We start from the raw sequence: 57,671 nt of genomic DNA, 5'->3' as shown, positions 1-57,671 counted from the left end.
ATCCTGGGCAAGACACCATTAGAAGTGGCTAAAGCTGAGGTCGTGTCTGAATGTCAGACCTGACCCCAGCTGTGACCCCGGCTGTGTAAGCTTGAAACTCATCAATGAACATGATCAGGATGACAACCGTAGCACGCATGGCGCAAGGTGACAGGGCAGGGAAGTTGCAAGCTTGTCATCATGAAAACCGCCTGTCTACCCATCCTTGCCCTGTCGTTGTGCTGCAGCCCCGCCAACGCCGGCCCTGCCGAACACGAGGAATTCGACGCCACGCTGCATGCGCCATTTCATGCTGGTCCGCTGGCTGCACGCACGTTCACGCTGACGTTCGCGTATCCCGGCCTGGCGCAGCCGGCCGATGTCCACTGGCGCGTCGACCTGCGCGCACCGGGCGGGCGCACCGTTTTGCAGTGGCGCGGCCAGGTGACGATGACCGGTGACGAGATCACGGTGACAGTGCCCTGGTCGGGGCGCCTGGGCAAGCAGCCGGCGCCGGACGGCATCTATCGCGTGCGCCTGCACGCGCTGGTACAACGCGCGGAACAGGATGCGATCGATCAGGAATGGGAAATCGCAGTCGGCACACCGCGCGCACTGGCCACGCCCGCCTTTGCACCGCTGCCCGGCGCCTTCATGCCGGGGGCAGTGCAGGCCCCCGGCGCGCTGCCTTATACCGTCTGGCTGGGCAACCTGCACAGCCAGACCAACCACAGCGACGGCGGCGCCGATGTCGCCAGCTGCCGGAGCGCCCAGCGGCCGCAGTCGGCGCCGTATGGGCCGGCTGCTGCCTTTGCCTATGCCCGTGACCGTGGCCTGGACATCCTCGTCGCCTCGGAACACAACCACATGTTCGACGGCTCGTCAGGCAGCGCACCCGATGCCGACCCGGCTGCCGCCCGTGCCCTGTACCGCGCGGGCCTGGCCGCCGCCAGCATGTTCTCGGCGCAGCATCCGGGCTTCCTGGCGCTGTACGGTCTCGAGTGGGGCGTCATCGAGAAGGGCGGCCATATCAATATCTTCAACAGTGACGAGTTGCTGGGCTGGGAAACGAACGCCAATGGGGCGCCATTCGCCGACACGATCACGCCGCGCAGCGATTACGCGGCGCTGTACACGCTGATGCGCCAGCGCGGCTGGGTGGGCCAGTTCAACCATCCGGCGCCAGCGGGCCAGTTCCAGGTGGGCGGCGTGCCGCTCGCCTACACCGAGGATGGCGGCGCCGCGATGGTGCTGTGCGAAGTGATGAACACCAACGCGTTTTCGAACAACGTGACCGAGACCGAAACCCGCCGCAGCAATTTCGAAGGGGCCTGCAACCGCTTGCTCGAAGCCGGCTACCGGCTGGCCTTCAGCACCAACCAGGACAACCACTGCGCCAACTGGGGCGCGTCGTATGGCAACCGCACCGGGGTGCTGCTGCCAACGGGCGTCGCGCTGAACCGCGCCAGTCTGGTCGACGCGTTCAGGGCGCGCCGCGTGTTCGCGACGATGGACAAGGCGTCCCAGCTGGTGTTGACGGCCAACGGCCACGTGATGGGCGCGCAGTTCACCAACCGCGGGCCACTCACCTTGATCGCGAATTTCGCCAGCGCCGCTGGCCGGCAGGTAGCGGCGCTGGCGATCATGGAGGGCGTCCCGGGTCGCAACGGCGAGGTCACGCGCCTGTCGCAGCAGGCCGAGACCACGTTTACGCCGGCCCCGGGAGCGCACTTCTATTATGCGAAGGTCACGCAGGACGACGGCAATGTGCTGTGGTCCGCGCCGGTGTGGATCATGCAGGCAGCGTTGGCGTATTGACAGTGTATCGGCATGGCCTGGCAGCGCTTTCGCCGGGCTGACGCCCATGCTATTCTGCTCCCGCCTTCAGCCCGGCCGGGCTGTCATTTTCCGCGAGAGACCATGAACAAAAGCACCCTGCTGCGCGCCACCACCGCAGCCTTCCTGGGCGCGTGGAGCGCTTACGCGTTCGCGCTCGATCCCCTCAGCTACGCCAAATACGACCAGGTCAAGACCACGGCCCTGCATCTGGACCTGAAGGCCGACTTCGCGAAGAAAAGCCTGGGCGGCTACGCCGAGCTGACGCTGAACTGGATCGACAAGAAAGCGACCACGCTCGACCTGGACACGCGCGAGCTGACGATCTCGAAGATCGAAGCGCAGGACGCGAAGGGCGCCTGGCGCAAGGCCGACTACACGCTCGGCAAGTTCGATGAAGAGAAGGGCCAGCCCCTGCAGATCAAGCTGCCGGCGCGGCAGACGAAAGTGCGTATCCATTACCGCACCGCGCCGACGGCCACCGCACTGCAATGGCTGCAGCCGGTGCAGACGATGTCGGGCAAGTACCCGTTCATGTTCAGCCAGTCGCAGGCGATCAATGCCCGCTCGTGGGTGCCGATCCAGGACACGCCGGCCGTGCGCTTTACCTACACCGCGCGCATCGAGGCGCCGGAAGGCCTGCGCGTGGTGATGAGCGCCGATAACGACATGAAGGCAACCGGCAAGGGCGGCTGGAAATTCACGATGCCGCAGCCGATTCCGTCGTACCTGCTGGCGATCGGCATCGGCGAGCTCGAAGCGCGCACGCTGGGCGGCCGCACCGGCGTGTACGCCGAGCCGCAACGCATCAAGGCGGCCGAGTACGAGCTGGCCGACACCGAGAAGATGGTCGCCGCGGCCGAGAAGCTGTACGGCCCGTATCGCTGGGGGCGTTACGACATGCTGGTGCTGCCGCCATCGTTCCCGATCGGCGGCATGGAAAATCCGCGCCTGACCTTTTTGACCCCGACCATGATCGCGGGCGACCGCAGCCTGGTCGACCTGGTGGCGCACGAACTGGCGCACAGCTGGTCGGGCAACCTGGTGACCAACGCAACCTGGAAGCACTGGTGGCTCAACGAAGGTTTCACCACCTACGTCACCACCCGCATTCTGGAAGAAATCTACGGCAAGGAAGTCGCGCTGATGAACCTGCAGCTCGAGCAGGAAGAAGCGCTCGAAATGCTCAAGGAGCTGCCGCCAGCGAAGCAGGCACTGGTCTCGCGCCAGGCTGACACCAATGCCGCCGACTACCCGGACACCTCGCTGGCCTACCCGAAAGGCGCCTGGTTCCTGCACACGCTCGAGCAGCGCGCGGGCCGCGCCGCGTTCGATCAATTCCTGCGCGGCTGGTTCGACCAGCATGCGTTCCAGAGCGTGACCAACGAGCAGTTCATCGCCTACCTGCGCGCGCAGCTGCTGGCGAAGAACCCCAAGATCATGAGCGACGCGGAGCTCGACGAATGGATCCACGGCCCGGGCATCCCGGCCAGCGGACAGCGCGCCGTGTCGCAGCGCCTGGCCAAACTGAATGCCGCAATCGACGGCTGGACGAAAGGCGCGGTATCGACCGCGCAGTTGAACGCCAAAAACTGGAACGCCGTCGAGTGGATGAAGTTCCTGAACGATATCGACAAGAAGGCCGACGCCGCCAAACTGGCAGAACTCGACCGCGCCTATGGCCTGGCCAAGTCGACCAACAACGAAGTGGCGTTTCGCTTTTACCGCGCGGCGGTGCACGCCGGCTACCGTGACGTGCGCCCGGACATGGAAGCCTTCCTGATGAGCGTGGGCCGCCAGAAGTTCGTGGTGCCGCTGTACGCCGCACTGCGCGAAAAAGCCGAGGACCGCGCCTGGGCGGAAGGCGTCTACAAGAAGGCGCGCGAGCGTTATCACCCCGAGACGCAATCGAGCGTCGACAAAGCGATGGGCAAGCCATGATGACGCGCTCTTCCAGCGGACTGTTGAAACACATCGCCGGCGCGGTGCTGATTGCGTTCTGCGGCGCCGGCCTGGCCGGCGCGCAAACAGTGGCAGCGCCAACCACCACGGCGGCAGTCCCCGTCTACAACCTGGACGCCGACGTGCAGCGCGTCCTGAAAACCTTCGACGTGCCAGGCATCGCCATCGCCGTGGTCAAGGACGGCAAGGTCGTCGTCACGCAGGGCTTCGGCGTGCGCAAGCTGGGCGACCCGACACCGGTCGACGGCAAGACGCTGTTCGAGATCGCGTCGAACTCCAAGGCTTTCACTGCCGCCGGCCTGGCGATGCTGGTCGACCAGGGCAAGTTGAACTGGGACGACCCGGTCATCAAGCACCTGCCCGACTTTCGCATGTACGACAGCTACGTGACGGCCGAGATGACGGTGCGCGACCTGCTCACGCACCGCAGCGGCCTGGGTCTGGGCGCCGGTGACCTGATGTGGTGGCCAACCACCACCTTCACCAGCGACGAAATCATCCACAACCTTCGCTACATCAAGCCGGCAACGAGCTTTCGCAACAGCTACGCCTACGACAACTTGCTCTACATCGTGGCCGGCAAGATCATCGCGCAAAAGTCCGGCAAGGACTGGGGCACGACGATGCGCGAATGGATCCTCGATCCGGTCGGCATGACCGCCACCACCACCAGCCTGGCCGCGCACACGGCCGGCATGAACGTGTCGGCGCCGCACAGCAAGATCAATGGCAAGGCGGCGGTCGTCAAGCCGATGCCGGTGGCGAACGCCGTCGGCGCGGTGGGCATCAACACCAATGCCGAAGACATCGCGCGCTGGATGAATGTGCTGCTCGAGAACGGCCGCCTGCCGGCGGGAGCGGGCGGCAAGGAAGCACGCCTGTGGTCCGACAAGCAGGCCCGCGAGATGTGGACGGCGCAAACGCCGATGACGGTCAGCCAGCCCAAGCCGTCGCTGGCGGCGACCAGGCCCAACTTCATGGCCTATGGCCTGGGCTTCCAGCTGCGCGACTACCAGGGCAAGCTGGTGGCGATGCACGGCGGCGCGCTGCAGGGCTTTTATTCGCGCGTGCTGCTGGTGCCGGAAGCGAAGCTGGGGATTGCGATCTTCACCAACGCCGAAAGCGGCCCATCGCTCAATGCGCTGCAATATCGCCTGCTCGACGGCTACCTGGGCGTCGCGCCGACCGACTGGATCGGCCGCATCGCCGACATCGCGAACGAGACCAGCGCCAAGGAAGCGGCCCGCGTAAAAGGTGAAAGCACGGGCCGTGCGAAAGCGTCGAAGCCGTCGCTGGCGCTGGCCGGCTACGAAGGCGAGTACGAAGACGCCTGGTACGGCAAGGCGACGATCAAACGCGCCGGCAGCAAGCTGGTGATGTCGTTCGCGCGCACGCCGGATCTGACGGGTGAAATGGAACACTTCCAGCACGACACCTTCATCGTGCGCTGGAAGGAGCGCAACTTCAACGCGGATGCGTATGCGACGTTCTCGCTGGAGCCGGATGGTTCGATCGAGCGCCTGCGCATGAAGCCCGTATCGACCGAGACGGACTTCAGCTACGACTTCCAGGACCTGCTCTTCACGCCCGTGAAGAAGGCGAAGTAAACGAATGACGCCCGCATGCAGGTGCGGGCGTCGTCGTGGTGGCGGCAGTGCGGGTTACCGCTTCTGCCACACCTTCATCATGTCGTCCGAGCCCTGCGAGCGCACCCCGTTGTCCGACAGGATTTCCTCGGTCGCATCCAGCGTCGCCTGGCGCGGCAGGATCATCGTCTCGCCATAGCGCTGATCGAACTTCAGCACCACCTGCTCGTCCTTCAGGTCGCGCAGCAGCGCCACCAGATGCGCCAGGCTGCGTACCGGCTTGCCATTGACCGATTCCACGACCGATCCGAAGCGGTTGCTGTAGCCGCTCACCAGCTTGTGCGGGAAGAACGGCGCGCTGATCACGACCAGTTCTTCGCGCTCGGGTGTCGGTGAATCGCCGCGTTGCGTCACAAGAGGACTGGCGTTGAACGCATACGCATTCATCCCCGGCGCGCTGCCGCTGACAAAGGCCATGAATTCGCTGGTGGCGCGCGAGAACGCCACCGGGCCATAGATGAAGTACGACGGATAGCCGCCATCCAGGTCCGGTATCAGGAGCGGGCGCGCGCCGGTGGCCGGCACCTCGACCTTCATTGGCTTGCCGCCGCGGATGATCGACATCGGCACCTTGCCGTTCTTCGCCACCTGCTGGATGCGGTACTGGAAGCGCACGCGCAGGCTCGAGCCCAGCTTGACCATCGCCTGGTTGTCGATCGCATGCTCGCCGATGTGGGTGATCACGTCCCACTCCTTCAGCGGCCAGGCGGCGTCGGTACGGTACGGCCGGTGCACCACCGCGCCTTCGACCGACTTGTCGAGCTTGAGGTACTGGCGCAGCGCCGGGCTTTCCAGCGTCTGCACGCTGTCATGCAGCAGCGGCTTGCCGTCGTAGACCCCGTCGGCCACGTCTCGCAGGAACAGTTCGATTTCTTCGTTCGGGATCACGTAGCCGATGCTCTGCGCATTGGTCACGTTGGCGAATGCCAGGCCGATCATGCGCTCGCCGGCGATCACCGGCCCGCCGCTGTTGCCCGGGTTGATCGGTGCGTCGATCTGGATGCGCAGGCCCGAGCTGAAGGCGCCGTAGTTGACGAATTCCACGCGCGAGATGATGCCGGTGGTGGTCGACAGCGAATTGCCGCCTACCGGGTAGCCGTAGGCGAACACCTGCTGGCGCACGTCCGGCAGCACGGCGGCGCGTGGCACCGGCGGGCGCTTGTCGAAGAAGCTGGGATCATCGAGCTCCAGCACCGCCAGATCGAGCCCGCGTGCCAGCGCGATGACCTTCGCCGACACCTTTTCGCCCGACTGGCTGGCCTGCACCTCGACCTGGCTGGCGTAACCCACCACGTGGGCGTTGGTCAGGATGCGCTTGCCCTCGATGATGACGCCGGAGCCTGTAATGGCCGCTGGTGCCGACTTGGTCCAGGGCTTGTACGGGTCGGGCCGGCGCACGGTGGCAAAAATCTTGACGACCGAGTTTTCGACGGCAGGCAGGGCGGGGGCGGGCGTGGTGGTGCGCGATGCGGCTGGTACGGCGGGGGTGGGAACCGCGGTGGCAGCGGCCGGCTGGGCCTCGGGCGGCGTGGTTTCCTGGGCATGGAGCGCGCCGGAGATGGCCAGCGCGAGAACGGCGAATCGCAAAGTCTTCATGGTTTCCTTCGGTTGCGCGGGAGGGCTATCAACCGAAAGAATATACACGTGCGCCGCAAAAGAAAATACGGGGAAGACCCTCGGCCTTCCCACGTCATGCAGGTTGCTTACTTCTTGACGAACTTGAGCGTCATGCGATCGCTCTCGCCGATCGCCATGTACTTTTCGCGGTCCTTGTCCTTGTTGGCCAGCACCGGCGGCAGCGTCCACACGCCTTTTTCATGATCCGCCTTGTCCTTCGGATTGGCGTTCACTTCGGATTTGGCGGCCAGCTTGAAGCCGGCCAGGTCGGCCATGCGGATCACATATGCTTCGTGCATGTAGCCGCTCGATGCCTTCGCATCCTGCGTCATCTTGACCGGCAGGCGATGTTCGACCACGCCCAGCACGCCATTCGGCTTGAGGACCTTGTGGACTTCTTTCAGCGTGGTGACCACGGCTTCGTCGCCCGCGCCCAGCCAGTTGTGCAGGTTACGGAAGGTGACGACCATGTCGGCGCTGTTCGGCGCACCCAGCTCGAAGCGGGTCGGCGGTTCGAACACCACCGGCATCACCTTGTCGTAGACCTTGGCGTCGGCAGCGAGCTTGTCGCGATAGGCCTTGCCGCCGCGGGATTCCGGCGAACCGCCAGCGCCAATCAGCTTGCCGTTCTCGCGCAGGTAGGGCGCCAGGATCTCGGTGTACCAGCCGCCGCCCGGCGAGAGTTCGATGACCGTCATGGTCGGCTTGATGCCGAAGAAGGTCAGGGTTTCGTAAGGGTGGCGGAACGCATCGCGGGCCTTGTTGGCGGCGGCGCGGTGCTCGCCGGCGATGGCGGATTTCAGGGCGTCGTCCGCGTGCGCGGCGCCGGCGATGCCGGTTGCCAGCATTGCGGCCAGGATCAGTCGTTTCATCGTGCGAGGTCTCCATGATGGTTGACGACGGGCGGTGCGCCGTCGTCGCTGCGCTGATGATCCCGGAGGCACGGCGCACAGTCAAGCATTCGTCACATATGCATGTGTGGCGGGCGTTGGCGCCCGTATTGACGGGATGCAGGGAGAAAAGAAGCTGCGCAAGGTACGTACAAATTTGTGCATTGTGGTGGCACAACATTTGCCTATTCAAAGTCTTAAGTTGCTGCTAAGGTTGCGCGGTTTGTCACGTTTTCATCTGTCATAAAACCAAAGCATAAGAGCTGTAATTACAAGAGCGGCCCGAGCTGTTCGCGGAACCGCTGCCCGGACGAAGGTTATTCAGGAGATCTCATGGAACGCCGTACCTTTCTTAATCTCAGCAGCGGGGCAGCCGCCTCGATGCTGCTGCCTTTCGGACGCGCCATCGCTGCCGAAGAGCTCACCAGCAGCATGCCAGTGGCCGCCAAGAAGGCGCTGGCCGATGTCGCGCTCAACGCCGCCACCAAGGCCGGCGCCAGCTACGCCGACGTGCGCATCGGTCGCTACCTCAACCAGTTCATCACCACGCGCGAGCTGAACGTCGAAAACGTGGCCAACACCGAGTCGGCCGGCGTGGGGGTGCGCGTGATCGTGAATGGCGCCTACGGCTTTGCCGCGACGTCCGACATGTCGACCGATGGCATCGCGAATGCGGCGCGCCAGGCCGTGGCAATCGCCAAGGCAAACGCCAAGCTGCAGACCGAACCGGTGCGCCTCGCACCAGTCAAGGGCGTGGGCGACGTGTCATGGAGCACCCCGATCAAGAAAGACTGGCGCACCGTGCCGATCGCCGAGAAGACCGACATGCTGATCGCCGCGAACAAGGCCGGCATGGAAGGCGGCGCGAACTTCATGCAGTCGATGCTGTTCCAGGTGAACCAGCAAAAGTATTTTGCCTCGACCGACGGCTCGTACATCGACCAGGACGTGCATCGCCTGTGGGCGCCGTTCTCGGCCACCGCCGTCGACAAGGCCAGCGGCAAGTTCCGCTCGCGCGCCGGCCTCAGCTCCCCGGTGGGCAAGGGGTACGAGTACTTCGACGCGCGGCCCGAGCACAAGATCAAGGCCGCCGGCGGCATCGCCACGCTGTACACCGAATCGTATGACATTATCGAAGACGCCCGCGCCGCCGGCCGCGACGCCAAGCGCAAGCTGACCGCCAAGTCGGTCCAGCCGGGCAAGTACGACCTGATGCTGGCGCCCGAACACCTGTGGCTGACCATCCACGAGAACGTCGGCCACCCGACGGAGCTCGATCGCGTGCTGGGCTTCGAAGCCAACTACGCCGGCACCAGCTTTGCCACGCTCGAGAAGCTGCAATCGAAGACCTTCAAGTATGGCTCGCCGATCGTCAACATCTTCGCCGACAAGACCACGCCAGGCTCGCTGGGCGCCATCGGCTTCGACGACGAGGGCGTGAAATCCAAGCGCTGGGACATCATCAAGGACGGCATCCTGGTCAACTTCCAGGCCACGCGCGACCAGGCCCACATCATCGGCGAAAAAGAATCGCATGGCTGCTCGTATGCGGACGGCTGGAACACGGTCCAGTTCCAGCGCATGCCGAACGTCTCGCTCGCACCGGGCAAGACCAAGCTCACGCCCGACGAAATGGTCAAGGGCATCAAGAAGGGCATCTACATCGTCGGCGACGGCTCGTTCTCGATCGACCAGCAGCGCTACAACTCGCAGTTTGGCGGCCAGCTGTTCTACGAAATCAAGGACGGCAAGATCGGCCAGATGCTGGAAGACGTGGCGTACCAGTCGAACACGCAGGAATTCTGGGGCGCCTGCAGCGCCATCTGCGATGAACGCGACTGGCGCATGGGCGGTTCGTTCTTCGACGGCAAAGGACAGCCGCCGCAGATCAGCATCGTCTCGCATGGTTCGTCGACCACGCGCTTTAACGGCATCAATGTGATCAACACCGCTCGCAAGATCGGCTAAGCAGGGGCGCACATGAGTATCTTGACCCAGGAACAAACCAAACGCATCACCGACCGCGTGCTGTCGCTGAGCAAAGCCGATGAATGCATCGTCAACATCGAGGGCAACCGCATCGGCAATATCCGCTTTGCGCGCAACGCCGTCTCGACCGCCGGCCTGGCCGACGACACCCGCATCCAGGTGCAGGTCGCCTTCGGTAAAAAGCAGGGCACGGCCACCATCAACGAATTCGACGACAAGTCGATCGAGCGCGCGGTGCGCCGCGCCGAGGACCTGGCGCGCCTGGCGCCGGACAATCCGGAATTCATTCCGGCCATCGCCAAGACCGCCTACAAGCCATCGGACACGTTCGTGCAGAAGACCGCCGACATCGATCCGGAGTACCGCGCGCAGGCTGCGGCTTATGCGATCGAAGGCTGCCGCAAGCGCGGTCTGGTGTCGGCCGGCTTCTTCACCGACCGCACCAGCTTTGAAACCATCGCCAACTCGAATGGGCTGTTTGGCCACCAGGTGGCAACGTCGCTGGACTTCACGCTGACCGTGCGCACCGAAGACGGCCGCGGTTCGGGCTGGGTCAAGCGCTCGGCGCGCGACGTCGCCAAATTCGATCCGCGCGAAGCGGCCGAAATCGCGATCGAGAAAGCACTGCGCTCGGTCGACGCCAAGGCACTGGAGCCGGGCCGCTACACGGTCATCATGGAACCGGCCGCCACGTCCGATCTGCTCAGCTTCATGCTGGGTGGTTTCGATGCGCGCCGCGCCGACGAAGGCCGCAGCTTCCTGTCGAAAGCCGGCGGCAAGAACCGCCTGGGCGACAAGCTGTTCGACCAGCAGGTCAATATCTGGTCCGACCCGTGGGACAAGGATGTCGCGGTGCTGCCGTGGGACGACAACATGCTGCCGCGCGAGCGCGTGGAGCTGGTCAAGGATGGCAAGATCAATGCACTGGACTACTCGCGCTTCTGGGCGCAGCAGAAGAACCAGCGCGCGGTGGGCGCGGCCGGCAACATCATCATGGCCGGCACCAACAAGACCACCGAGGAGCTGATCGCGAATACCAAGAAGGGCGTGCTGGTCACGCGCACCTGGTATATCCGCATGGTCGATCCGCAATCGGTGCTGCTCACGGGCCTGACGCGCGATGGCACGTTCTACGTTGAAAACGGCAAGATCAAACACCCGATCAAGAACTTCCGTTTCAACGAAAGCCCGGTGTCGATGCTGAACAATATCGAGGAAATCGGCAAGCCGGTGGTCATCGGCGCCGATGAAGCACGCTACTCGATGCTGATCCCGTCGATGAAGATCCGCGACTTCAACTTCACGTCGCTGTCGGACGCGGTTTAAGCCCCATCGCTGCAACACCGTCATTCCCGCCAGCGCGGGAATGACGCGCAACCGCAAACGGATAACACACATGGAACGTCGACAATTCCTGCATATCGGCGCCGGCACCGCTGGCGCGCTGTTCATTCCGGTGTTCGGCAACGCGATCGCGGCCGAAGACCTGCTCAACCCGATGGCGGCAAGCGCCAAGAAGGCCCTGGCCGACACCGCGATGAACGCGGCGACGCAAGCCGGGGCGTCGTACTGCGACGTGCGCATTGGCCGCTACCTGAACCAGTTCGTCATCACGCGTGACCTGAACGTCGAAAGCATCAACAACACCGAATCGAGCGGCGTCGGCGTGCGCGTGATCGCCGGCGGCGCCTATGGCTTCGCCTCGACCAACGACATGACGACCGACGGCGTGGCCGGTGCCGCACGCCAGGCCGTGGCGATTGCCAAGGCCAACGCCAGGCTGCAGACCGAGCCGGTGCGCCTGGCGCCCGTTAAGGGCGTGGGCGAAGTGGCTTGGGCCACGCCGCTCAAGAAGGACTGGCGCACGATTCCGGTCAAGGAAAAGGCCGACATGCTGATCGCCGCGAACAAGGCGGGCCTGGATGCGGGCGCGAACTTCATGACCGCGTCGCTCTTCCAGATCAACCAGCAAAAGTATTTTGCCTCGACCGACGGCTCGTACATCGACCAGGACATCCACCGTCTGTGGGCGCCGATCAATGCCACCGCCGTCGACAAGAAGAGCGGCAAATTCCGCTCGCGCGGTGGCCTGGGCGCCCCGGCGTCGATGGGTTATGAATACTTCGACGCGCGCCCCGAGAACAAGGTGCGCGCCGCCGGCGGCGTCACGAGCCTGTACAAGAACGCCTACGACATCATCGAAGACGCCCGCATGGCCGGCAAGCAGGCGCGCGAAAAGCTGTCGGCCAAGTCGGTCGAACCGGGCAAGTACGACCTGGTGCTCAGCCCCGAACACCTGTTCCTGACGATCCACGAAAACGTCGGCCACCCGACGGAACTGGACCGCGTGCTCGGTTACGAAGCCAACTACGCGGGCACCAGCTTCGCGGGCCTCGACAAGTGGGAAACCAAGAAATTCAAGTACGGTGCGGAGCGCGTCAATTTTGTGGCGGACCGCACCACGCCAGGCTCGCTGGGTCTGATCGGCTTCGACGACGAAGGCGTCGCGGCCAAGAAGTGGGACATCATCCGCAACGGCGTGCTGGTGAATTACCAGGCCACGCGCGACCAGGCCCACATCATCGGCGAGAAGGAATCGCATGGCTGCTCGTATGCCGACAGCTGGAGCACGGTGCAATTCCAGCGCATGCCGAACGTGTCGCTCGAGCCGGGCAAGAGCCGGCTCACCCCGGATGAGATGGTGGCCGACGTCAAGAAGGGCATCTACATCCTGGGCCGCGGTTCGTACTCGATCGACCAGCAGCGCTACAACTTCCAGTTTGGCGGCACGCTGTATTACGAGATCAAGAACGGCAAGATCACGAACCCGCTGGAAGACGTGGCCTACCAGGCCAACACGCAGGAATTCTGGAATGCCTGTACCGCAATCTGCGACGAGCGCGATTGGCGCATGGGCGGGTCCTTCTTCGATGGCAAGGGCCAGCCAAGCCAGGTGAGCGCCGTGTCGCACGGGTCGAGCACCACGCGCTTCAACGGCATCAATGTCATCAACACCGCACGCAAGATCGGCTGAGGAAACCAAGATGAAAGCGCTCAATCAGGACCAAGCAAAACGCATCACCGACCGCGTGCTCGCCATGTCGAAAGCCGACGAGTGCACCGTGTCGATCGAAGGCAGCCGTGTGGGCAACGTGCGCTTCGCGCGCAACAGCGTCTCGACCGCCGGCCTGACCGAAGACATGCAGCTCGTCGTACGCGTGGCCTTCGGCAAACGCAGCGGCACCGCGATCGTCAACGAATTCGACGACAAGTCGCTGGAAAAGGCCGTGCGCCGCGCCGAAGAACTGGCGCGCCTGTCGCCGGAAAACCCGGAGTTCATGCCGGCGATTTCCAAGCAGGCCTACCGCGCTACCAGCACCTTCGTGCCGGCCACCGCAGCGATCGATCCGGACTTCCGGGCGTCGGTTGCTGCCACCAGCATCGAGATGGCACGTGCCAAGAAACTCGTCACGGCGGGCTTCTTCACCGACAGCACGCGCTTTTCGACGATCGCCAATTCGAACGGCGTGTTCGGCCACCAGGACTTCACCGACCTGTCGTTCAGCCTCACCGCGCGTACCGAAGACGGCCGTGGTTCGGGCTGGGTCACCCGCGCCGCCGTCGATGCGGCGCGCTTCGATGCGCGTGAAGCATCCGAGGTCGCCATCGAAAAGGCGCTGCGTTCGGTCGACGCCCGCGCGCTGGAACCAGGCCGCTACACGGTGATCCTGGAGCCGGCGGCGACGTCGGAAATCCTCGGCAATATGTTCAGCGCGTTCTCGGCCCGCTCGGCCGACGAAGGCCGCAGCTTCCTGGCCAAGAAGGGCGGGGGCAACCGCCTGGGCGACAAGCTGTTCGACAGCCAGGTCAATGTCTGGGCCGATCCGTGGGACAAGGATGTACCGGTTGCGCCATGGGACAACGAATCGCTGCTGCCGCGCGAGCGCACCCAGTTGATCAAGGATGGCCGCATCGCCTCGCTGGACTACTCGCGCTACTGGGCGCAAAAGACCGGCAAGCGCGCCACCGCGGAACACGGCAACATGATCATGGCGGGTGGTACCAAGTCGCTGGAAGAGCTGATCGAAGGCACCAAGAAGGGCATCGTCGTCACGCGCACCTGGTATATCCGCATGGTCGATCCGCAGTCGCTGCTGCTCACGGGCCTGACCCGCGACGGCACGTTCTACGTCGAAAACGGCAAGATCAAGTACCCGCTCAAGAACTTCCGCTTCAACGAGAGCCCGGTCACGATCCTGAATAACATCGATGAACTGGGCAAGCCCCAGATCATCGGTGGCGACGAGGTGCCGTTCCAGATGGTGCTGCCGCCGATGAAGGTGCGTGACTTCAACTTCACGTCGCTGTCGGACGCGGTCTGACGGTCGGGCATCGACATGGCCAGTTTTGACTTCTACTTCACGCGCCTGATGTACGAATCGGGCAACTGGGATGTGGATGTCCGCATGCCGAGCAACGTGCTGAACTCCCTCGTGGAGTACACCACGTTGCGGGTCGATACGACGGAACGCATGGTGGCCTTGTCCGACCCGAAGATGCTGCAGGCGCCGTTCTGCTACCTGGCCGGCCACAAGCTGGTGCAGTTCACGCCAGCGGAGCGGCGCAACTTCGAACAATACGTGCGTGGCGGCGGCTTTGTTTTTGTCGACGACTGCAACCACGACATCGACGGCCTGTTCGCCAAGTCGTTCGAGGCCGAGATGGCCAAGATCTTCGGGCTGAACGCGCTGAAGAAAATCCCGAACAAGCACCCGCTGTATTCGTGCTTCTTCAAGTTCGAGGATGGTCCGCCCACGACCGGCATGGAGCTCAATGGCTGGGGCGACGACCTGGTGCACGAGTATCTGAAGGCGATCGAGATTGGCGGGCGCGTGCGCGTGCTGTACTCGAACAAGGACTATGGCTGCGAGTGGGATTACGACTTTCGCAACAAGCGTTTTCTGGCGGTGGACAACACCCGCTTTGCAGTAAACATCATTCAATATGCGTTGGGAGCATGACCAGTGGCTGAGAGTAATTCGATAGCGTGGGACGAACAGGAAATCGCTGCACTGACGGCGAAAGTGGGCGAGCTCAAAGCCAGCATGGCGCGCGTGATCATTGGCCAGGAAGACGTCGTCAACCTGCTCGTCACGTGCCTGCTGGCCGGCGGCCACGCACTGGTCGAAGGCGTGCCGGGGCTGGGCAAGACGCTGCTCGTGAAATCCCTGGCGCAGGCGACCGACATGCAGTTCAGGCGCGTGCAGTTCACGCCCGACCTGATGCCGTCGGATATCGTCGGCACCGAGATCCTCGAAGAAGACCAGGCCACGCGCCAGCGCGCGTTCCGCTTCCAGCCTGGCCCGGTGTTTACGCAAGTGCTGCTGGCCGACGAGATCAACCGCGCGCCACCAAAAACGCAGTCGGCGCTGCTCGAGGCGATGCAGGAACGCTCGGTCACCTTCGCCGGCCAGACCCACAAACTGCCACGGCCCTTCTTTGTTCTGGCCACGCAGAACCCGATCGAGCAGGCCGGGACGTACCCGCTGCCGGAAGCGCAGCTGGACCGCTTCCTGTTGCGCATCGATGTCGTGTACCCGACCGAGGATGAAGAAGTGCTGATGGTCTCGCGCACGACGCACGCGGGCTTGCAGGATGCCGAGCCGGTAATGGATGTCGCCACGCTGCTGCGCCTGCAGCAGCTGGTGCGCGACATCGAGATTGGTGACCATCTGGTGCGCTACGCCACGCGCCTGGTGCGCGCCACGCGCCCGAGCGAGACCACGGTCGATGCGGTGAAAAAGCACATCGGCTGGGGCGCCGGGCCGCGCGCCGGCCAGGCACTGGTGCTGGCGTCGAAAGCGCGCGCGCTGATGCAGGGCCGGCTGGCCGTGACCCGCGACGACATCGGCGCGATGCTGCTGCCGGTGCTGGCGCACCGCGTGCTGCGCAACTTCGAGGCCGAAGCCGACGGCATCGCCATCGCCGATGTGTTGCAGTCGCTGCAGCGCGAGATCAAGGTAGCGTAATTGGCGATCGCAGAATGTCGTCCGTGAATTCGGCGCTGATCGCGCATACGACCCGGCTCGATCTCGTGATCCGTCACGTGCTGGCCGGGCTCGGGCACGGCATCCACGCGGGCCGCGAGCGCGGTGCCGGCGTCGAGTTTTCCGAGTACCGCTCGTACGTGCCGGGTGACGAGTGGCGCCGCGTCGACTGGAAGCTGGCCGCGCGCGCCGACCGTTATTTCGTGCGCGAGGCGGAGCGCGATAGCCACGTGGCCGTCTGGCTGATCCTCGACGCCAGCGCATCGATGGCCGAACCAAGCCGCAGCATTGAGGGCATCGACAAACTGACCTGCGCGCGCACGCTGCTGGCCTGTGTGGCCGCCATCGCGCAGCGCCAGGGCGATGCGTTCGGGCTGGTGATCCTGAGCGACGGCAAGGTGACGTTCACGCCCGCCAATCGCGGCCCGCGCCATCTGCAGCGCGTGCTGGCGCAACTGCAGCGCGCCACACCCGCCGGCCAGTTGCCGGACGCCGAAACGCTCAAGGCCAGCCTGCACTTTGCCCTCTCGCCCAGCGCCATCTACGCAGCGAGCGACTTGCTCGACTGGCCGTCGCCGCTGTCGCTGGCATTGACCCGGCTGCGCCAGATGCGCCACGACGTACGCGTGCTGTGCCTGCAGACGCAGGCCGAAATTGATGCCAGCTTCCCTGACACGCAGGCGTACCGCGACCCCGAGCATGACGAAGGGGTGTTCCGCATCGGCGCCGACCTGAAAGAAGGCTACCGCCGCAACCGCATGGAACACTTCGATCGGGTGATGGCCCAGTGCCGCAGGAATGACATGCCGTTGACGCTGGCCGCCATCGAGCAGGCGCCGGGCGACGTGCTGCGGCGCTGGCTGCGCCGGCCATCGAGGTAATCGCCCATGAATGCACTCTGGTGGTTTGCGCTTCCCGTGTTGCTGCTGCCGGTCTGGTGGCACCGGCGCAAGCGCGTGCAGAACCAGGCCGCACTGATGGCCACTGCGCGTTTCTTGCCGCGCACCGAGCCGAAACAGACGCGCGTGTGGCGCTGGAGCGATCCGCTGCTGCTGTTGGTGCGCTGCTTGTTACTCGCGGTGCTCATCGCTTGGCTGGCTGACCCGGTCTACCCGTGGCGCGGCGACACGGTGGTCGTGACTGCGGGCGCTGATAAGGTCTGGGTCGAGCGCGAAGTGGGGCAAGCCGGCTTGGCTGGGGCCGAGCGCGTGACGCTGCCGGCGGCGCAGGCATTGCCCTGGTTGCACACGCATGAACGCGAATGGACTGGCGACGCGCGCCTGCTGGTGCTGGGCGACGTGCCGATGCCGGCCACGAAGCCGGTGTTTGGCCGTGACATCACGGTGCGCACGCAGCCGACCGTGCCAGCCAACGTCGAGCGGCATGTGGTCATTGCCAGCGAGCGCCCGCAAGCCTGGCGCCGCCTGTTTGCGGCGCAGGATGGCGTCGAGAAGATCGTCGTGGATGATGCACCGGGCGCCAGGACGGACCTGATCATCTGGGACCGTACCGAGGCGCCGCCTGCGGCGCTGCGTGCATCGCTGTGGTGGGTGACCAACCCGGCGGCGTTCCCCGAGCTGGCCAAGGCGCGCACGCTGAACGGTTTGCAGTACGCCGACAGTGCGCGCGGCCGCCTGTGGCACCATCCGGCATGGCCGCCGCAGGATGTCGACGCCGCACGTGCGCTGCTCGACACCTGGCAGCGGCTGCACATCGGGCCCCGTCCCTACACCTTGCCGTCGCAAACGTTCGCCGCCTCGAAAGGCGCCAACGCACCGGCGCCAAGCGGCGCACTGCGCGACATCCTGCTGGCCATCCTGGTTGGCTTGTTCGTCCTTGAAAGGAGTCTCGCGCATGCACGGAGGCGTTGAGATCACCAAACGCGTATGGCGCGCAGCCCAGCTGCGCCGCATGCCGCTCTGGATCGGCGGGGCCTTGCCCTGGCTGGTCATTCCGTCGGGCCCGGGCTTGCTGGCCTGGGCCGGCTGGTGCGCGCTGGACTGGGTCAAGCTGCGCCGCCGCGTGGCGTATGAATGGCCGGCGTGGCTCGATGGTGCGGTGCCCGAGATGGAAGATAGCGCGGCCCTGCTCAACGCGGCCGACACACCGATCGCGCGCCTGCAGCAGCAGCGCCTGTTCGCACGGCTCGATGCGGCCGTCTCGCGCCAGCAACTGCGCCAGATCGCGCGCCAGCATGTATCGAGCGGTCTGCCGATCCTGCTGGTCAGCGCGGTGCTTGCGGGGATGGTGTGGTACGCGACCACGCGGCCGTCGGAGCAGGGTGCGGTCACGCCGCCCAGTCCCGTCAGCAGTGCAACGGCCGCCACGCTGGCTGGCCTGAACATCAAGCTTGCCCCACCCGCCTATACGGGCGTGGCGGCATCTGAATCGGCGCCGCGCGACCTGCAGGTGCCTGAGCAGACGGTCGTGACGTGGTGCCTGACCGGTGGCACGGGCGGCAACAATAAAATCGAGCTGGGTAACGGTGAAACACTCGAACCCGGTGAACAGTGCGCGCGCTGGACGGCGACCGAATCGGTGGTCTGGCGCTGGCGCGGCGCGCGCCACACGCTGCGCGTGATTCCCGATGCGCCGCCCGAGATCACGATCAGCGCCCCGGCGCAGATGATCCAGGACCTGCGCGACAACGCGACCGGCACCACGATGACGGTCCAGGTCAAGGACGACTACCGGATCACCCGTGCGACACTGCACATGACGCTTGCGCAGGGCAGCGGCGAGAACGTGCGCTTTACGGACCGCGAGATGCCGCTGCCGGCGTCGAGCAATCCGAAGTTGCGCAACTGGTCCAGGACATGGGCCCTGAGCGAGCTGGCGATGGAGCCGGGCGACGAGCTGTATTTTTTCGTCCGCGCGACCGACAACGCGGGCCGTGCGCAGACCGTGCAGTCACCGACGTACACGGTGCGGCGCCCGGCGCCGGAGCAGGAAGCCGAAGAAGAAAGTGCAGCGATGCCGTCGCTGGTGAAGCCGGCATCGCTGCGCAGCCAGCGCCAGATCATCATCGACACCGAACAGCTGATCGCCGACATGCGCAACACAAAGCTCGCGGCCGCCGACATGCGTGATCGCAGCGAGCGGATCGGCGACGATCAGGCGCAGTTGCGCCGCCGCTATGGCCAGTTCCTGGGCGAAGAGTCGACGCTGTTCGGCGAGGAAGCGGCCAAGGCGCCACGCGCCGCCGAGAAGCCTGCCGAAGAAGAAGGCCACGAGGGCCATGACCATGCACCCGGTGGCCATGACCACGATCACGGCGAACCGAATCAGCGCAAGGGCGGCATCGTCAACGAGACGCAGCAGATCCTGGCAACCTACGGCCACGCGCACGACGAAGCCGAGAACGCGACGATGTACGACGAAGGCACCAAGAAGGTGCTGCGGCGCGCGCTGGTCGCGATGTGGGACGCCGAAAAATCGCTGCGTGCGATCACGCCGAAAAGCGCCCTGGCCCCAGAGCACAAGGCCCTGGAAGCGATCAAGGAATTGCAGCAGGCCGAGCGCATCTACCTGCACAAGACCGCCTTCACGCCGCCACCGATCAAGGAAGAAAAGCGCATGACCGGCGAGATGGACGGCGCTGCGAGCTACCGTCGCACGCAGGGGGAGCAGGCGGCGGCGCTGCCGGAAGAACTGCGCACGCTGGTGCAGGCGTTGTCGGGAGAGGCTGCGCTGCCGGCGCTGTGGATGCGCACCGCGAACGACTGGGTGCGCACGCGCCTGGTCGAGGACGAGCAGCGCCTGGCAGCGCAGCGCGCGATCCAGGACGTGGCCGACGGCTGCATCGCCTGCCGCCCGGTGCTGCGCGCCTGGTTGCGTTCCGGCGCAGGGCAGGGGCAGGTGCTGTTGCAGGCGAAGACCAGCGTCGACACCGCGTTCGCGCGCCGCTGGCGCGAGTCGGCTGATGGAGCGGCCAAGCCATGAACCAGCAGTGGCTGATCGCCGGCATCGTAGTCGCATGCATCGTCAGCGCCGGCCTGTATCTGCGCCGCCGCCAGTGGCTCGATGCGCTGCTGGTCATCGTCGCCGCCGCGAGCCTGGGCCTGTTCGCGCTGGACTTGCGCATGCCGGGCGAGGGCGGCCGCACGCTGGCCATCGATCCGGCCGCGCCACCGTCATCACTCGAAGGTGTGAACAGCCTGACGCTGAAGGGCGATGGCCTGCGCACCGCCGAATGGAATGATTTGCCGGCACGGCCGTTGGCTTGGGAAGCGCCACGCGGCGGCACGCTGCGGCTTGCGTTTCCAAGCCAGGTAGCGCTGGGTCGCCAGTTCACGCTGACGATGGAGCGCGAAGACAAGACCGACGCGCGGCTGCAGCTGCTGGCCGAGAATGGCCAGCCGCTTGCAGAAGCGCGGGGCACCGGCGACCTGCGCGTCGACTGGATGCCGCCGGTGGCCGAGCGCGTTGTGCTCAAGGCGCGGCTGCTTGACGCCAAAGACAAGGTGATTGCCGAGGGACCGGTCCCGTTCATCGTGCATGCGCCAGTGCCGCTGCAGGTCGTCGGCCGCTTCGGCGCGCCATCGTTCGACCTTCGCGTGCTGAACGACCTGCTGACCGCTAGCGGCGCGCTGCTCGACTGGCAAGTCACGCTGGGCCGCGCAATCACGCGCACCGAAGCGCCGCGCACCGAGATGGCTTCGCCCAACCTGATGGTAATCGATGCTGCACGCTTCGAGCGGATGGCGACCGGCGAACGCAGCGCGCTGCTGGACCGCGTGGCCAAGGGCATGCCGCTGCTGGTCCTGGGCGGCAACGCGAACGATCCCGGCGTCTGGTCACGCACGCTGCAACTGCCGCTACGCGCGCAGCCGCTGGGCGCCAAGATCGACGCGCCGTTAGAAATGCCAGTGGCCTCGCTGCTGCCCGCATCGCGTGACGCCGGTCCATGGCGCGGCATTGACGATATGGTCTGGACCCGCGACTGGCAACAGGGCCGCATCGCCTGGCTGGGCGTGACCGAATGGCACCGCCACGCGATCTCCGAGCCACGCGCACTGGCACTGTGGTGGCAGGGCGTGCTGGACCGCGTGGGTGTCGAAGAACGGCACAAGACTGAATGGCTGGCACCAGGCGACATGCCACTGGCAGGCCAGCGCCTGGAACTCTGCGCGCGCGGCGTCAGTGGCCAGCTGACGCTTCCCGATCTGAAGCAGTCGCTCAACTGGCAACGGCGCGCAGACCGCGCCGACGCATCATGCGCAGCGCTGTGGCCGCAAAAGGCGGGGTGGTTACAACTGCAGGACCAGAACGCCGGCCCGCATGCGCTCTACGTGTACGCAACGAACGACTGGCCCGAATGGCAGGCAGCCGAACGGCGCGATGCAACGGCGCACTACGCCGCCCGTTCGCAGCTCCAGACGATGAACGGACCAACACGACCCGCACCATCCTGGCCATTCGCACTCGCTTTCGCAGCGGCCATGCTGCTGCTATGGTGGCGCGAGCGGCGCTGAAAAAAAAAGCCGGGGTCAGGTCTGACATTCGGACACGGCCCCAGCTGTAGCAATGCGTCTTCAGAACGGCTATGCAACAACCGTGCCGAAATTGATCGCAAAGACGCACTTTCCTTACTCTTCTGAACTCGGATCGAGCTACTAATGAAGAGGTCGTGTCCGAATGTCAGACCTGACCCCGGCTGTTCCTGCAGAGGTCGTGTCCGAATGTCAGACCTGACCCCCGCTGTTTTCAGAATGTCAGACCTGACCCCCGCTGTTTTCATTAGAAGGTGTAGTCAGCCTTGACGTATGCCGTGCGGCCGTTCATCCCGAATGGGCAGGTTTCCCAGCAGTAGGTGAAGCCCAGTTGCGGGAAGGGGGCTGCGCGGACCGGGTCCCATTTGGTCGGGTAGGTGTCGAACAGGTTGTTGATCCCCGCCGACAGGCTCAGGCTCTTGTTGAACGTGTAGCGGCCCGTCAGGTCGACGATCCATTTGGCTTCCCACGTCTGCACGAATGGCGCCGTAAAGCCCTGGCCCTGTACTTCGCCGAAATAGTTCGCGCGGCCCGTCACGTTCCAGGCGCCGGCCGTGTAGTCGGCTGACACGACGTGGTGCTTGCGCGGCTGGCCGCGTTCGATCAGCGTCACCTGCGCATCGTCGAACAGCTGCGCGCCGGTCAGCACGGGCGATTGCGAATTGCGCGCCTTGACCTCGGTCTTGTTGAAGCCCAGCTGGCCGGACAGCACCAGGGTCGAGCCCTGGCCGCGGATGGTCTGCTGCGCCACCAGGTCCAGGCCCGTGGTCGACGTATCGATCGCATTGGTGAAGAACTGCGCCTGGCCCACGCGCAGCGGGTCGAGGATCGCGCGGATCGGGCATGCGGCCGGTGTCGCGCATGCGCCCGACTCTGGCGAGATCGTGCTCGAGAACACGATGCGGTCGTCGATCTTGGTGCGGTACACGTCGGCGGTCAGCGAGAACGTGGTGGTCGGCCGCAGAATCACGCCGATGCTGGCGCTCTTCGACGTTTCTTCCTTCAGCGGTGCGATGCCGAAGGCGCGCGTGACGGCGCTGTCTTCGCGCGCCGTCAGCGTTTCGGTCAGCACGCCGGCCGAATTCAGGTTGGTCGAGACCGAGCTGTAGAACTTCTGCTGCACGCCTGGGGCCCGGAAGCCCGTCGACACGCTGCCGCGCACGCCCAACGAGCGGCTCGGGTCCCAGCGCGCATTGAGCTTGCCGATCGTCGTGTTGCCGAAGTCCGAATAGCGCTCGTGGCGCACTGCCGCGCCGACCGAGACATCCGGGCCGAACTTGCGCTCCAGGTCGACGTAGAAGGACGTGTTGTGGCGGCCCTGGTCGACCGCCGTCGATGGCGTATAGCCCGGGAAGCCCTGGATGCCCGAGGCCGCGATGCCGCCGTTCTGGTCGCGGATGATGATGGCGGGGTTGTTGGTGCGGCCGTACTGGTACGAGACCGGGTCGCCCGCCTCGATCTCGTAGTTATCGCGGCGCCACTCGACGCCGGCAGCGACGAACAGCTCGCCGCCCATCAGATTCACCGGACCCTTGAAGTCGAGGTTGAATGTGGTCTGCTCGAACTTGAGCGTGCCGGTATCGGCTTCGCGCGGCGATTCGCCGTTCTCGTACCAGTAGCTGACGTTGATCGAGTTCCGTTCATGGAACTGAAGCTGGCTGCGGCCATGGTTCACGCTCGCGTCCATCGACCAGTCCTTGCCCAGGTCGTGGCGATAGCCGACGGCAAGCGACGCATCCTGCACAGTGGTGACGATGTTCGGCAGGAAGCCTTCCGGGTACACCGCCGGGACGTTGCGCCCATCTTCTTTCGGGCGGAAAAAGCCGCCCGAATCGCCCTTGCGTTTCGAGGCGCCGCCGAACGCATACAGCTCGCCGCCGCCCATCGGCAGGGCCGAATTCATCCACAGGTAGTAATCCTTGGCGTTGCTGTCGCCCAGGCGCTGCGTGACGCGCGGCGGATTCACGCGCGCGGTGTCCAGGCCGGCGCGGTTGGTTTCGTCGCGCTTGCGCGCTTCGACCGACAGGTTCAGGTAGCCGCCATCGCTGCCCAGCGCGAAGCCGCGGCTGGCGCTGGCCGAGTAGGTGTCGCCATCGCCTTCGTCGGTGGTGCCGGCGCTGGCGCTGACGATGCCGTTACCGACACCCTTCTTGAGGATGATGTTGATGACGCCCGCGATGGCGTCCGACCCGTACTGGGCGGCGGCGCCGTCGCGCAGCACTTCGATCGACTGGATCGCCGACAGCGGGATCGCGTTGATGTCGGTGCCGGCCGAGCCGCGACCGATCGTCTGCTGCACATTGACCAGCGCCTGCTGGTGGCGGCGTTTGCCGTTGATCAGCACGAGCAGCTGGTCGGGGCCGAGGCCGCGCAGCGTGGCAGGGCGGATGATGTCGGTGCCGTCGCTGACAAACGTCGACGTGAAGTTGAACGACGGGTCGAGGTCTTGCAGCACCTTGCCCAGTTCGAGCGTACCGGCTGACTGGATGTCTTTCGTGCTGATCAGGCCCACGGGCACGGCGGTATCGAGCGCCGTCTTGGCCTGGGTGCGCGAGCCAAGCACCACGACTTGCGACATATTGCTGTCGGCTTCCTGTGCGCTGGCTGGTGCGAGCGCCGCCAACAGGGCTGACGCCAGCAGAGCGCGGCGTGGCAGTGTTTGCTTCATCATCCTCTGTCCCCTTTTCATCGATTTTTATGTCGCCCTGTTATCAGAGCATTATTTAATCTTAGCAACGGGGTGGGGGTGCCGACGAACGAGCATGTGAAATAAGTAAGTACGATCGTGTCTCGGGAGCAAATACGTCGTACAAAAGAGACAGGTTTGCTCGTTAAACAATACTTTCATGAGTAGCGAGTAATGCTTTGAGTATTAAGCACTTTTCCAAAAGAAATAATGTTCGAAAAGTATTGTTTTATTGTTACGTTATTTAACAAGTTTTTCAAATGTGCGCGGCTCGCGACAAGCTACGATAGCCATTAACCATGCCAAACAGGCACGGCGGCAGGCGGTTCATTCCGCCGACTGGATTTCATCATGCCCGTGCGCCGCGCGGGCGAAATCCGCCGACCACCTCAGGCAGCACACCATGATCCAGCGACGAACCGACGAGCGAACCGCGCTTGCCACCGAATATGCGTTATTCCTGGCCGAGACGCGCGGCGTCAACGCAGGGCTGGTGTACCTCGAAAGCTGCAACGTCTCACGAGAGATCCTGCTGCGCGCCATGCAGGATCCCGCCGCCCGGCGTGTCCGGGAACGGCGCCAACGGCAACGGAACGATTAGCATGAATATCACCCAGCTTTGCAAACGCTATGGCCTCGAGCATTACGGCAGTCTCGAAAGCGCCTGGGACGCTCACAGCGCAACCGGCATCGTGCTGATGCAGCTGTGGCACGCGCCCAATCAGAAGATCAGCGACCACCCACTCCCGGGTGCGCAGTTGCGCGTGCGCTGTCTCGACGCGTCGGATATCCCGATGCCGCTGGACGACGCGCGGGCAGCGCGTGGGCGCAGCATCGAAGCAGTGGAGGGAGGCGCGCGTGGCTATGCCGCGATGTCGATTCCGCCCACGCAGTCGCGCGGCGCCGGGGCCTGGGCCAAGTACGCCAACCTGGAACGCGTGTTCCCCGTGCTGGCGCTCGAGCGCGAGTCATGCGGCACCGTTTTTGCGGTGCTGGGCGCACCGGTGCCGGCGTCCGAACTGGGCGTGGCGTCGCCCGAGCCGGGGCATCGGGCGGGCACGGCGCGCCATGTCAGCCTTGATGGTCGCGCATCCATTCCTTGAGGCCGTTCACCCAGTTCTTGGCCGGCAGATTCAGGCGCCGCTTGATCTCGCCGGCGCGCTCGTAGAGCACTGAAAAGTCCAGCTGCGGCGCGTCCCTGAACGCCACCACCACCACATTGGCATCGTGCACCTCGGGCAGCCAGACGACGGCGTCGAAGACCTGCTCCATGTTCAGGAAATTCTTGTCGTAGTTGCTGAAGTCGCCGAACACGTTGGCGGTCATGACGCCGCCCGGCGCCAGGCAATCCAGGCAGCCCTGGTAGAACGCTTCCGAATCGAGCACCGGGCCGCGCGCGTCCTGGTCGTACAAGTCCACCTGCAGCACGTCGGCCTTGCCATGGTTGGCCGGATCGAGCACGAAGTCCATCGCGTCCTGCTCGCGTACGTCCAGGCGCGCATCGTTTTCCGGCAGGCCGAACAGGGCGCGGCAGATCGCGATCACGTTGGGGTTCAGTTCGACGGCCGTCACGCGCGCATCGGGAAAGCGGGCATACGTGAACTTGGTCAGCGCGGCGCTGCCCAGGCCAAGCTGCACGATGTGGCGCGGCGCGCTCTGGAACAACGTCCACATCATCATCATCTGCACGTATTCGAGCTCGATCGTGTCCGGCTTGGCCAGCCGCATCGCGCCCTGTACCCACGAGGTGCCAAGGTGCAGGAAGCGCACGCCCTCGAATTCGTCGATGGTGGCGGGGGGATGGCCGGGCTGGGCGAAGCGCGGATCGATGACGGTGGGTGACTTGGCAGACATGGCACGAAGCGGTGGAGGGCAAAGCCGATGTTACCAGAGCCGCCGCTGCAGGCTCTCAGGTCGCCGCCAGCGCCGGCAGGAACAGCGTCACGGCCAGGCCGCCGCCGTCGCGGTTGGCCAGCAGGATGCGCCCGCCGTGCGCCTCGGCGATCTCGCGCGCGAGCGCCAGCCCCAGGCCGGTGCCGGCGCGCTTGGTCGAATAGAACGGCACCAGCGCGTGCGTGAGCACCGCTTCGCTCATGCCGCTGCCGCGGTCCGTCACATCGATGCGCACCTGGTCCTGCACGCGCCGTATCTGCAACTGCACGGCCTCTGGCCGGGAACCAGATTCGTGCGCGTTCTTCAGGAGATTGAGCAGCGCCTGTTCGAGCTGCGCGGCGTCGATCCAGGCCGCATCCTGCGGCAGCTTGCCCGCGACGGCGAACGGTACCTGGCCAGCCAGACGCGTGACCAGGGCTGGCCAGCTGCAGGCTTCCAGGCGCGGCGTCGGCAGCTTGGCAAAGCGTGCGTAACCCGAAATGAAGCTCTCCAGGTGGCGCGTGCGTTCGCCGATCGTTTCCAGGATCTGCGGCAGGCGTTCGAGCTGGCCGCGCCGTATCAGCTCGGCCCCGGAGTGCGCGAGCGACGCCAGTGGCGCCAGCGAGTTGTTCAATTCGTGGCTGATCACGCGGATGACTTTTTTCCAGGTCTGGACTTCCTGGCGCCGCAGTTCGACCGTCAGGTGGCGCAGCAGCAGCAGCTCGTGGCGCCGGCCATTGAGCGTGAAGGTGCTGCGCGCCAGGTGATAGACCTCTTCGGCCTCGCCTTCGCCAGCGGTAAACAGGCCGTCGCCACCGCGCGCCAGCGCGTCGCGCAAAGCGGCCGAAGCATCATCGAGCACCGCCCGCAGGCTGTGGCCTTCGAGCTTGCGCCCCTGCGCCAGCAACTGGCGCGCGGCGATGTTGGCGAACACGATGGCGCCGCCGGGCGTCGTCGAATCGGCCACCAGCAGCATCGCCACCGGTGTGTTCTGCACCATCGAGTCGAGCAGCAGTTCGCGCTGCGCCAGCCCCAGGCGCTGCTCGCGCAGCACGTTGCCCAGGTTGTTGTGGGCCGCGATCAGGTCACGCAGTTCATCGTTGTGCGGCCAGTGCAGGCTGCACGAAAAGTCGCCGTCGCGATAATTGTCGACCGTGCCTTCCAGCGCCCGGAACAGCGACAGCACCGGCTGCAGCTGTGCGCGCAGCGTGATGACGGCCAGCGGCACCAGCCCAAGCAGGCAGATGGCCAGCACCAGCAGCGGCCGGGCGGGCAGCAGGTGATCCAGCAGCAGTGCGGCAAGCACCGCCAGTGTGAGCAGCGTGCCCACCAGCGCCGACAGCCGCGTGACCAGTGAAAACCTGGGCTGGCGCGCGCTGTCGGTCATGGCCGCGCGATGCCTAGCCGCTCCATGCGGCGGTACAGCGCCTGGCGCGACAGGCCAAGATCGGCCGCCGCCTGCGCCACCACGCCGCCGGCACGCGCCAGGGCCGCCACCAGCGCGGCGCGGTCCGGCTCCGCTTCCTGGCCTGATACCGATGCCGGCGTGCTCGCTGCCGGCAGTCCCAGGTCAGCCACCATGACGGTATCGCCATGCGACAGCAGGCTGGCGCGCGCCATCACGTTTTTCAGTTCGCGCACATTGCCGGGCCACGGATAGGCCATCAGCGCCGCTTCGCTGGCCGGGTGCAGCGCCTTGCCGGCGGCCAGGAACGAACGCGCCAGCGGGAGGATGTCGCCGGGGCGCGCGCCCAGTGGCGGCAGGCGCAGCTCGATCACGTTGAGACGGTAGAACAGGTCTTCGCGAAAGGTGCCGGCGCGGATCATCGCGCCCAGGTCGGCGTTGGTGGCGCTGATCACGCGCACGCGCACCTGGCGCTCGCGATTGGAGCCAAGACGCTCGAAGCGGCCCGTTTCCAGCACCCGCAGCAGTTTCATCTGGCCGGCCAGCGGCAGGTTGCCGATTTCGTCGAGGAACAGCGTGCCGCCGTCGGCCGCTTCGAACTTGCCTTCGCGCGCTTTCGACGCGCCCGTGTAGGCGCCGGCGTCGGCGCCGAACAATTCGGCTTCGATCAGTTCGGACGGCAGGGCGCCACAATTGAGCACCACGAACGGACCCTCGGCCACCTGCGAGTTGGCCTTGATGATGTCGGCGATGCGCTCCTTGCCGGCGCCATTCGGGCCGGTAATCAGCACCGGCACGTCGGCGCGCGCGACCTGGCAAGCCAGGTGCAACACGCGTTCGGTGGCCGGGTCTTGCCAGACCAGGCCGCGCAGGTCGAAGTTCTGCTCGAGCGCCAGCCGCGCCTTGCGTTCGTGCTGCAGCCGGCTGCCCAGCGCGCGGTTGGCTTGCCCCAGTTCGATCAGGTTGCTGACGCTGGCCAGCAGGCGCTCGTCGTTCCACGGCTTGGGCAGGTAGTCGGCGGCGCCGGCCTTGACCAGGTCGACCGCCGCGTCCAGGTGCGTCCAGGCGGTCAGCAGGATCACCGGCAGGTCGGGATGGCGCGCGCGGATCGCGCGAAACAGCGCCACGCCTTCTTCGCCCGACGTGGTGTCGGCCGTGAAGTTCATGTCCTGGATCACCAGGTCGATTGGTTCGCGCGCCAGCACATCCAGGCCTTCTGCGGGCGAGAGCGCGCGCAGCGTGGCGATGTCGTGCAGCGAAAACAGCACGTCGAGCGCCATGGCGACGGCGGCATTGTCGTCAATGATGAGAACTGTGGGCATGGCCGCCAGCATAGCATCCGCGCGCATGCTCACAGGCTGCGGGTGGCCAGCGCCGGCGAGGTGCTGGCCGCGCGCCAGGCCGGGCCATACGCCGCCAGGATGCCGATCACCCAGAACATCAGCGCGCCGCCGATCAGGTAGGCCACCGGCAGGCGCGCCATCTCGAGCTTCGTCACCAAAAGCTGGTTCAGACCAACGCCCAGCAGCACGCCGCCCGCCACGCCGGCGCTCGTGATCATCACGTTCTCGACGATGAAGTAGCGCAGGATGTCGATCTTGCGCGCACCAAGCGCGCGCCGCACGCCGATCTGCTTGCGGCGTTGGGTCACCCATAGACTGGCCATGCCGACAATGCCGCTGCAGGTCACCAGGAGCAGCAGCACGCTGACCGTCACCAGCATCCACGACAGTGCAAGGTCGGCGCGGTAGCGGTTCTTGCGGTCTTCCTCGACCGTTCTCGCGTTCAGGATCATCGGGCGGCTAGACGCCGCGCGCAGCGCCTGTTCTGCCTCTTTCATCACGCGGTCGCGCTGGCCTGGTTCGGCGCGTACCGCGTACAGCGCGCTCTCCCCGCCATACAGGCGGGCCGGCATGATCATCGCGTATTCTCCGAGGTCGCCGACCTGGGCATGCGCCGTTTGCAGGCGCTCGACGACCCCCACGATGCGGGCGCCCGGCACTTCGCCGCTACCGAAATACAGCATCTTGCCAACTGCGGACGTGCCCGGCCACAATTTGTCGGCCACCGCCCTGGTAATGATCATGGTGTCGGGCGGGATACGCAACGCCTGCTCATTGATGTCAACCAGTTCGCCAGGGAGGAAGTCACGCCCCGCAACCACTTGCAGGCCCAAGGTCTTTACCAGTGAGTCGCCCGATACATACATGCCCAGCGATGTGTTCTGGCCCTGCGGATTGCGGTCGACCGAAAAACTGCTGGTGCTGCCTTTGTTGGACATCGGCATCTGCGACACGTACGCCACCGACGCCACGCCGGGCACCGCGCGCAGCAGTTCGCTCTGGCGTTTGATGGTTGCCAGCATCTGCTCCGGTGTGTCGTTGTCCAGGTTGTGCGCCTCGAAGTAGAAGGTGGCAGCCTCGTCGAGCAGGCCCGACGGACGGGCAGCGACCGCCCGTCGTTCGCTGACGATGTGCAGCGCGTTGGCCAGGAGGGCAAGGCTGAGCGCGACCTGCAGCGCAACCAGCACGGGGCCGGTCTTGTTGCGCAACAGGGCCGACAGGATAGGACGGATTTCCATGCAGTTCTCCCGGGTTTACTGTGATTTGAGCTGGATGGCAGGCGCGACCTGGCAGGCGCGCCAGGTCGGCAGGAAGCCGGCAAGCAGTGCGGAGGCGATCGAGATCACGAAGGTCACGATCAGCATCTTCCAATCCATGTGCGCGATGTTCGCCATGCCCTTGCTCTGCATGCCGATCAGCGCCAGCGCGCAGAACGCCAGGATCAGGCCAAGTACACCGCCGGCCAGTCCGATCACGCCCGTTTCAATCATGAATTGCCGGAAGATGTCGCCGCGCGACGCGCCCAGCGCGCGGCGGATGCCGACTTCGCTCGCGCGCACCGAGAACTTGGCCAGCAGCAGGCCGATCGTGTTGACCAGGCACAGGGCCAGGAACCCGAATGCCAGCCACGCCGACAGCTTGCTGTCGTTGGCCACGACCTTGAGCTTGTCCATCCACGCCATCACGTCGTACAGCATGTTCGGCGCGGCCCGCTTCAGGCGACCCAGCTTGCGTTGTTCGCTGGCGTAGCTATCGATGAACGCCTGCAGGTCGGTGCGCTCGGCCTGCGACCGGGTCTCGAACCAGAACTGGATCCAGGTGCACTCGGACGCAAGAAGGGCAGCATAGCCGCTATCGCGCTTGCCGCTGCAACTCATGCTGCCTGCATGCGGTACTTCGTGGCCGATGGCGCTGGCGAACGGGATCAGGAAATCCTCGCCCTGGCCGAAGCGACTTGCGCCGATCAGCTTGTAATAGCGGGGCAATGGCGCCCACGGGCCGATGACCCCCACCACGGTGTATTGATGCCCTGTCAGCACCAGGCGCTGGCCGACCGGATTGGTTTGGCCAAACAGCTTCTCTGCCATGGCCTGGCTCAGCACGACGACGTCCGCGCCGCGTGCATCGTCCGCTTCGCTCCAGGCCTGTCCGTACCGGAAAGGCACGTCGAACATCGCGAAGAGATCGCGTGTGGCCGCCAGTCCGGTCGCATTGAAAGCAGGGAGATCCTTGCGTGTCGGTTCGACCGGCAGCTGGATGTTGTACATCGCAGTGCGACGCTCGCCCTGGCCGCTACGCAGCAGATTGGCGGCATCCGGATAGCTCATCTGCATGTCGTCCGGATCGGCTCCCGGGACGTAGCCTTCAAGCTGGCCATTGTCGAATTGCGGCACGAACAGGCGCTCGCTCTTGGATGGAATCGGATCGCCCGACATCACGTGCAGGATGGTCAGCGTGGACACGCTGGCCGCCACGCCAATCGCCAGCGTCAGGACCATCAGCGCGGTCAGATAAGGATTGCGGCGCAGGCTGCGCACGCCAAGCATCAGGTAATAGCCGAACATCGCCGCTCCTTATGCCGTGACGTCGGTATGGGCCTGGTGCAGCGACGGGGCGCGCCGTACCAGATCCGACACCTGGCCATCGATGATGTGCACGTTGCGGTGGGTGCGCACGGCCAGCTCCGGGTCGTGGGTCACCATCAAAATGGTGGTACCGGCCGCATTGATTTCTTCGAGCAGCTCCATCACGCCACGCGCCATCTGCGTATCGAGGTTGCCGGTCGGTTCATCGGCCAGCAGCAGTTTCGGACTGCCGGCCAGCGCGCGCGCGATCGCCACGCGCTGCTGCTGGCCGCCCGAGAGTTCCGCCGGGTAGTGCTTCATGCGCGAGGCCAGGCCCACCTTGCCGAGAGCATCCTCGATGCGTTCCTTGCGCTCGCGCGCATTGAAGCCGCGGTAGCGCAGTGGCACGTCGACGTTGTCGAACAGGTTCAGGTCGGGGATCAGGTTGAAGCCCTGGAAGATGAAGCCGAGTTTTTCGTTGCGCAGGCGCGAGCGCGCTGCGTCGTCCAGACCCTTGACGTTCACGCCATCGAGGATGAATTCGCCCGACGTAAATTCTTCGAGCAGGCCGGCGATGTTGAGAAAGCTCGTCTTGCCCGAGCCGGACGGGCCGGTCACGGTGACAAATTCACCCTGGCTGACGTGGATCGCGAAGCCGCGCAGCGCGTGCGTCTCGATCATGTGGGTGCGGTACACCTTGCTCAGGTTGGTCATGCGCAGCATAGTCTGGCTCCGTGGTTCATTGATTGATTGAGACGCGTGCGGCATTGTCGAAGGCATCGGTGCCCGACACCACCACCTTGTCGCCGGCTTTCAGGCCGTCGATGATTTCAACGGCCGAGATGCTGGTGGCGCCGATCCGGATCGGCGTGCGTACCGCCACGCCGTCGTGCATCACGTAGGCGTGGCGCCCGCCCTCGTTCTCGACGAACGGGCCGCGCTGCACCATCAGCACGTCCGGTTTTTCCTCGATCAGCAGGCGCGCGCTGACGCGCTGGCTCTGGCGCAGGCCGGTCGGCTGCGTGCCATCGAAGCGCACCCGTGCCAGCACCTGGTTTTTGACCACCTCGGGCGACAGCGCCGACAGCGTGCCGGTGGCGCGGCCCGACGGCAGCGTGATCTCGGCGCGCATGCCCAGGCCCATGTCGCCGGCGTAGGTTTCGGGCACTTCCAGTTCGACCTCCAGCCGCGACAGATCCACCAGCGTCATCAACGGCGCGTTGGCGGCGACCACCATCCGGTTCTGCACATTGAGCGTGCCGATGAAGCCATCGACCGGCGCGCGCACGGTCAGTTCGTCGACGCGGCGCTGGGCGTTGGCCATCGACAGGCGCTGGCGTTCCAGCTCATTGGTCTTGGTCTTGATCGCCAGTTCGACGTCGTCGCCTTCGAGCACGGCGGCCTGCCTGGCGTGGCGGGCGCGGATGCCGGCCGAATTGACGGCATCTTTCGCCTTTTGGTAGTCGATCTTGGCGATGATGCCGATCTGGCCGACGCTGTCGTAGCGCTCCAGCGTGCGCTGGGCCGACAGGCGGTCGATCTCGGCGGTGTCGGCTTCGCGCTGGGCCAGCAGCTTCTGCTTGCGCGACAGGATCTGCTGGCGCGCGACTTCGGCCTTGAGCTGTTCATACGACGATATTTCGCGCTTGAGGGCGTCGGTCAGGTCGGGCGATTCGAGCAGTGCCAGCACGTCGCCCTTCTTGACCGTGTCGCCGGCGGCAACCTTCAGGTTGACGGTGGCCGGGGCGGTGGCATACAGCGTGGGGCTGACGGCGGCCACGACGCGGCCATTGACGGCGGCGTCGCGCACCAGCGTGCCGCGCGCTACCTCGGCGATGCGGATGCGGCTGGCCGAGACGCTATGTTCGCTGTTGTTCCAGGCGGCGTACAGCGTGGCGCTGACGGCAACCAGCGCAGCAGCCGCGCCGATCGTCAAGGCGCGGCGCTTGAATCGTTGCGCCGGGGGCGGCGTCAGGGTGGTGTCCTGGCGGGATGGTTCGGGGATCATGGTGGTCCAGTAACGACGGTGTAATGGTCGTTATTGCACGATCCGTGCCAGGCGTTAAGTCATTGATTCGTATGGCGGACAGTTGCGGACACCGCTGTCCGCGGTGTCCGTCCGGGCGGCCGCGGACACGGCCGCCGGTGAGGTTTGCTCTACAGCCTTACTTCTGCGGCTTTTGCTTCTGCGCGTACTTGCCGACGATCTCGCCCTTGGCCAGTACATGGCCCTTCATCGCCGCCAGCACCTGGTCGCGGTCGGCGCCGAACGGCACGTCCAGCATCGTGTCGAGCGCCATCACCTGGAAGTGGTAGCGGTGCGCCGCTTCACCCGGTGGCGGCTTCGGTCCGTAGTAGCCCGGCGAACCGCGCGTCGTGAGGCCTTGCAGCACGCCGTCGGGATCCGACAGGCGGGCTTGCTCCTGCACGCCTTCCGGCACGCTCGTGACATTGGCCGGGATATTCCACATCACCCAGTGCACGAAGGGCAGGGCCGGTTTGGCGTCCGGGTCTTCCGCGATGATCACGTACGACTTCGCACCGGCCGCCGCTTTCCACGACAGCGCCGGCGAGACGCCGTCGGCGTACTCGGTGTAGCGCTCGTGCATCATGCCGTTGGCCGCAAAGCTGGGCGACGAGACGGTCATCTGCCCTTTGGCCTCGGTCTCGGGACGCTTGAGTGCCAGTGGAACATTGGTGCCCTTGCTGGTTTGCTGTTCCAGCGGGCCTGCCGGGGCTTTTGCCGGCATGCCGGCCTTGCCGCCGGTGTAGGCGACCCGGTAGATCACGCCATTGGCATCGTCCGCCATCAAGAGAGAACCGTCCTTCGCCATCGCCAGCCCGACCGGACGCGCGATGTGGGTCTTGCCGCCATCGGTCAAAAAGCCCGTAACGAACGGCTCGACCTTCGTCGGCTGGCCGTTCTGGTAGCGCACGCGCACGATCTCGTAGCCCGATGCCGGCACCCGGTTCCACGAGCCGCGCATCGTCACGAATGCGTCGCCCTGGTACTCGGCGGGGAACGCGCTGCCAGCGCCGAACACCCATTGCATCGGCGCTGCGTGGGCCGTGTAGCCAAGCACCATCGGCGTGCTGCGCGCTTTCCACTGCTCCTTGGTGATCTCGCCCACGGGCGTGCTTTGCGGGTAGATCTCATTGGCGCCATACACGTGCGGCCAGCCATACTGTTTACCCAGTTCGATCTTGTTGATTTCCTCGGCCTGCACGTCGTCGCCGAGGAAGTCGATGCCATGGTCGAAGCCCCACAGCTCGCCCGTCGTCGGATGCCAGGCGTAGCCGATCAGGTTGCGCAGGCCGCTGGCGAAGATGGTGCGCTGCTTGCCGTCCGGCGAAATGCGCAGCAGCGTGGCGTTTTCGGGATTGCTCTCGTTGCAGGTATTGCAGGTGCTGCCCACGCTCAGGTACAGCATGCCGTCCGGCCCGAAGGCCATCGTGCGGTTCGGGTGCTGGCCCGAGTCGGGCAGGTCGCCGATCAGCATCTTGAGTTCGCCCAGGCGGCCATCCTTCTGGATATCGGCCACGAACAGTTCCTTGACCGTCACCAGATACAGCTTGTTGTCACGGATCGCCAGGCCGTGCGCGCCAGCGCGGTTGGCCACCGTGATCGGCTCGCCGTCGGCGCGGCCGTCGTTGTTGGTGTCGCGCAGCAGCAGCACGTCGCCCTGGTCACGGCGGCTCACATAGATGTCACCGCTGGGCGCGACGGCGATGATGCGGGCGTTTTTCAGGCCGGTTGCAAACGCGCTGACCGTGAAGCCGGGCGGTGCCTTGAGTGCACGAATCCGCTCGGGCGTCGCTTCGACCTTGTTGGGCTTCCAGACGTTGATCTTGGTGGAAAACTGGGTGCCGTCGCCCTGCTGGGCGGTGGCGGAGCCGAACACGAGGCATAGTGCGGCGGCGAGCGAAGCGCGTTTCATGGAGGGCCTGCCTTTCATGGACATTGTTATAGAGATGGTCAAGAAGGCATCGTGCCAGTGTTTACTGCCTCGGTATGTTGGGAAACGAACATTGTCCGTAGTGGCGCTCCTTATGCAAAAAAGATAATTTCGCCACTGGAACGTTTTCCTTCTTGCAAGTTCGCCATGTCGTCTGCACATGCACCTGGCAACCGGCACCGCCGGCTCTCTTCAGGACTCACCTTGTCGTCGTTCGACCATCTGCAGCATCTCTGGCGTTCCGCCATCGCCACATTGGCGCCATCGACCGCGCCGCCTCCGAACCACTTCTTCACGCCCCAGGATATCGGGCGTCTGCACGAGCAGGATGGCCCCAACCGCGCCAGCATCGATGCCCAGACCTGGGACGACCTGCTGCTGCCATCGTTCGAGGACAAGCTGGCGCCCGATGCCAGCATCTTCGGCCGCCAGGTGCTGCACCGGCGCCTGCGCGCGGGCGTGGACGATGCGGCCTGCGGTGCCCAGCGCACACGCCTGCAAGGCTTGATCGCGGACCCCGCGCACCTGGCCGCGCTGCACGCGCAACTGCGGATGCTGCGCCATGCGGATGTGGATGTGAGCGCGCTGTTGTTCGGCGAGACGCCGCCCGTGACGCCGTGGTGGTCACGCTGGTTGTGGCTGTTACCGGTGTTGCTGCTGGTGTCGGTCGCTGCACTGGTGACGTTGCCGCTGGGTTGGATGCTGACGCTGGCTGCGCTCGCGCCGCTGATGGCGCTGCAGATCCGCTATCACCAGCAGATCGAGGGCTGGACCGCGACCATCCGCTCGCTGGGCGCGCTGCTTGCCACCGTTGGCCTGCTCGGCAAGGGGGGCGGGGCATTGACCGAACCGTTCGTGGCGACGCGCGCGACCGCCGCGCGCCTGCATGTGCGCCTCGACCGGCCCTTCGCGCTGCGCATGATCCCGGGCGGCAGGCAGTATGCCGACTGGTTCGCTGCCGGGAACATCGCGCATTACTTCCGGACGGTGCGTATCGTGTTCGGACAGCGCGCGTTTCTGCGCGAGTGCTATCTGGCGTGCGCGAACCTGGAAGCCGATGTCGCGCTGGCGCGGCACCTGAGCGCGATGCCGCGCTGGTGCTGGGCCGAACGGGGCGGGGCGCGCGAGCTGCTGCTGGAGGATGGCGTGCATCCGTTGATGGCGCAGCCGGCGCCGCTGTCATTGTCGCTGCATGAGCGCGGCGCGTTCGTCTCGGGCCAGAACGCATCGGGCAAGAGCACGTTCCTGCGCATGGTGGGCCTGAACCTGCTCGCGGCGCGCGCGTTTGGCTTTTGCTACGCCACGCGGGCGCGCCTGCCGGCGGTGCCGGTACGCGCCAGCATGCAGAACGAGGATTCGCTGCTCGGCGGCGAGAGCCTGTACATGGCGGAATTGCGGCGTGCCCGTGAACTGCTCGAGGCAGCCGGCCAGCCTGCAGGCGTGTGCCTGATCGACGAGGTGTTTCGCGGTACGAACCACCTCGAGTCGGTATCCGCTGCCGCTGCGGTGCTCGAACAGTTGTCGAGGCACGACCTGGTACTGGTGTCGTCGCATAACCTGGTGCTCGCGCCGCTGCTGCAGGCGGGGTTCGACGCCATCTGCATCGATACGACCAGCGGCCGGCCGGTGCTGCAGAAGGGCGTACTGCGCAATCCGAATGGCATTGCGCTGCTGGCCAGGGAGGGTTTCGGCCCGCAGATCGAGGGCAGGGCGGCGGAAGTGGCGCGCTGGCTGAGCGGCCACTTGCTGGAGCCGGTCACTGGCGCGCCGACGGCGCAGCAGGCGTGACCGGCTTGGGACGCATGACAAAAACCTGTTACTTCGTCTGGCCGCAACATGCTTGTACATTGAGTCATGCTGACCTGCCGCTTTCGGCCAATAGCAGACGTCGTGACGGTCCGGCGCATCGGGTGCGTTGCCTCTACAGTAAGTAGGCCACTATTGAAAACCAGCAATCTTTCCAGATATTGAATAAGTGACACGACCTTTCTGTTCAGACAACATAAACCGATCGAAGTTTTAAGGGAAGAAATGAAAATATTGCGTTCTATTGGTACCGCCGCTATTGTCGCAGCCATCGCTTGTTCGCCTGCTTTCGCGCAATCGGCTGGGGTTTCTAACCAGCGTGACAAGCAGATGAACGCCGCTAGCCGTCAGCAGTTGATAGACGCCGTGATTAAGGAAGTCAACAACAGCTACGTCTTTCCCGACATGGCGAAAAAGGTCGAAACATCGTTACGCCATCAGCAAAAGCGCGGATTTTATGACGCTATTGCTAGCGCACAGCAACTGTCCGAAGTGCTGTCCGATGAATTGCAGGCTGCCACTAAAGACCGGCACCTGCGCGTGATGTACAGCGAGGCGGTGATAGCCGACAGGAAGTCTTATGACGAGCGATCGCCCGAGGAAGCCGCCAGCTACCTCGCGATGATGAGGTCGAACAATTTTGGCATAGATAAAATCGAACGGTTACCCTTCAATATCGGGTATTTGGAACTTGCGCGCTTCGCGCGCGCAAAGGAGATGGCCGAGACGCTGGCCGCCGCAATGACGCTTGTCGCCCATACGGACGCGCTTGTTATCGACCTGCGCAATAACCGTGGAGGCGATGCAGCCGCAGGACTCCTGTTGGCCAGCTATATGTTTGACAAGCGCACCCAGCTAAACGACTTCTACTACCGCGAGGGCAACCGCACCGAACAGCGGTGGACTGCCGATGTCGTCCCCGGCCTGCGCTATGGCGGGACGAAGCCGGTCTATATCCTGACTAGCAAGGACACTTTCTCAGCAGCAGAGGACTTCACCTACGCACTCAAAAACCTCAAGCGTGCGACTGTCGTCGGTGAGACCACCGGAGGCGGCGCTAATCAGGGTGGTAACAAGCGGCTGCTGCCAAACTTTTCACTCTTTGTGCCACTAGGCCGCACAATCAGCCCGGTAACGAAAACAAATTGGGAAGGCGTTGGCGTGACGCCCGATATCAGCGTCTGTGCAAGCGATGCTTTGAGAACTGCGCAGCTAGCTATCTTGGCCAATATTGCGGCGTCGGAGAACAATCCTGACGAGCTAGGTCGCCTAAATGAGCGCATTGGGCAGCTTAGCGAACGCACTACTGGACGCATCACGTGTGGCTGATCTGAATATGCACGTTGGTAGTTACCTGCTATCTGGATCTGACGTTCGCTTCGGGTCGGTACCGGCCTGTGTCGGCTACCACTGGAGTTTCAACTTGCCAACCTGCTATGCTGGCTCGACCGGCCGGATTCGGCCGTGCACCTGTGCACCTGTGCAGGGAATACAATGGTCCGGCGAGGCGCTTCTCCTGACGCCGACATCGTTGATCATGCCGCGAGCCTGACCTATCCATGTACCTGATCAACTCGAAGACCGGAAAACCTGTAGAGGTCACCGAAGAGGACCTTGAAGGGTATGGGAGTGGCGAAAAGCCGAAGCGATCAAGCTTCGGAGCGAGACCGAAGAGCAAGGATGACCAGACCGTCCGGCCCAGCAAGCTTTTGCAACGGACTTTTGAGACGGACGAGGCGCCGGCGCAGGATGGTGTGCCCAGAATCACGCGCAGCTCCGACTACAAGAAGAAGGTTCCCAAGACCAGTTTCGGGACGAAAAAGCCTGCTCCTGGAGAATATGCAAGGACGTCCGACAAAAAGCCAAAGTACAAGGCGCGCGACCCGGCTCAGCCACAGCAAAAACCGAAGCAACCGGCGCACCAGTATGCCGGATGGCTCCTGTCCAAACGGGAGTATTCGGCAGCCGTACTGCGGCGCAAGCTAGTCCTGCGAGGCTACAGCGAACAGGAGGCAGATGACGCACTGATACTGCTGCAGGGGTTGAATTACCAGTCAGATGAACGGTATGCGGAGATGAAAACCCGGCAGATCGAACCACGGGTCGGCGACGCGCGAGTCGCCCTGACTCTCCGACAGAAAGGTATCGACGAGCAACTTACGAAGGCAACCATTGAGCAAATGGAGCCGGAAGATGAGCGCGTTGTCGTTGTGGTCGAGAAGTTTCGCAAGGACATTGCACAGACGGGGATGACACAAGAACTGCGGCAGAAGGTTTATCGCTTCCTGGCTTACCGGGGCTTCAGCGGCCATTCGATAAATATCGCCATGGAGCATCTGAAATCGGGGCCTGAATATGACTAGACGTTGCACTAGTAATGCGATGTGAAGCGATCAAGGCGCAGAAATTATTTCAAGATTTTCGGGGCGACGGGCGCTAACGGGCGCCTGGGAAATGATGTGCTTGGACCGGTTGGCAGCTACTGGCCAGCCGCACGATCAATCCGAGTCGCGTTTTCTAGAGCTTCCTTGTGACAAACACACAGACGCAAGCGCAAAACTGGATAGATATCCTGCTAGCGCAGGACCTACCGTTTATCCATCCGTTGTTCGAGCAGATCGCTGCGGGGAAGTTTGGCGAGCTTTGTCAGTGTGGTTGCCATGGATTCGCATTCAAGGTGCCTACCGGCGTAACTATCCCACCGCTACAAGACGGAACGGGCCTGTTTTATGAACTAGCGTTCACGTCGAACTTCCCTGAAGAAATCGACATGCTTCTCTTTACTGACGAGCGCGGTTGCCTCAGCAGAGTAGACGTGACTTACGGCGCGGACAACATCGGGCCTGTGCCTGAAGGGCTGATTCCAGATGCCAAAATCGGTGCTTGGCCAGCTGCACACGGATAGGCAGTTGCCGCAGTTGTCGAACGTCTGCTTCGGGTCGATTCCGGAAGTTCGGATGCCTTGCGGCTTGAGGCGGTCGGCCTCCTAAGCGGACAGGAAATAGAACGGAAAGCAATCGGGCGATTGCTGCCTGTCGTGCCAGTCCGTCACTTGCAAGCGGCCATCCCTTCGAGACGCAAGACCCGGATAAATCGCTCTAGACGTGTAGCAAACTCCGCGTCCCGCCTACTGCTCAACCGGGCAAGTGTGCCGGCCTCGATGCTAAAGCCACAGGTAAGCACACTCAGTGAAAAGCGTCTGCAGGAAGAGCGGTAAATCGCGCGGCGATCGCTGTTCCAGCCAGTTTTAGGCCCCGCCACGGCGTTTTCACGTTGAGGTACATGTCGCGCATCCATCTCACTGGCGTTAGCTCCGAGCAGGGCGTCGTCGGCGAGGAAGAATGTGTATGCTTCGCAGGGCGTTGCGGCGTGCAATTGGCCGAAGTGCCTTTTTTCTATCGCGAACACGGGAGGTTTTGAATGGAATCGAGCCGGCTGGAACAATTGGAGCAGGGTTTGCGCAACGTGATGCGCTTGATCGAGCGCGATGAGACGGGACAATCCGGCGAGCTGGCGCGCGAGCACCCGGCCGCGCGCGCCGCCGAGGAATGCGAAGTGATGCTCCCGGAGCCGCTGACCCTGGCCGCGTTATTCGAGACTGTGCGCCATAAAATCGACATAGTGCAAGTGCTCCTCACCCGCGCGCGCGAACACGAGCAGTTGCAGCCGGACGCGCAACTGGCCGCCGATGAGGGCTACATGGCTAGCACCGACGAGCTGGCAGACGCCAAGGCGGCCCAGAACGGTTGAGGATCGCCATGAATGATCATCGCCGCCTCGATTCACCTTATCGTATGATTTCCGTCTCTTCCTGTAGATGCTTTTGGCTGAGCGTCAAGATCGTTGTCGTGTGCAACGAGGCTGGCATACGAGCCCGGTTGAGCGGTGGGCGGGCTGAACGATAAAAAACAGCGCATCCTCAAAGAAGCGGCCAAAATTCTCTCCGTCTTGGCGCCCCGGCTTGACGGCGCCGGGAAGGAAAGGAAGAAAGTGCTCGACGCAAGGGGGGGAGTGGAAGTGAAGGTACGCGCAGCCATGCAAGGAAACTTTGCTACGTTCCCGTTTTGAACCACGTAGCGTTCGTTGCCACGACTTCGGAATATCAGATCAAGAATTTGCTCACGTTGGCCGATCTGAAGGATGCCATCAAGAAAAACGGCGTCTGTGACAACCCGTGGATTTTCCCGTTTTGCAAGCTGCTAACCTAGTGCGACAGGCCGCTTTCGGCCAAGAGCAGACGTTTAGCAATGGCGGAGGAAAACAATGACGGAAGATCAGTGTTTAAAAATTGCTGAGGACTATTTGTCGTCTCATTCAATTGAGCATGTGCGTCCCGGCCAGATTGGCAGCAAGGAGCAAGGTCGCTGGGAGGCAATCTTCCTCAATCAAGCTGGACTCAACCCGGCAGTGGCCGTTGTGGATCCACCAGATGTACGGATATGGGTCACGGTCCCGAACGGACAGGTGGAATGGATACACCAGATGTGAAGGTCTGCTTCGGGTCGGGTGCGGTCCTTCGTGACAGTCCGCGATTTTTCGGGCTTGGCGACCTGATATGCTGAGCTCAACGGCCGGGTTCGGCCAGAAGCGGCCGTTTAAACCTTGAATCGAGCCCTGACGAGTGGAAAAAATAAGGCAACTCGTTGTTGCTGTTTGCTACACAGTCGCGTCTTCAGTGTTTTGGGGATGTGTAGCAGCGGCTGTCGTGCGATACGTCTTCGACGTTGCCCCAAACATTGCAATGTTTGTTGTCGCATTGCCAGTCGCAGTAGCGTTTTCAGTATTCATTTTCCCTAAGGTTCGCAGGATCATTGCGCTGCAATAAGCAATTTCAGTTGCATCACGCAGTGTCCGCGTCGGGTCGAAACCGGCCTGACGGCGATCGGCCGATTTCGGCCAACACCGGTCATTGAATTTATGTCACACCAGGACTTAGAAAGCATCGCTCGTTACGTCATGCCGTCATTTCCGGTGTGCGCCTCCGATCTCGGATTCCTTTTTGGCACTCGCCACGGCATACCGGAGTTTTGCGAGGCGGCACATGAACTCTGGCGGAACGGCATGTTCAACCGCCTGTTGGTATCGGGTGGACGGACTGGATCGATGCCTCTAGCAGAGGCAGAGGTGATTGCAGAGCAACTAGTCGCTCTCGGGGTACCTGAAAACGTTCTCATACTGGAAACTGAAGCAATGAACACGGGAGAGAACGTACGTTTCGGTCGAGAGAAGGTAGCGGAGGTGATGGATCTTTCAGTGATTCGAAGTGTCGTCGTCATTGGGAAAATATGCTCAACCCGACGCTACTTGATGACTTTGCAGAGACACTGGCCAGGATTGAGCTTATCGGTTTGCCAAATCAATTATTTTGGTATTCCTGCCGAACGCTGGTATGAGCATGAGGAGTTTCACGCCCGTGTACTTGGCGAATTCAACAAGATCCCTCGTTACTTAGCAGAAGGGTTCTTAGAAGAGATAGGCAAGTGCCCAGCATATCCTCGGTCGACTGCTGGGAAGTCGTAGCACAGACGTCCGCTCTGGGTCGGTACCGGCCTGTCGTTACATTAAGTACTTTTTCAAGCCAGGCAACCTGCTGAGCTGACGTAAACGGCCGGGTTCGGCCAGAGGCCGGCCTTCAGAACAGCGCCTGCCAGGCTGGCCTGAACGGCCGGGATTGCTCATTGCCATTCGCGGGCCACGTCGATCGCTAACTCAGCCTATGCAGCAATCCCAGTTTTCTCTACACGGATCACGCGAGCTCCGCGAGCAGATGCTGATTCGGCATTCCTGAACTGGTACCGTCATGTGCTTGCAGACTTTCACTACCCTGCAGCGCCGTCAAGGCGGGGAGTGCCAAAAGAGCAAGCGTATAACCGATGATCGCACTGCTGCCATAACCGACGATCGGCGTTGGGTAATTTCCAAGTGCAGCAGCAAGAATCGCGGCAATCCAGAGCGCCCCAAATACCGCATAGCTCGCGCGCCCCGGCGGATCGCGATGCCAGCCGGCGATTGCCGGTACCAGAAGAAGAATCGAGCCGCCCACGACCGCTGCGCCGGCAAGCGGGTGGACCGCAAACGACGAGTAAAGAATCCCGTCGACGTAGGGAACCGCCATCAGCGTGTCGGAACGGGCCAAGGTCGTGGCAAAGCCGGCAATGCTCGCGCAAAGCGCTGCAACGACGAACCTGTCGCGGCGTACGATGAAAAGTGTGGCCAGCCCTACGGTCAGCACGCCGGCCATGGCCCGATCAGGCTGGATGGCCATCGCAAGGGCGGCAGCGATGATGCCTGTTGTCGCGAGCGCGTTGCGGCATCGCGTGAACGCGACGAGCATTACTGGCAGCAGGATCAGGCTTGGCTGTACCGCGAATCCACCCAGCCTTACCCAACGCGCCGCGCCATCGACGCTGTCGCCGAGTAGAGCAGTAGCCAGCAAGGCGGCCGCCATAGTCACGATCGCCACACTGGTCAAGCGGCGACCACGAGGCCCGGTGCGACCGAGCAGCACTAGCAGCGCGATGCTCAGAATCAGCGCAGAGGCATTGATGCCTAGATAACGGGTCGGCGCGCCCGCAATCGCCATATAGATGAGGCCTGACGTGACGGCGCCGATGACACAGGCGACGCCCAAAGCCCGTGGGCGACGTATTGTGGCGTAGTAAAGGTTCATCATGATCGAGTCTCCATAGAAGGGGGCGGCATCGCCGATCAGCGGCGCGAAGGAATGGATTAGATGCCATGCGAGCGCACGCGGCATTAGCCCACAAAAGCTTCCGAGCGCATACAACAGTGCCTCGGTGTCATGGTGGATTCCCGCCGTCTCGTAGCGAACAGCCAGGCCCCATGACTGCAATGAAGGCGGAAGCAAAGCCAGCAAGACTCGGCAGGCCAAGTCGGCAGCGCTACGCCGCAGTCCCCTTCTCATAAGGTGGCCTTTCGATTCTGCATGACCGGTGCCTCCGCGTCGATAAGCGGATTGGCGCGCGCAAGTTGTACGCCGCTGGCTGTCAGACGATAGGCATGTCGCGGCGGTCGGCCCCCTTCGGATGGCTGTTGCCACTCGGCGTCCAGATAGCCTTGTGCTTCCAAACGGATAAGAAGCGGATACAGCGTCCCCGATTTGACGTCGGCAAGCCGGGCCAATTCATAGCCGTGGGACCATTTGCCATTGGCGTGGAGCAGAACGGCAAGCAACGTCTTGGCCTGGGATGAGAGCATACGAGTTCGAGTCATGTACCATTATCTATCTAGGTAGATTTAACGGCCAGCCTCATTTTTGGTGGTGTTGTTTGCTAGTCACTTCGGGAGATTGCAGGAACGATTAACGGCTGCTTAGGGTCGACAGGTGCCGGTCGAGACGGCGTGACTTTCCCAGCTCGACAAGCTGCAAAGCTGACGCCATCGGGCATTGCAGCTCGAATCGCGCGCCATGACGTAGAGGCGCGCGAACGGCTCGGCTGATGGGGGCGGGTCGTCGAACGCACCGTGGGTTGGCTACACCGCTTTAGCAGACTGCGCATACGACTTGAGCGACGAGCAGGCATCCATCAGGCATTCCTTTCACTTGCCTGCTCGCTCATCTGTTGGGGGTATGTCGAACGGTTTTGTCAGGTGCTCTTAGTCGAGCTGCAAAGCCCTGGCGATATCTTCCCACGCCACGGCCTTGTAGTTCTGCGCCCCATCCGGCATGCGCTTGTAGCCGTCGTGCACCACCAGCATGCCGCGCGCGAACGGGCCGCCCAGATTGGCCGATGTCACGTCGAGTCCATCGGTCTCGGACGCGCCATCGATGCCGTTGACCGCATCGAGCCCCACCCGGAACGCGCCGCGCACGGCAAACGGCGCCGCCGCATCGAACACCACGTAGCTGTTGTTGCCCTGGCTCGACACGACCAGATAGCTGCGTTTTGCGCCATGGTAGATGCCCATGCCCTCGACATCGTCGTGCAGCCATTCGCCCACCGGCATCACCATTTTTAGCATTGCCGGTTGATCGGCGCGCGCCGACGTCACCCACAGGCCGCGGTCTTCTTCGCCCACGAACAGCAGGCCGCTGCGGTCGTCCGCCACGCAACCTTCCGGCTGCGATGCGAGCTTGAACGTGCGCGCCAGCCGTGCGCCGAACTGGCCCCCACTGCGCGTGATCTGGTAATGCTCGTAGCGGCCGTCCTTGTCGTTGACGAACGCGTCCAGCCCACCTTCGGGCGTGCGCAGCAGGCAGGTGCCGTAGATGTCGCCCAGGCCGGTGGGCAGGCGCGCCGCTTCGCGCAGTTCGCCGTTCGCATCGATCGCAAACAGCACCATCGCCTGCTCGTCGCGCTGGGTGGCCACGGCCAGGTCAAAGCGCTCGCTGCCGAAGCGTACATCCTGGCGCAGGTCGACGTTGTTCAGGCGACCGGCTGCCAGCAATTGCGTCTGGCGGCCCTGCAGGTCATACACCAGCATACCCTGTTTCTTGTTGGTGCCCAAGATGCGCGATTTGGCAGGATCGGTCGGATGGACCCAGATCGCCGGATCGTCGGCCGCGTCGCCCAGCTGCGCGACGGGTTCAGTCTGCATGCGCGGCAGCACGATCGGCAGGCGTTTGGGCGGCGCGCTGCCGGCCTTCCAGGCCAGCGCCGGGGCTTGCCAGCCTTGCTTCGTGCGCACGGCCAGCTTGTCGGACGCCGGTGCAAGCGCCACCAGTTGCTGCGCGCCGAGCGGGCGGGCCGGCAGCGCGCGCCAGCGCTTGCCGTCACGTTTCCAGGTCAGCAGGGCGCCCTTGTCGTCGATCGCGGCCACGCCGCCCGGTAGCACCGCCAGCGCCGTCAGTTCACCCGTCAAGCGACCGTGCGGCGCCTGCAGCGCCACCGGCGTGCGGGCTGGCGGACCTTCGGCATCGGCGCCATACGCCCACAGGCCCATGCCTTCTTCAGCCGCGAACAGCGTGCCATGCGCATCGTCGACGCGGCACACCTCGACACCGGACGGCAGCGCCAGACGGCGCACCAGGCGGTGTTCGTTATTGGTGCCGCTACCGCCGCTACCCAGCAGCCACTGCTGCGCCTGGCCATCTTTCGCGACCAGGAACACGTAGTCGAGCTGCTGCGCATCGCGATACAGGCAGGCCGCCTCGATGCCGAAGCCCGTGTCCGGCAGCACGGGCAGTGCGCGCAGCGTGCCGGCCTTGACGTCGATCTGCACCGGCAGCGCACGTTCGGCGTTGGCGTCGATGACGATGGCAAGTGCGCCGCCATCCAGCGGGCGCAGGTCGAGTCGTTCGCCACGCAGTGGCAGGCTGGCGCGTTCGCGGCCATCGGCGCCGACCAGGCGCAGCGCGCGCTTGTCCAGGGCCAGCCAGCCGCCGCCAGGCAGCGCGGCCAGTTCTTCGGCGTCGTTCAGGGTGACCGGCACGGTTGGTGCGGCGCCGGATGCCGGCGCGGCCAGGGAGCAGGCCAGCAGGACGGCGTGCAGGATCGGAGACACGGTCTTGTTCATCAGAAGATGCTCGCTTTCAGGCCGATCTTGTAGGTGCGGCCGTATTGTTCGTGCTGCGCATTGCGCGACTTGTCGCCCAGGTACACATAGTAATGTTCGTTATTCAGGTTGCTGGCGTCGAACGTGACCTGCCAGCGCTTGTCCAGTTTCCACGACATCGACAGGTCCAGCTGCTTCTGGGTGTCGACGAAGCGGTCTTGCGTTGCGTCGAGCGTATCCTCGCCCAGCTCCAGCAGGTACGGCGACTTGTAGTTCATCGCCAGGCGCGCGCTGAACGGGCCGGCTTCGTAGCCGAGCATCACGTTGCCGACGCGGTTCGACTGGCCCGGCATGCGGATCGTGCGCGCTGCGCGGCCACCGTCGCCATCGGCGCTGTCGATCGTGGCGCGCGAATTGGTGATGCTGCCGTTGATGCCGACCAGCAAACCGTTGAACGGCGCCGGCAGCATGCGCAGCGGCTGCTGCCAGGCCAGCTCGATGCCGCGCACGCGCGCCTTGTCGCCATTCTTGTACGAGATTGCGCTCGCGTAGTCAGCCCATTCTCCGCTGCCGGCCAGGTCGGTGGTGTAAGTGAAGTCGCGAATGGCCTTGGTAAAGACATAGGCCGAGACCACGCCATCGCCGCCGATCACGCGCTCGATGCCCAGGTCCAGGTTGTGCGAGCGCAGCGGCGCCAGGTCAGGGTTGCCGATCGTCGCTTCGTCGTCGCCGTCCAGGCTCACGCCCGGTGCCAGCTGGGCGAAGTTGGCGCGCACGACCGAGTTGCTCCACGCAGCGCGCACGCTGGTGGCCTGGTCGACGTCAAAGCGCAGGTGCATGCCCGGCAGCCAGTTGGTGTACGAGCGGCTGGCGGAGCGTGGGGTGATGTCGTCGTCGGTCACTTGCGAGCCGTCGGCCGTAAAGCGCGTGCGCTCGGCTCGTACGCCGGCCAGCAGCGACCAGGCGCCGCGGCGCAGGCTCGTTTGCAGGTAGGCGGCGTCGATGTCTTCCTGCAGCTTGAAGTCGTCCAGCGCCGAATCGACGGCCACGCGGGCCGGGTCGCGTGCCAGGCCGGCCAGGCGTGCACGCACCAGGGCCGGATCGATCGCATAACCAAGATTGCCGAACGGGTAGTTCAGGCGCGTGCCATTCACAAACGCGCTCATCGAGGTCGGGCCGGCGCCGAAGTAATCGCCATCGGTCGGGTCGTCGCTGCTGTATTCCCAGGCCTCGGTGTCGGTCTTCTTGTCGCGGCGCGTGGTCTTGGCGCCGAACTTGACGGCGCCGTTCCAGTCGCCGGCGTCGAAGTCGCGCTGCAGGTCCAGGCGCAGCTGGCGGGTGCTGTCTTTCGCCGAGGCGCGTTCGAGCGCGAACGAATCGAGTTCGTAGTTGGCAGCGTCGGCCACGCCGGCGGGCGCGATCAGGTGCGGCGTGCGGGGATTAGTGAAGCCGATGCCACTGAAGCTCTCGAGGTTGGTGAAGCGCGCATCGGCAATCGCGTCCGGCGTCTTGTCGGTGGCGCTGCTGGCCGCCGCTTCGGCGTGCAGCTTCCAGTACTGGCCCATGCGGCGATCGAGCGAGCCGGTGAGCGAGCGGATCTCTTGCGTGTACTTGCGCTGGCGCAGGCGGCGCTCGACGGTAGCAGTGTCCGTCTCACCTTCGAGCACGCCGTCTTCATTGCCTTCGAAATCGCCGATCGTCATGCGGTCGCGCGATTCTTCGTCCGAGAAGCGGCTGATGAAACCGCGCAGTGCGTAGCTCGTCGCCGCGTCCGGGCGGTAGTCGAGGTTGATGGCGCCGGCGCGGCGTTCGCGCGTGGGCAGGTAGTCGCGCAGCTCGAAGCCGGCCAGGCGCTTGCCGTTCCAGTCGCCGCCCGTTTCCACGTTGTCCGAACCGAACTTGCGCTTTTCGCCCGAGATGCCGGCGGCCACGCCCAGTTTGCCGTCCATGAAGCGCTGAGCCCACAGCAGGTTGGCGCTCGGGCTGTTCTGGCTCGTGTTGGTGTCGTGGCCGACCGCTGCGCCGACGTTCAGCAATTTGCCTGGCAGGTCGAACGCGGACAAGGTCTTGACCTCGACGCTGCCGCCAAGCGAATTGGCATCCTGGTCCGGCGTGGCCGACTTGGTCACTTCGAGCGAGCGGATCATCCCGGCCGGCAGCACGTCCAGCGCCACCGCGCGGCGCGTCGCTTCCGGCGACGGCACCAGCGCGCCGTTGATGGTCACGCTGTTGTAGTCGGCATCCAGGCCGCGCACCACGACGTAGCGGCCTTCGCCCTGGTCACGCTGGACCGAGACGCCGGGCATCCGCGCCAGCGCTTCGGCCGCGTTCTTGTCCGGCAGGTGGCCGATGTCGTCGCTGCTGACGACACTGACGATATTGTCAGCCTGCTCCTGGGCGGCGATGGCGCGCGCCAGGCTGGCGCGCTGGCCGGTGACGATCACGCTGGCCGGTTCGGCGGCGTGCACGCCGGCAGCAGCCAGCAGGCCTGCGGTAAGAGCGGGGAGGGCAAAGTGGCGCATGGGGGAGAATCCAATCGGTTGGGATGCGGCGGATTCTGGTGCCTGAATGTGACCTATCGGTGACGACTTCCGGTCGTTATCCCGTGTCTGGCGCGGTGCACGGTGTGCCTGAGCCGAATTGACCCTGCCGGCTTTGACAACACCACCGGGTGGGCAGTGAGCCGGGATGCCCTGCGCGGTTTTATGTGAGCTGTTTTGACCCTGTGCCATGGCGCCACAGTTTTGCCATCCTGTCATCCTGCGGTCATCTGGTTGCGCTATGTTCCGGCGATCTTCCCTGACCGCGCCGCCCATGTCTCCCCTGATCCGCCAAGCTCTGTTGATCGTCGGCCTGCTCGGCGCCGTCGTGTTTCTGTTTGCCGGCGCCGGTCCGGCCATCCCGTTCGCGGCATGGGATCTGGTGGACATCGCCAGCGAGGGCGGCACGGCCCTGCTGGCGGCGCTGTGGTGCGGATTGGTGCTGGCCAGCCGGCCCGACGGCGTGGTCACGCGCCTGCTGGCGGGCGGCCTGGCCTGCATCATGCTGGGGTCGTGGGCCGACTGCCTGGATGAAGTGTTCGATGTCGAGAAGTCGGCGCTGTGGGACAACGTGCTGGAGGCGCTGCTGCCGCTGGGGATGCTGGTCCTGACCGCCGGCATGGTGTACTGGCGGCGCGAGCAGGCCACGCTGTCGGACCACATGCGCAAGCGCGAACGGCTGTTTCGCAACCACCGACCGTTCGACCGCATCACCCAGCTGGCCGATGCGGCCTACCTGCGCGCGCAGCTGCATATCGAGAGCAAACGGACGGACGGCGTTGGCTCGCTGGTGCTGTTCGATATCGACGCCTTCCACCGCATCAACCGTGAGCACGGCCAGCCCGAGGGCGACCGCGCGCTGCAGGCGGTCGCCCACATGCTGCTGCTGAACCTGCGCAACGACGACCTGCTGTGCCGCTATGCGGGTGACCGCTTTGCCGTGCTGATGCCGGGCCTGGCCGAGCCGGAGGCGCGCGCCGCGGCCGACCATCTGTGCCGCATGGTGTCGTCGATGTGCCACCACGCACCGGGCGGCCGGGTGCACATCACGCTGCGCCATGGCTGCGCGCCGGCGCGCGGCGCGCCCGATGCGCTCCTTGGCGCGCTGTGTCGGCAGATGGATCGTCAGATGGACCCCGCGTGATCGCCTGGCAGGCCGCCACGGCGGCCTCGCCCGCGGCGCGCCGCCACAGCGCGCTGGCGCTGGAATACGGCCGCTCGCGCGATGCGCTTGACGCCGACCTGCTGCGCGGATGCGGCGACCCGGGTGCCGGCAGCGCAACATCTGCTGGCCAGTACCTGCAGCAGCTGGCGAACACCCTGCGCCTGCTGGACAGCCCGGACACCAGCTTCATGCTGGGCCAGCAACTGCTGCCAGGGCACGACGGCGCAGCCAGCCACGCGCTGGCGCAGGCGCCGAACCTGCGCACGCTGCTGCAGACGCTGTGCCGCTTCCACGCCGGCCTGACGCCGCTGCTGCGCCCGCGCTTCGAGACCTGGGACGACGTAGCGCTGCTGTACTGGGTCGATGCGTATGGCGCGCCGAGCCTGCGGCCGGCGCTGGTCGAGATGCACATGACCGCCGTAGTGGCGCTGTGCCGCTGGCTGGGCGGCGAGCGCCTGCCGTGGCGCTTCTGCTTCAATCGCGGCGCGCCGCGCCACATCGAGCAGCATCATGTTCATCTTGGCGCCGAACTGCGCTTCGGCTGCCAGCTCGACGCGATGCTGCTGCCGTCCGGCTGGCTCGACCGTCCATGGCCGCGCGCCAGCGAGATGGCGGCGCGCCTGGCGCACCAGGCGGCCGAACTGGAACCCCGCGAGGCGCCCGGCCTGCTGGCGGCGCTCTACGATTACCTGCTGGCGCGCGTGCGCGACGCGCCCACGCTCGAGCGCACGGCGGGCGACTTCGGCGTCAGCCCGGCCACCTTCAAGCGTCAGCTGCTGCGGCACCATACCCATTTCCAGGGTGAGCTCGACGGGGTGCGCACGCACGTGGCGCTCTGGCTGTTCCAGGCCGAGGGCGCCGACAATGACGCGGTGGCGCGCCACTTGGGCTTTCATGACGTGGCCAACTTCCGGCGCTCGTTCAAGCGCTGGACGGGCCTCACCCCGGGACCGATCCGCGCTGCGCTGGCCGGAGAGCTGGGCTGGTTCGCAGGGCACCTGCAGCACGTCTGATTTCGCTGCACTGCCGCGAAAATGGTATCGTGCGCGGTCATTGTCGCCGCCGAAGAAGAGGAATGCGTCCCAGTCCCACCCTGCATATCGTTTGTCCCACCCAGAAACGGGGCTTCCCGGCGTTCATGTCGGTGGTCTTCGTCTGGGTCGTGGCGTCGGGCCTGGGCAATGGCTGGGAGCACGACGGGTCGTTCGGATTCATGTTGCTGACCGTCGGCGCGCTGGTCATCATGGTCCTGGCGGCGTGGGCGCTGTATCGCAATTTCGTGTTCCAGGATGCGCTGTACATCGCGCGCGAAGGCAGCTTGCCGTCGTCGGTGCCGCTGGCGCTCATGGTCCACGAAATACGCGCCGTGCGCCTGTTGCCCAAACATGAGGCCTGGACGCCTGAAGGCAAATGGGATGCGCTGGGGTTTGGCCAGGGCCGCATCGAGATCGATACCGCCACCCATCGCTACCACTTCGGCATCGGCCTGGAAGAGCACGAGGCCGAGGCCGCGCTGCAGCGCATCATCGAATTTTGCCGTGAGCAGGGCATTGTTGCCGCCGCGGCCTGAAAGCGCAGTCCAACCACGCATGAAGGAAGCCATGTCTGCCAACTTTGCCGTTCGTCTTTGCAGCCTGCTGCTGTTCATCGGTGGTATCGCTTCACAAACCCATGCGGCCGAGACACCGATCACGCTCGACACGCCCACCGGGCAGCTGGCCGGGACGCTCGAACTGCCGGCGGGGACCGACAAGCCGCGCGTGGCCTTGCTGATTGCCGGTTCGGGGCCGACGGACCGTGACGGCAACAGCTCGATGATCCCGGGCCGCAACGACAGTCTCAAACTGCTGGCCGCCGGGCTGGCCGAGGCCGGCATCGCGACGGTCCGCTACGACAAGCGGGGGATCGGTGGCAGCCATGCGGCCGGTTCTGCCGAATCGGCGCTGCGCTTCGAGATGTTCGTCGACGATGCGGCGGCCTGGATCGCGAGACTCAAGGCCGATACGCGCTTCGCGTCGGTGGCCGTGATCGGGCACAGCGAAGGCTCGCTGATCGGGATGCTGGCGGCGCGGCAGGCCGATGCGGCGGCATTCGTGTCGATTGCCGGCATTGCCGATGGCGCCTCGACCCTGATGCGCAAGCAGCTCGAAGGCAAGCTGCCACCCGAGCTGGAAAAGGAAAGCGAGCGCATTCTGGTGTCGCTGGAAAGCGGCGCGGTCGTCGATCCGGTACCTCCGGCGCTGGCAACGCTGTTCCGGCCGAGCGTGCAGCCGTATCTGATTTCGTGGTTCAAGTATGTGCCGGCGCAGCGCATCGCGGAGCTGACGATGCCGGTGCTGGTCGTGCAGGGCAATACCGATATCCAAGTGGACGTGGTGCAGGCCAACCGGCTGCACGGTGCCCGCCCGGGGGCGAAGCTGGCGATCATTCCGGGCATGAACCACGTGTTCAAGCACGTGCGCGCGGTGCCGGAACTGCAGGTTGCCAGCTATGGCGACCCAAGCTTGCCTGTTTCGCCCTTGCTGGTGAAGTCGATCGCCGACTTTTTGCAGCAGGGCGCCGCGCCCGCGCCTTGATGGCTTTCCCGGCCACATCGATACGCCCATCCATCCATTCTGCGCCTGTCCCATGATCGAACGCATTCACCTGTCCATCATCCGCGAGGTCGATCGCCGCGGTTCACTGACCGCCGCTGCCGACGTGCTGTGCCTGACCCAGTCTGCGCTGAGCCACGCGGTCAAGAAGCTCGAAGTGGGGCTGGGCACGCCGGTGTGGACGCGCGAAGGCCGCTCGCTGCGCCTGACCCAGGCTGGCCACGCGCTGCTGGCGCTGGCCGAGCGGGTGCTGCCGCAGCTCGAACACGCCGAAGGCCAGATGCTGGCCTACGCGCGTGGCGAGCGCGGGTCGCTGCGCATCGGGATGGAGTGCCATCCGTGCTATCAGTGGCTGCTGAAAGTGGTCGAACCCTATCTGGCTGCGTGGCCCGAGGTCGATGTCGACGTCAAGCAGCGTTTCCAGTTCGGCGGCCTGAAGGCGCTGCTGGGCTACGAGATCGACTTGCTCGTCACGCCCGATCCGCTGTTCAAGCCGGGGCTGCGCTTCGTGCCCGTGTTCGACTTCGAGCAGGTGCTGGTAGTGCACAGCGGCCATCGGCTGGCCGGGCGCGCGCATGCGACGCCGCGCGACTTGTCCGATGAAGTCCTGATCACGTACCCGGTCGATATCGAGCGGCTCGACATCTATAACCAGTTCTTCGTGCCGGCCGGCTGCGCGCCGCGCGAGCGCAAGGCAATCGAGACCACCGACATCATGCTGCAGATGGTGGCCAGCGGTCGCGGCGTGGCGGCGCTGCCGCGCTGGCTGGTCGAGGAATACGCGGGCCGCATGCCGGTGGCGCCCGTGCGGCTGGGGGAGGCGGGCGTGTTCAAGCAGATTTTCCTGGGCACGCGCGAAGTCGATGCCGGCACCACGTACCTGGATGCGTTTGTCGAGATCGCCCGGCACGCCGAGTTGTAGCAGTGATGCCACATCGACCACAGTCTGCGTCAAGACGGCGAACGACTGCCTGCAAAATCAGCAAACTGGTTGACCCATCATCACAATGCGTCTATACTCGCAGGTTCTCGATTTATTCTGCACATCGTATACGCATTCGCAGCCGCTCCATTTACTGAGTGGCTTTCGTCGCCTGTCTTTGTCATTGTCATCGGGACTAGGTTTCAGTCCCCGGATCAGCACGTTGCAGGTTCGGGTCATTAATGAGTAGTACTTTGTTGGATTAGGAACGATGCCAACCATCAATCAACTGATTCGCAAACCGCGTGAAGCTGCGGTTGTGAAGAGCAAGTCGCCGGCACTGGAAAACTGCCCGCAAAAGCGCGGCGTGTGCACCCGTGTGTACACCACCACGCCTAAGAAGCCAAACTCGGCGCTGCGTAAAGTCGCCAAAGTGCGTCTGACCAACGGTTTCGAAGTCATTTCGTACATCGGCGGTGAAGGCCACAACCTGCAAGAACACAGTGTCGTGCTGCTGCGCGGCGGTCGTGTTAAAGACTTGCCAGGTGTGCGTTACCACATGGTTCGCGGTGCACTGGATACCCAGGGCGTCAAAGACCGTAAGCAAGCTCGCTCGAAGTACGGCGCGAAGCGTGCTAAGGCTGCTAAGAAGTAATTCTATGGTCGTGTCACAGACACGTCACATTAATTAGATAAGTTGAGCCGGCCGCAAGGCCGAGTAAGTGAAGGGTCAAGAGGGCCTTTCGCGAGTGCACAGCGTGCACTCAACTGAAGACATGAAGGAATTGAAATGCCACGTCGTCGTGAAGTACCCAAGCGCGAAATCCTGCCGGATCCAAAATTCGGTAACCAGGATGTCGCCAAATTCGTCAACGTTCTGATGCTGTCCGGCAAAAAGTCGGTTGCAGAAAACATCATCTACGGTGCATTCGAACACATTCAATCCAAGTCGGGCAAAGACCCGCTGGAAGTGTTCACGACCGCGATCAACAACGCTAAGCCGCTGGTGGAAGTCAAGTCCCGCCGTGTCGGTGGCGCCAACTACCAGGTGCCAGTGGAAGTTCGTCCGGTTCGTCGTATGGCGCTGTCCATGCGTTGGTTGCGCGAAGCCGCAAACAAGCGCAGCGAAAAATCCATGCCGCAACGTCTGGGTGGTGAACTGCTGGAAGCGGCTGAAGGCCGCGGCGGCGCGATGAAGCGTCGTGACGAAGTGCACCGTATGGCAGAAGCGAACAAGGCGTTCTCGCACTTCCGCTTCTAAGCAAAAGGGCGAAGGTAGGGGGATTATTTCCTTGTGCTAACGTCCCCGTAGTATCTGTTGTTCAGGCCGGGCTCATTTTGATCATCAAGATGATGCTCGGTTTTGTCCATTCAAAGATTTAGGAAAAATTATGGCACGCAAGACCCCCATCGAGCGCTACCGCAACATCGGTATTTCGGCTCACATCGATGCTGGTAAAACCACCACCACCGAGCGCGTCCTGTTCTACACGGGCGTCAACCACAAAATCGGCGAAGTGCACGATGGCGCAGCGACGATGGACTGGATGGAGCAAGAGCAAGAGCGCGGCATTACCATTACTTCGGCAGCGACGACCTGCTTCTGGAGCGGTATGGCCAACAACTTCGCCCCGCACCACATCAACATCATCGACACCCCGGGCCACGTTGACTTCACCATTGAAGTCGAACGCTCGATGCGCGTGCTCGACGGCGCCTGCATGGTTTACTGCGCAGTCGGCGGCGTGCAGCCACAGTCGGAAACCGTGTGGCGTCAGGCTAACAAGTACAAAGTTCCACGTCTGGCCTTCGTCAACAAGATGGACCGTACCGGCGCGAACTTCTTCAAGGTCTACGAGCAGATGCGTGCTCGCCTGAAGGCAAACCCGATTCCGCTGCAGATCCCGATCGGCGCCGAAGAGAACTTCCTGGGCGTGGTCGATCTGGTCAAGATGAAGGCCGTGTACTGGGACGACGCGTCGCAGGGCATGAAGTTCGACTACCGCGATATCCCTGCAGAACTGCAGGACGAAGCCAACGAATGGCGTGAAAAGCTCGTCGAGACCGCTGCTGAAGCGAACGAAGAGCTGATGAACAAGTATCTGGACGAAGGCGACCTCTCGGAAGAAGAGATCAAGGCCGCTCTGCGCCAGCGTACCATCGCGTCGGAAATCGTCCCGATGATGTGCGGCACCGCGTTCAAGAACAAGGGCGTGCAAGCCATGCTCGACGGCGTGATCGAATACCTGCCATCGCCAATCGACATTCCGCCAGTCAAGGGCGTGGATGAAGACGACGAGCCAGTCATTCGTGAAGCCAAGGACGACGAGAAATTCTCGGCGCTGGCATTCAAGATCATGACCGACCCGTTCGTTGGTCAGCTGATCTTCTTCCGCGTCTACTCCGGCACGATCAAGTCGGGCGACACCGTCTACAATCCGATCAAGAACAAGAAAGAACGTCTTGGTCGTATTCTGCAGATGCACGCGAACCAGCGCGAAGAAATCAAGGAAGTCCACGCCGGCGACATCGCCGCTGCGGTCGGCCTGAAAGATGCAACCACGGGCGAAACCCTGTGCGATCCATCGTCGATCATCACGCTGGAAAAGATGGTCTTCCCTGAGCCGGTGATTCAGCAGGCAGTCGAGCCAAAAACCAAGGCCGACCAGGAAAAAATGGGCCTGGCACTGAACCGCCTGGCACAAGAAGATCCGTCGTTCCGCGTGCGTACCGATGAAGAATCGGGCCAGACCATCATCGGTGGTATGGGCGAGCTGCACCTGGAAATTATCGTTGACCGCATGAAGCGCGAATTCAACGTGGAAGCAACTGTCGGCAAGCCACAGGTTGCGTACCGCGAAACGATCCGCAAGGCAGTCACCGACGTCGAAGGCAAGTTCGTCAAGCAGTCGGGCGGTCGTGGTCAGTACGGTCACGCAGTCCTGACGATCGAGCCGCAAGAGCCGGGCAAAGGCTTCGAGTTCATCGACGCGATCAAGGGCGGTGTGGTTCCACGCGAATACATCCCTGCAGTCGAAAAAGGTGTGCGCGAAACCCTGACCTCGGGCGTGCTGGCCGGTTACCCAGTGGTTGACGTCAAAGTCACCCTGACCTTCGGTTCGTACCACGACGTTGACTCGAACGAAAACGCGTTCCGCATGGCCGGTTCGATGGCATTCAAGGACGGCTGCCGTAAAGCCAACCCTGTCATCCTCGAGCCGATGATGTCGGTCGAAGTCGAAACGCCGGAAGACTACGCCGGTAACGTGATGGGCGATCTGTCGTCGCGTCGCGGTATGGTGCAGGGTATGGACGAAATTCCAGGCGGCGGCGGCAAGATCATCAAAGCCGAAGTGCCACTGTCGGAAATGTTTGGTTACTCGACCTCGCTGCGTTCGGCGACCCAGGGCCGTGCGACCTACACGATGGAATTCAAGCACTATTCGGAAGCGCCTAAGCACGTGATTGACGCTATCGTCACTGCCAAGTCGAAGTAATCAGCAATACAAGCAATTCAAGGGAGACGGGACGTCCTGTCTCCCTTTAAACAGAACATATCGTTTCTTTAAAGGAATCTGGAAATGGCAAAAGGTAAATTCGAACGGACCAAGCCGCACGTCAACGTCGGCACCATCGGTCACGTTGACCACGGCAAAACCACCCTGACGGCTGCTATCGCAACCGTCCTGTCGAAGAAATTCGGCGGTGAAGCCAAGGCCTACGATCAGATCGATGCGGCACCGGAAGAAAAAGCACGCGGCATCACCATCAACACCGCGCACGTCGAGTACGAAACCGAAAACCGTCACTACGCACACGTTGACTGCCCAGGCCACGCCGACTACATCAAGAACATGATTACCGGTGCTGCGCAGATGGACGGCGCGATCCTGGTGTGCTCGGC

At 63.9% G+C, this 57,671-nt stretch carries 45 protein-coding genes and 1 pseudogene; 31 read left to right on the top strand and 15 right to left on the bottom strand.

The window, feature by feature from the left end; translation table 11 throughout:
* Positions 1–180: 180 nt before the first annotated feature.
* The 3 genes from IFU00_22510 (at position 181) to IFU00_22500 (ending at position 5,384) form a co-directional block, all read left to right on the top strand.
* Complete coding sequence (locus tag IFU00_22510; protein MBD8545055.1) at positions 181–1,797, top strand: CehA/McbA family metallohydrolase; 1,617 nt, start codon at positions 181–183, stop codon at positions 1,795–1,797.
* Between the two features lie 102 nt (positions 1,798–1,899).
* Positions 1,900–3,756 (top strand): M1 family metallopeptidase, encoded by a 1,857-nt coding sequence (locus IFU00_22505; protein ID MBD8545054.1) that lies wholly within the window; start codon positions 1,900–1,902, stop codon positions 3,754–3,756.
* Positions 3,756–5,384 (top strand): serine hydrolase, encoded by a 1,629-nt coding sequence (locus tag IFU00_22500; protein ID MBD8545053.1) that lies wholly within the window; start codon positions 3,756–3,758, stop codon positions 5,382–5,384. Before IFU00_22505 ends, IFU00_22500 begins: the two co-directional genes overlap by 1 nt.
* A gap of 54 nt (positions 5,385–5,438) precedes the next feature.
* Here IFU00_22500 and IFU00_22495 read toward each other — a convergent pair whose 3' ends face one another.
* Entirely contained in the window at positions 5,439–7,019 is a 1,581-nt protein-coding gene (locus tag IFU00_22495; GenBank protein ID MBD8545052.1) for a trypsin-like peptidase domain-containing protein, read from the bottom strand.
* A gap of 107 nt (positions 7,020–7,126) precedes the next feature.
* A complete protein-coding gene (locus tag IFU00_22490; GenBank protein ID MBD8545051.1) occupies positions 7,127–7,912 on the bottom strand; it encodes a class I SAM-dependent methyltransferase in 786 nt (261 codons plus the stop codon).
* A 351-nt stretch (positions 7,913–8,263) separates the two neighbouring features.
* Here IFU00_22490 and IFU00_22485 point away from each other — a divergent pair, with 351 nt between their 5' ends.
* From IFU00_22485 to IFU00_22440, 10 genes are all read left to right on the top strand, one after another.
* A complete protein-coding gene (locus tag IFU00_22485) occupies positions 8,264–9,898 on the top strand; it encodes a TldD/PmbA family protein (GenBank protein ID MBD8545050.1) in 1,635 nt (544 codons plus the stop codon).
* 12 nt (positions 9,899–9,910) lie between these two features.
* Positions 9,911–11,245 carry a TldD/PmbA family protein gene (locus IFU00_22480; protein MBD8545049.1) on the top strand — a complete coding sequence of 445 codons (1,335 nt, stop codon included), beginning with the start codon at positions 9,911–9,913 and terminating at the stop codon, positions 11,243–11,245.
* Between the two features lie 70 nt (positions 11,246–11,315).
* Positions 11,316–12,953, top strand: a complete 1,638-nt coding sequence (locus tag IFU00_22475; GenBank protein MBD8545048.1) for a TldD/PmbA family protein — start codon at positions 11,316–11,318, stop codon at positions 12,951–12,953.
* A gap of 10 nt (positions 12,954–12,963) precedes the next feature.
* On the top strand, positions 12,964–14,301 hold the full coding sequence (locus IFU00_22470; protein ID MBD8545047.1) for a TldD/PmbA family protein: 1,338 nt from the start codon (positions 12,964–12,966) through the stop codon (positions 14,299–14,301).
* Positions 14,302–14,316: 15 nt separating this feature from the next.
* Positions 14,317–14,940, top strand: a complete 624-nt coding sequence (locus tag IFU00_22465) for a DUF4159 domain-containing protein (protein MBD8545046.1) — start codon at positions 14,317–14,319, stop codon at positions 14,938–14,940.
* Between the two features lie 3 nt (positions 14,941–14,943).
* Positions 14,944–15,948: a MoxR family ATPase gene (locus tag IFU00_22460; protein ID MBD8545045.1), complete on the top strand. Its 1,005-nt coding sequence runs from the start codon at positions 14,944–14,946 to the stop codon at positions 15,946–15,948.
* Positions 15,949–15,962: 14 nt separating this feature from the next.
* Positions 15,963–16,847 (top strand): DUF58 domain-containing protein, encoded by an 885-nt coding sequence (locus IFU00_22455; GenBank protein ID MBD8545044.1) that lies wholly within the window; start codon positions 15,963–15,965, stop codon positions 16,845–16,847.
* A 6-nt stretch (positions 16,848–16,853) separates the two neighbouring features.
* Entirely contained in the window at positions 16,854–17,837 is a 984-nt protein-coding gene (locus IFU00_22450; GenBank protein MBD8545043.1) for a BatA domain-containing protein, read from the top strand.
* Positions 17,821–19,908 carry a hypothetical protein gene (locus tag IFU00_22445; GenBank protein ID MBD8545042.1) on the top strand — a complete coding sequence of 696 codons (2,088 nt, stop codon included), beginning with the start codon at positions 17,821–17,823 and terminating at the stop codon, positions 19,906–19,908. The genes IFU00_22450 and IFU00_22445 overlap by 17 nt, the downstream gene beginning before the upstream one ends.
* Entirely contained in the window at positions 19,905–21,440 is a 1,536-nt protein-coding gene (locus IFU00_22440) for a hypothetical protein (protein ID MBD8545041.1), read from the top strand. Before IFU00_22445 ends, IFU00_22440 begins: the two co-directional genes overlap by 4 nt.
* Positions 21,441–21,705: 265 nt before the next feature.
* Here IFU00_22440 and IFU00_22435 read toward each other — a convergent pair whose 3' ends face one another.
* On the bottom strand, positions 21,706–24,129 hold the full coding sequence (locus tag IFU00_22435) for a TonB-dependent receptor (protein ID MBD8545040.1): 2,424 nt from the start codon (positions 24,127–24,129) through the stop codon (positions 21,706–21,708).
* Between the two features lie 418 nt (positions 24,130–24,547).
* On the opposite strand from IFU00_22435, the gene IFU00_22430 reads away from it, so the two are divergent.
* Together IFU00_22430 and IFU00_22425 are read left to right on the top strand one after the other, a co-directional pair.
* Entirely contained in the window at positions 24,548–24,745 is a 198-nt protein-coding gene (locus tag IFU00_22430; protein ID MBD8545039.1) for a hypothetical protein, read from the top strand.
* Position 24,746: 1 nt separating this feature from the next.
* Positions 24,747–25,172 (top strand): annotated as a pseudogene (locus IFU00_22425) (hypothetical protein).
* A gap of 43 nt (positions 25,173–25,215) precedes the next feature.
* Here IFU00_22425 and IFU00_22420 read toward each other — a convergent pair.
* The 8 genes from IFU00_22420 to IFU00_22385 form a co-directional block, all read right to left on the bottom strand.
* Entirely contained in the window at positions 25,216–25,998 is a 783-nt protein-coding gene (locus IFU00_22420; GenBank protein ID MBD8545038.1) for a spermidine synthase, read from the bottom strand.
* A 55-nt stretch (positions 25,999–26,053) separates the two neighbouring features.
* Positions 26,054–27,403 (bottom strand): ATP-binding protein, encoded by a 1,350-nt coding sequence (locus IFU00_22415; protein ID MBD8545037.1) that lies wholly within the window; start codon positions 27,401–27,403, stop codon positions 26,054–26,056.
* Complete coding sequence (locus IFU00_22410) at positions 27,400–28,743, bottom strand: sigma-54-dependent Fis family transcriptional regulator (GenBank protein MBD8545036.1); 1,344 nt, start codon at positions 28,741–28,743, stop codon at positions 27,400–27,402. Before IFU00_22410 ends, IFU00_22415 begins: the two co-directional genes overlap by 4 nt.
* Before the next feature lie 29 nt (positions 28,744–28,772).
* A complete protein-coding gene (locus IFU00_22405; protein MBD8545035.1) occupies positions 28,773–30,002 on the bottom strand; it encodes an FtsX-like permease family protein in 1,230 nt (409 codons plus the stop codon).
* A gap of 15 nt (positions 30,003–30,017) precedes the next feature.
* Complete coding sequence (locus IFU00_22400; GenBank protein MBD8545034.1) at positions 30,018–31,328, bottom strand: ABC transporter permease; 1,311 nt, start codon at positions 31,326–31,328, stop codon at positions 30,018–30,020.
* Between the two features lie 9 nt (positions 31,329–31,337).
* The gene (locus tag IFU00_22395; protein ID MBD8545033.1) at positions 31,338–32,051 is read right to left on the bottom strand and encodes an ABC transporter ATP-binding protein; all 714 of its coding nucleotides are present in this window, start codon (positions 32,049–32,051) and stop codon (positions 31,338–31,340) included.
* A gap of 16 nt (positions 32,052–32,067) precedes the next feature.
* Positions 32,068–33,336 carry an efflux RND transporter periplasmic adaptor subunit gene (locus IFU00_22390; protein MBD8545032.1) on the bottom strand — a complete coding sequence of 423 codons (1,269 nt, stop codon included), beginning with the start codon at positions 33,334–33,336 and terminating at the stop codon, positions 32,068–32,070.
* A 157-nt stretch (positions 33,337–33,493) separates the two neighbouring features.
* A complete protein-coding gene (locus IFU00_22385) occupies positions 33,494–35,266 on the bottom strand; it encodes a YbhB/YbcL family Raf kinase inhibitor-like protein (protein ID MBD8545031.1) in 1,773 nt (590 codons plus the stop codon).
* Between the two features lie 165 nt (positions 35,267–35,431).
* On the opposite strand from IFU00_22385, the gene IFU00_22380 reads away from it, so the two are divergent.
* The 7 genes from IFU00_22380 (at position 35,432) to IFU00_22350 (ending at position 42,610) form a co-directional block, all read left to right on the top strand.
* Positions 35,432–37,072: a hypothetical protein gene (locus IFU00_22380; protein ID MBD8545030.1), complete on the top strand. Its 1,641-nt coding sequence runs from the start codon at positions 35,432–35,434 to the stop codon at positions 37,070–37,072.
* Positions 37,073–37,315: 243 nt separating this feature from the next.
* Complete coding sequence (locus IFU00_22375; GenBank protein ID MBD8545029.1) at positions 37,316–38,419, top strand: S41 family peptidase; 1,104 nt, start codon at positions 37,316–37,318, stop codon at positions 38,417–38,419.
* A 230-nt stretch (positions 38,420–38,649) separates the two neighbouring features.
* Positions 38,650–39,453, top strand: a complete 804-nt coding sequence (locus IFU00_22370; GenBank protein MBD8545028.1) for a regulatory protein RecX — start codon at positions 38,650–38,652, stop codon at positions 39,451–39,453.
* A gap of 167 nt (positions 39,454–39,620) precedes the next feature.
* Positions 39,621–39,995, top strand: coding sequence for a hypothetical protein (locus IFU00_22365; protein MBD8545027.1), 375 nt, complete (start codon positions 39,621–39,623; stop codon positions 39,993–39,995).
* A gap of 515 nt (positions 39,996–40,510) precedes the next feature.
* Entirely contained in the window at positions 40,511–40,840 is a 330-nt protein-coding gene (locus IFU00_22360; protein ID MBD8545026.1) for a hypothetical protein, read from the top strand.
* A gap of 513 nt (positions 40,841–41,353) precedes the next feature.
* On the top strand, positions 41,354–41,578 hold the full coding sequence (locus IFU00_22355; protein MBD8545025.1) for a hypothetical protein: 225 nt from the start codon (positions 41,354–41,356) through the stop codon (positions 41,576–41,578).
* Positions 41,579–42,007: 429 nt separating this feature from the next.
* Positions 42,008–42,610 carry a YdcF family protein gene (locus IFU00_22350; protein MBD8545024.1) on the top strand — a complete coding sequence of 201 codons (603 nt, stop codon included), beginning with the start codon at positions 42,008–42,010 and terminating at the stop codon, positions 42,608–42,610.
* Positions 42,611–42,836: 226 nt separating this feature from the next.
* On the opposite strand, the gene IFU00_22345 is transcribed toward IFU00_22350, so the two are convergent.
* From IFU00_22345 to IFU00_22330, 4 genes are all read right to left on the bottom strand, one after another.
* Positions 42,837–43,763: a hypothetical protein gene (locus IFU00_22345; protein ID MBD8545023.1), complete on the bottom strand. Its 927-nt coding sequence runs from the start codon at positions 43,761–43,763 to the stop codon at positions 42,837–42,839.
* A gap of 248 nt (positions 43,764–44,011) precedes the next feature.
* Positions 44,012–44,323 (bottom strand): PadR family transcriptional regulator, encoded by a 312-nt coding sequence (locus IFU00_22340; GenBank protein ID MBD8545022.1) that lies wholly within the window; start codon positions 44,321–44,323, stop codon positions 44,012–44,014.
* 384 nt (positions 44,324–44,707) lie between these two features.
* Positions 44,708–46,567, bottom strand: coding sequence for a phytase (locus tag IFU00_22335; GenBank protein ID MBD8545021.1), 1,860 nt, complete (start codon positions 46,565–46,567; stop codon positions 44,708–44,710).
* Positions 46,567–49,068: a TonB-dependent receptor gene (locus tag IFU00_22330; protein ID MBD8545020.1), complete on the bottom strand. Its 2,502-nt coding sequence runs from the start codon at positions 49,066–49,068 to the stop codon at positions 46,567–46,569. The genes IFU00_22335 and IFU00_22330 overlap by 1 nt, the downstream gene beginning before the upstream one ends.
* A gap of 292 nt (positions 49,069–49,360) precedes the next feature.
* Here IFU00_22330 and IFU00_22325 point away from each other — a divergent pair, with 292 nt between their 5' ends.
* The 9 genes from IFU00_22325 to tuf all read left to right on the top strand — a co-directional run.
* A complete protein-coding gene (locus IFU00_22325; protein ID MBD8545019.1) occupies positions 49,361–50,230 on the top strand; it encodes a diguanylate cyclase in 870 nt (289 codons plus the stop codon).
* A complete protein-coding gene (locus tag IFU00_22320) occupies positions 50,227–51,264 on the top strand; it encodes an AraC family transcriptional regulator ligand-binding domain-containing protein (protein MBD8545018.1) in 1,038 nt (345 codons plus the stop codon). The genes IFU00_22325 and IFU00_22320 overlap by 4 nt, the downstream gene beginning before the upstream one ends.
* 62 nt (positions 51,265–51,326) lie before the next feature.
* Entirely contained in the window at positions 51,327–51,821 is a 495-nt protein-coding gene (locus IFU00_22315) for a hypothetical protein (GenBank protein MBD8545017.1), read from the top strand.
* Between the two features lie 31 nt (positions 51,822–51,852).
* Complete coding sequence (locus IFU00_22310) at positions 51,853–52,827, top strand: alpha/beta fold hydrolase (protein ID MBD8545016.1); 975 nt, start codon at positions 51,853–51,855, stop codon at positions 52,825–52,827.
* Between the two features lie 52 nt (positions 52,828–52,879).
* Positions 52,880–53,767, top strand: a complete 888-nt coding sequence (locus IFU00_22305) for a LysR family transcriptional regulator (GenBank protein ID MBD8545015.1) — start codon at positions 52,880–52,882, stop codon at positions 53,765–53,767.
* Between the two features lie 271 nt (positions 53,768–54,038).
* Positions 54,039–54,422, top strand: coding sequence for a 30S ribosomal protein S12 (gene rpsL, locus IFU00_22300; GenBank protein MBD8545014.1), 384 nt, complete (start codon positions 54,039–54,041; stop codon positions 54,420–54,422).
* Positions 54,423–54,557: 135 nt separating this feature from the next.
* Positions 54,558–55,028 carry a 30S ribosomal protein S7 gene (gene rpsG, locus IFU00_22295; protein ID MBD8545013.1) on the top strand — a complete coding sequence of 157 codons (471 nt, stop codon included), beginning with the start codon at positions 54,558–54,560 and terminating at the stop codon, positions 55,026–55,028.
* A gap of 130 nt (positions 55,029–55,158) precedes the next feature.
* The gene (gene fusA / locus IFU00_22290; GenBank protein MBD8545012.1) at positions 55,159–57,264 is read left to right on the top strand and encodes an elongation factor G; all 2,106 of its coding nucleotides are present in this window, start codon (positions 55,159–55,161) and stop codon (positions 57,262–57,264) included.
* Positions 57,265–57,348: 84 nt separating this feature from the next.
* A partial coding sequence (tuf, locus tag IFU00_22285) for an elongation factor Tu (GenBank protein ID MBD8545011.1) occupies positions 57,349–57,671 on the top strand: 323 nt, incomplete at its 3' end.

This window comes from Oxalobacteraceae sp. CFBP 8761 (assembly GCA_014841595.1).
Classification (GTDB): Bacteria; Pseudomonadota; Gammaproteobacteria; order Burkholderiales; family Burkholderiaceae_D; genus Telluria.
The sequence above is the reverse complement of the archived record's forward strand: the minus strand, read 5'-3'. Positions and strand labels throughout refer to the sequence as shown.

What these genes read in the sequence shown, in the direction of transcription:
- IFU00_22400 (MBD8545034.1), bottom strand. Translation starts at nt 31,328, where the DNA reads ATGTTCGGCTATTACCTGATGCTTGGCGTGCGCAGCCTGCGCCGCAAT.
- IFU00_22435 (MBD8545040.1), bottom strand. Translation starts at nt 24,129, where the DNA reads ATGATGAAGCAAACACTGCCACGCCGCGCTCTGCTGGCGTCAGCCCTG.
- IFU00_22490 (MBD8545051.1), bottom strand. Translation starts at nt 7,912, where the DNA reads ATGAAACGACTGATCCTGGCCGCAATGCTGGCAACCGGCATCGCCGGC.
- IFU00_22390 (MBD8545032.1), bottom strand. Translation starts at nt 33,336, where the DNA reads ATGATCCCCGAACCATCCCGCCAGGACACCACCCTGACGCCGCCCCCG.
- IFU00_22455 (MBD8545044.1), top strand. Translation starts at nt 15,963, where the DNA reads ATGTCGTCCGTGAATTCGGCGCTGATCGCGCATACGACCCGGCTCGAT.
- IFU00_22380 (MBD8545030.1), top strand. Translation starts at nt 35,432, where the DNA reads ATGTCGTCTGCACATGCACCTGGCAACCGGCACCGCCGGCTCTCTTCA.
- IFU00_22495 (MBD8545052.1), bottom strand. Translation starts at nt 7,019, where the DNA reads ATGAAGACTTTGCGATTCGCCGTTCTCGCGCTGGCCATCTCCGGCGCG.
- IFU00_22335 (MBD8545021.1), bottom strand. Translation starts at nt 46,567, where the DNA reads ATGAACAAGACCGTGTCTCCGATCCTGCACGCCGTCCTGCTGGCCTGC.
- IFU00_22405 (MBD8545035.1), bottom strand. Translation starts at nt 30,002, where the DNA reads ATGGAAATCCGTCCTATCCTGTCGGCCCTGTTGCGCAACAAGACCGGC.
- IFU00_22430 (MBD8545039.1), top strand. Translation starts at nt 24,548, where the DNA reads ATGATCCAGCGACGAACCGACGAGCGAACCGCGCTTGCCACCGAATAT.
- IFU00_22470 (MBD8545047.1), top strand. Translation starts at nt 12,964, where the DNA reads ATGAAAGCGCTCAATCAGGACCAAGCAAAACGCATCACCGACCGCGTG.
- IFU00_22305 (MBD8545015.1), top strand. Translation starts at nt 52,880, where the DNA reads ATGATCGAACGCATTCACCTGTCCATCATCCGCGAGGTCGATCGCCGC.
- IFU00_22340 (MBD8545022.1), bottom strand. Translation starts at nt 44,323, where the DNA reads ATGACTCGAACTCGTATGCTCTCATCCCAGGCCAAGACGTTGCTTGCC.
- fusA (MBD8545012.1), top strand. Translation starts at nt 55,159, where the DNA reads ATGGCACGCAAGACCCCCATCGAGCGCTACCGCAACATCGGTATTTCG.
- IFU00_22345 (MBD8545023.1), bottom strand. Translation starts at nt 43,763, where the DNA reads ATGATGAACCTTTACTACGCCACAATACGTCGCCCACGGGCTTTGGGC.
- IFU00_22375 (MBD8545029.1), top strand. Translation starts at nt 37,316, where the DNA reads ATGAAAATATTGCGTTCTATTGGTACCGCCGCTATTGTCGCAGCCATC.
- IFU00_22410 (MBD8545036.1), bottom strand. Translation starts at nt 28,743, where the DNA reads ATGCCCACAGTTCTCATCATTGACGACAATGCCGCCGTCGCCATGGCG.
- IFU00_22440 (MBD8545041.1), top strand. Translation starts at nt 19,905, where the DNA reads ATGAACCAGCAGTGGCTGATCGCCGGCATCGTAGTCGCATGCATCGTC.
- IFU00_22450 (MBD8545043.1), top strand. Translation starts at nt 16,854, where the DNA reads ATGAATGCACTCTGGTGGTTTGCGCTTCCCGTGTTGCTGCTGCCGGTC.
- IFU00_22415 (MBD8545037.1), bottom strand. Translation starts at nt 27,403, where the DNA reads ATGACCGACAGCGCGCGCCAGCCCAGGTTTTCACTGGTCACGCGGCTG.
- IFU00_22315 (MBD8545017.1), top strand. Translation starts at nt 51,327, where the DNA reads ATGCGTCCCAGTCCCACCCTGCATATCGTTTGTCCCACCCAGAAACGG.
- IFU00_22325 (MBD8545019.1), top strand. Translation starts at nt 49,361, where the DNA reads ATGTCTCCCCTGATCCGCCAAGCTCTGTTGATCGTCGGCCTGCTCGGC.
- IFU00_22395 (MBD8545033.1), bottom strand. Translation starts at nt 32,051, where the DNA reads ATGCTGCGCATGACCAACCTGAGCAAGGTGTACCGCACCCACATGATC.
- IFU00_22360 (MBD8545026.1), top strand. Translation starts at nt 40,511, where the DNA reads ATGGAATCGAGCCGGCTGGAACAATTGGAGCAGGGTTTGCGCAACGTG.
- IFU00_22500 (MBD8545053.1), top strand. Translation starts at nt 3,756, where the DNA reads ATGACGCGCTCTTCCAGCGGACTGTTGAAACACATCGCCGGCGCGGTG.
- IFU00_22475 (MBD8545048.1), top strand. Translation starts at nt 11,316, where the DNA reads ATGGAACGTCGACAATTCCTGCATATCGGCGCCGGCACCGCTGGCGCG.
- IFU00_22465 (MBD8545046.1), top strand. Translation starts at nt 14,317, where the DNA reads ATGGCCAGTTTTGACTTCTACTTCACGCGCCTGATGTACGAATCGGGC.
- IFU00_22370 (MBD8545028.1), top strand. Translation starts at nt 38,650, where the DNA reads ATGTACCTGATCAACTCGAAGACCGGAAAACCTGTAGAGGTCACCGAA.
- IFU00_22330 (MBD8545020.1), bottom strand. Translation starts at nt 49,068, where the DNA reads ATGCGCCACTTTGCCCTCCCCGCTCTTACCGCAGGCCTGCTGGCTGCT.
- rpsL (MBD8545014.1), top strand. Translation starts at nt 54,039, where the DNA reads ATGCCAACCATCAATCAACTGATTCGCAAACCGCGTGAAGCTGCGGTT.
- IFU00_22385 (MBD8545031.1), bottom strand. Translation starts at nt 35,266, where the DNA reads ATGAAACGCGCTTCGCTCGCCGCCGCACTATGCCTCGTGTTCGGCTCC.
- IFU00_22310 (MBD8545016.1), top strand. Translation starts at nt 51,853, where the DNA reads ATGTCTGCCAACTTTGCCGTTCGTCTTTGCAGCCTGCTGCTGTTCATC.
- IFU00_22355 (MBD8545025.1), top strand. Translation starts at nt 41,354, where the DNA reads ATGACGGAAGATCAGTGTTTAAAAATTGCTGAGGACTATTTGTCGTCT.
- IFU00_22510 (MBD8545055.1), top strand. Translation starts at nt 181, where the DNA reads ATGAAAACCGCCTGTCTACCCATCCTTGCCCTGTCGTTGTGCTGCAGC.
- IFU00_22350 (MBD8545024.1), top strand. Translation starts at nt 42,008, where the DNA reads ATGTCACACCAGGACTTAGAAAGCATCGCTCGTTACGTCATGCCGTCA.
- IFU00_22420 (MBD8545038.1), bottom strand. Translation starts at nt 25,998, where the DNA reads ATGTCTGCCAAGTCACCCACCGTCATCGATCCGCGCTTCGCCCAGCCC.
- IFU00_22485 (MBD8545050.1), top strand. Translation starts at nt 8,264, where the DNA reads ATGGAACGCCGTACCTTTCTTAATCTCAGCAGCGGGGCAGCCGCCTCG.
- IFU00_22445 (MBD8545042.1), top strand. Translation starts at nt 17,821, where the DNA reads ATGCACGGAGGCGTTGAGATCACCAAACGCGTATGGCGCGCAGCCCAG.
- rpsG (MBD8545013.1), top strand. Translation starts at nt 54,558, where the DNA reads ATGCCACGTCGTCGTGAAGTACCCAAGCGCGAAATCCTGCCGGATCCA.
- IFU00_22480 (MBD8545049.1), top strand. Translation starts at nt 9,911, where the DNA reads ATGAGTATCTTGACCCAGGAACAAACCAAACGCATCACCGACCGCGTG.
- IFU00_22505 (MBD8545054.1), top strand. Translation starts at nt 1,900, where the DNA reads ATGAACAAAAGCACCCTGCTGCGCGCCACCACCGCAGCCTTCCTGGGC.